Source organism: Paenibacillus rhizoryzae (assembly GCF_059686995.1).
This window is the reverse complement of sequence record NZ_JCAALT010000007.1, coordinates 1-57,671: the sequence shown is the minus strand read 5'-3', so window position 1 is coordinate 57,671 and position 57,671 is coordinate 1. Positions and strand designations below refer to the sequence as shown.

The 57,671-nt window shown below is 48.2% G+C and carries 55 protein-coding genes and 1 riboswitch (1 of these 56 running past the window's edge); of the genes, 41 read left to right on the top strand and 14 right to left on the bottom strand.

Annotation, left to right across the window (positions count from 1 at the left end; translation table 11 throughout):
• Nucleotides 1-517, bottom strand: partial view of an SPFH domain-containing protein gene (locus AC6ESO_RS20895; RefSeq protein WP_497093069.1) — the 5' portion only. It extends 419 nt beyond the left edge of the window; the window shows 517 of its 936 coding nt (coding positions 1-517); it begins with the start codon at nucleotides 515-517; its stop codon lies off the left edge, out of view.
• A 7-nt stretch (nucleotides 518-524) separates the two neighbouring features.
• The gene (locus tag AC6ESO_RS20890) at nucleotides 525-950 is read right to left on the bottom strand and encodes an NfeD family protein (RefSeq protein WP_497093068.1); all 426 of its coding nucleotides are present in this window, start codon (nucleotides 948-950) and stop codon (nucleotides 525-527) included.
• A gap of 157 nt (nucleotides 951-1,107) precedes the next feature.
• Here AC6ESO_RS20890 and AC6ESO_RS20885 point away from each other — a divergent pair, with 157 nt between their 5' ends.
• From AC6ESO_RS20885 to AC6ESO_RS20870, 4 genes are all read left to right on the top strand, one after another.
• Nucleotides 1,108-1,887 carry a phytanoyl-CoA dioxygenase family protein gene (locus tag AC6ESO_RS20885; RefSeq protein WP_497093067.1) on the top strand — a complete coding sequence of 260 codons (780 nt, stop codon included), beginning with the start codon at nucleotides 1,108-1,110 and terminating at the stop codon, nucleotides 1,885-1,887.
• A 296-nt stretch (nucleotides 1,888-2,183) separates the two neighbouring features.
• Complete coding sequence (locus tag AC6ESO_RS20880; protein ID WP_497093066.1) at nucleotides 2,184-2,555, top strand: iron chaperone; 372 nt, start codon at nucleotides 2,184-2,186, stop codon at nucleotides 2,553-2,555.
• A gap of 15 nt (nucleotides 2,556-2,570) precedes the next feature.
• Nucleotides 2,571-3,527, top strand: a complete 957-nt coding sequence (locus AC6ESO_RS20875; protein ID WP_497093065.1) for a D-2-hydroxyacid dehydrogenase family protein — start codon at nucleotides 2,571-2,573, stop codon at nucleotides 3,525-3,527.
• 190 nt (nucleotides 3,528-3,717) lie between these two features.
• Nucleotides 3,718-4,746 carry a class I SAM-dependent methyltransferase gene (locus AC6ESO_RS20870; protein WP_497093064.1) on the top strand — a complete coding sequence of 343 codons (1,029 nt, stop codon included), beginning with the start codon at nucleotides 3,718-3,720 and terminating at the stop codon, nucleotides 4,744-4,746.
• 121 nt (nucleotides 4,747-4,867) lie between these two features.
• On the opposite strand, the gene AC6ESO_RS20865 is transcribed toward AC6ESO_RS20870, so the two are convergent.
• Together AC6ESO_RS20865 and AC6ESO_RS20860 are read right to left on the bottom strand one after the other, a co-directional pair.
• Nucleotides 4,868-5,941, bottom strand: a complete 1,074-nt coding sequence (locus tag AC6ESO_RS20865; protein ID WP_497093063.1) for a phosphodiester glycosidase family protein — start codon at nucleotides 5,939-5,941, stop codon at nucleotides 4,868-4,870.
• The gene (locus AC6ESO_RS20860; RefSeq protein WP_497093062.1) at nucleotides 5,938-6,360 is read right to left on the bottom strand and encodes a hypothetical protein; all 423 of its coding nucleotides are present in this window, start codon (nucleotides 6,358-6,360) and stop codon (nucleotides 5,938-5,940) included. Before AC6ESO_RS20860 ends, AC6ESO_RS20865 begins: the two co-directional genes overlap by 4 nt.
• A gap of 519 nt (nucleotides 6,361-6,879) precedes the next feature.
• Between AC6ESO_RS20860 and AC6ESO_RS20855 the strand changes: the two genes are divergently transcribed.
• From AC6ESO_RS20855 to AC6ESO_RS20845, 3 genes are all read left to right on the top strand, one after another.
• Nucleotides 6,880-7,623: an SDR family NAD(P)-dependent oxidoreductase gene (locus tag AC6ESO_RS20855; RefSeq protein WP_497093061.1), complete on the top strand. Its 744-nt coding sequence runs from the start codon at nucleotides 6,880-6,882 to the stop codon at nucleotides 7,621-7,623.
• A 139-nt stretch (nucleotides 7,624-7,762) separates the two neighbouring features.
• A complete protein-coding gene (locus tag AC6ESO_RS20850) occupies nucleotides 7,763-8,380 on the top strand; it encodes a TetR/AcrR family transcriptional regulator (RefSeq protein ID WP_497093060.1) in 618 nt (205 codons plus the stop codon).
• Nucleotides 8,381-8,526: 146 nt separating this feature from the next.
• Nucleotides 8,527-9,837 (top strand): epoxide hydrolase family protein, encoded by a 1,311-nt coding sequence (locus AC6ESO_RS20845; RefSeq protein WP_497093059.1) that lies wholly within the window; start codon nucleotides 8,527-8,529, stop codon nucleotides 9,835-9,837.
• Between the two features lie 111 nt (nucleotides 9,838-9,948).
• Here the strand turns inward: AC6ESO_RS20845 and AC6ESO_RS20840 are convergent, their stop codons facing one another.
• Genes AC6ESO_RS20840 through AC6ESO_RS20830 form a run of 3 tightly spaced genes read right to left on the bottom strand, consistent with a single transcriptional unit; the run spans nucleotide 9,949 to nucleotide 13,668 of the window.
• Nucleotides 9,949-11,052 carry a GerAB/ArcD/ProY family transporter gene (locus AC6ESO_RS20840; RefSeq protein ID WP_497093058.1) on the bottom strand — a complete coding sequence of 368 codons (1,104 nt, stop codon included), beginning with the start codon at nucleotides 11,050-11,052 and terminating at the stop codon, nucleotides 9,949-9,951.
• Nucleotides 11,053-11,059: 7 nt separating this feature from the next.
• A complete protein-coding gene (locus AC6ESO_RS20835; RefSeq protein ID WP_497093057.1) occupies nucleotides 11,060-12,208 on the bottom strand; it encodes a Ger(x)C family spore germination protein in 1,149 nt (382 codons plus the stop codon).
• Between the two features lie 11 nt (nucleotides 12,209-12,219).
• Nucleotides 12,220-13,668, bottom strand: a complete 1,449-nt coding sequence (locus AC6ESO_RS20830; protein ID WP_497093056.1) for a spore germination protein — start codon at nucleotides 13,666-13,668, stop codon at nucleotides 12,220-12,222.
• Between the two features lie 266 nt (nucleotides 13,669-13,934).
• Here AC6ESO_RS20830 and AC6ESO_RS20825 point away from each other — a divergent pair, with 266 nt between their 5' ends.
• The 16 genes from AC6ESO_RS20825 to AC6ESO_RS20750 all read left to right on the top strand — a co-directional run bounded on the left by AC6ESO_RS20825 (nucleotide 13,935) and on the right by AC6ESO_RS20750 (nucleotide 31,438).
• A complete protein-coding gene (locus AC6ESO_RS20825) occupies nucleotides 13,935-14,852 on the top strand; it encodes a tyrosine-type recombinase/integrase (RefSeq protein ID WP_497093055.1) in 918 nt (305 codons plus the stop codon).
• A gap of 189 nt (nucleotides 14,853-15,041) precedes the next feature.
• The gene (gene hppD, locus AC6ESO_RS20820) at nucleotides 15,042-16,154 is read left to right on the top strand and encodes a 4-hydroxyphenylpyruvate dioxygenase (RefSeq protein WP_497093054.1); all 1,113 of its coding nucleotides are present in this window, start codon (nucleotides 15,042-15,044) and stop codon (nucleotides 16,152-16,154) included.
• Nucleotides 16,155-16,185: 31 nt separating this feature from the next.
• A complete protein-coding gene (locus tag AC6ESO_RS20815) occupies nucleotides 16,186-16,794 on the top strand; it encodes a flavin reductase family protein (RefSeq protein ID WP_497093053.1) in 609 nt (202 codons plus the stop codon).
• A 30-nt stretch (nucleotides 16,795-16,824) separates the two neighbouring features.
• Nucleotides 16,825-17,991 carry a homogentisate 1,2-dioxygenase gene (locus tag AC6ESO_RS20810; RefSeq protein WP_497093052.1) on the top strand — a complete coding sequence of 389 codons (1,167 nt, stop codon included), beginning with the start codon at nucleotides 16,825-16,827 and terminating at the stop codon, nucleotides 17,989-17,991.
• Between the two features lie 30 nt (nucleotides 17,992-18,021).
• On the top strand, nucleotides 18,022-20,016 hold the full coding sequence (locus AC6ESO_RS20805; protein ID WP_497093051.1) for an AMP-binding protein: 1,995 nt from the start codon (nucleotides 18,022-18,024) through the stop codon (nucleotides 20,014-20,016).
• Between the two features lie 29 nt (nucleotides 20,017-20,045).
• A complete protein-coding gene (fahA, locus tag AC6ESO_RS20800; RefSeq protein WP_497093050.1) occupies nucleotides 20,046-21,323 on the top strand; it encodes a fumarylacetoacetase in 1,278 nt (425 codons plus the stop codon).
• 17 nt (nucleotides 21,324-21,340) lie between these two features.
• The gene (locus tag AC6ESO_RS20795) at nucleotides 21,341-23,080 is read left to right on the top strand and encodes an aromatic amino acid hydroxylase (protein WP_497093049.1); all 1,740 of its coding nucleotides are present in this window, start codon (nucleotides 21,341-21,343) and stop codon (nucleotides 23,078-23,080) included.
• Nucleotides 23,081-23,214: 134 nt separating this feature from the next.
• The gene (locus AC6ESO_RS20790) at nucleotides 23,215-24,099 is read left to right on the top strand and encodes a L,D-transpeptidase family protein (RefSeq protein WP_497093048.1); all 885 of its coding nucleotides are present in this window, start codon (nucleotides 23,215-23,217) and stop codon (nucleotides 24,097-24,099) included.
• Nucleotides 24,100-24,237: 138 nt separating this feature from the next.
• Nucleotides 24,238-24,507: a hypothetical protein gene (locus tag AC6ESO_RS20785; protein WP_497093047.1), complete on the top strand. Its 270-nt coding sequence runs from the start codon at nucleotides 24,238-24,240 to the stop codon at nucleotides 24,505-24,507.
• Between the two features lie 24 nt (nucleotides 24,508-24,531).
• Nucleotides 24,532-25,260: a membrane protein insertase YidC gene (gene yidC / locus AC6ESO_RS20780; protein WP_497093046.1), complete on the top strand. Its 729-nt coding sequence runs from the start codon at nucleotides 24,532-24,534 to the stop codon at nucleotides 25,258-25,260.
• A gap of 409 nt (nucleotides 25,261-25,669) precedes the next feature.
• Complete coding sequence (msrA, locus tag AC6ESO_RS20775; RefSeq protein WP_497093045.1) at nucleotides 25,670-26,626, top strand: peptide-methionine (S)-S-oxide reductase MsrA; 957 nt, start codon at nucleotides 25,670-25,672, stop codon at nucleotides 26,624-26,626.
• 63 nt (nucleotides 26,627-26,689) lie between these two features.
• On the top strand, nucleotides 26,690-28,162 hold the full coding sequence (locus AC6ESO_RS20770; RefSeq protein WP_497093044.1) for a spore germination protein: 1,473 nt from the start codon (nucleotides 26,690-26,692) through the stop codon (nucleotides 28,160-28,162).
• A complete protein-coding gene (locus AC6ESO_RS20765) occupies nucleotides 28,149-29,306 on the top strand; it encodes a Ger(x)C family spore germination protein (protein WP_497093043.1) in 1,158 nt (385 codons plus the stop codon). Before AC6ESO_RS20770 ends, AC6ESO_RS20765 begins: the two co-directional genes overlap by 14 nt.
• 1 nt (nucleotide 29,307) lies before the next feature.
• The gene (locus tag AC6ESO_RS20760; protein ID WP_497093042.1) at nucleotides 29,308-29,553 is read left to right on the top strand and encodes a hypothetical protein; all 246 of its coding nucleotides are present in this window, start codon (nucleotides 29,308-29,310) and stop codon (nucleotides 29,551-29,553) included.
• 2 nt (nucleotides 29,554-29,555) lie between these two features.
• Nucleotides 29,556-30,653 (top strand): GerAB/ArcD/ProY family transporter, encoded by a 1,098-nt coding sequence (locus tag AC6ESO_RS20755; protein WP_497093041.1) that lies wholly within the window; start codon nucleotides 29,556-29,558, stop codon nucleotides 30,651-30,653.
• A gap of 77 nt (nucleotides 30,654-30,730) precedes the next feature.
• Nucleotides 30,731-31,438 carry a DUF554 domain-containing protein gene (locus tag AC6ESO_RS20750; RefSeq protein WP_497093040.1) on the top strand — a complete coding sequence of 236 codons (708 nt, stop codon included), beginning with the start codon at nucleotides 30,731-30,733 and terminating at the stop codon, nucleotides 31,436-31,438.
• Nucleotides 31,439-31,504: 66 nt separating this feature from the next.
• Here AC6ESO_RS20750 and chrS read toward each other — a convergent pair whose 3' ends face one another.
• Nucleotides 31,505-31,987, bottom strand: a complete 483-nt coding sequence (gene chrS, locus AC6ESO_RS20745; protein WP_497093039.1) for a chromate efflux transcriptional regulator ChrS — start codon at nucleotides 31,985-31,987, stop codon at nucleotides 31,505-31,507.
• Between the two features lie 220 nt (nucleotides 31,988-32,207).
• Nucleotides 32,208-32,313: riboswitch (guanidine-I (ykkC/yxkD leader) on the top strand.
• A gap of 74 nt (nucleotides 32,314-32,387) precedes the next feature.
• Here chrS and AC6ESO_RS20740 point away from each other — a divergent pair.
• From AC6ESO_RS20740 to AC6ESO_RS20695, 10 genes are read left to right on the top strand one after another with little or no spacing between them, the layout of a single operon-like run.
• Nucleotides 32,388-33,554: an amidohydrolase family protein gene (locus tag AC6ESO_RS20740; protein WP_497093038.1), complete on the top strand. Its 1,167-nt coding sequence runs from the start codon at nucleotides 32,388-32,390 to the stop codon at nucleotides 33,552-33,554.
• 36 nt (nucleotides 33,555-33,590) lie between these two features.
• Nucleotides 33,591-34,355 (top strand): ABC transporter ATP-binding protein, encoded by a 765-nt coding sequence (locus tag AC6ESO_RS20735; RefSeq protein ID WP_497093037.1) that lies wholly within the window; start codon nucleotides 33,591-33,593, stop codon nucleotides 34,353-34,355.
• A gap of 2 nt (nucleotides 34,356-34,357) precedes the next feature.
• A complete protein-coding gene (locus AC6ESO_RS20730) occupies nucleotides 34,358-35,230 on the top strand; it encodes an ABC transporter permease (RefSeq protein ID WP_497093036.1) in 873 nt (290 codons plus the stop codon).
• Between the two features lie 58 nt (nucleotides 35,231-35,288).
• Complete coding sequence (locus tag AC6ESO_RS20725) at nucleotides 35,289-36,272, top strand: ABC transporter substrate-binding protein (RefSeq protein ID WP_497093035.1); 984 nt, start codon at nucleotides 35,289-35,291, stop codon at nucleotides 36,270-36,272.
• A gap of 41 nt (nucleotides 36,273-36,313) precedes the next feature.
• Nucleotides 36,314-37,945 (top strand): gamma-glutamyltransferase, encoded by a 1,632-nt coding sequence (ggt, locus tag AC6ESO_RS20720; protein WP_497093034.1) that lies wholly within the window; start codon nucleotides 36,314-36,316, stop codon nucleotides 37,943-37,945.
• An 18-nt stretch (nucleotides 37,946-37,963) separates the two neighbouring features.
• The gene (locus AC6ESO_RS20715; RefSeq protein ID WP_090983681.1) at nucleotides 37,964-38,515 is read left to right on the top strand and encodes a chromate transporter; all 552 of its coding nucleotides are present in this window, start codon (nucleotides 37,964-37,966) and stop codon (nucleotides 38,513-38,515) included.
• Nucleotides 38,516-38,545: 30 nt separating this feature from the next.
• On the top strand, nucleotides 38,546-39,271 hold the full coding sequence (locus tag AC6ESO_RS20710) for an amidohydrolase family protein (RefSeq protein WP_497093033.1): 726 nt from the start codon (nucleotides 38,546-38,548) through the stop codon (nucleotides 39,269-39,271).
• Nucleotides 39,268-39,774: an amidohydrolase family protein gene (locus tag AC6ESO_RS20705; RefSeq protein ID WP_497093032.1), complete on the top strand. Its 507-nt coding sequence runs from the start codon at nucleotides 39,268-39,270 to the stop codon at nucleotides 39,772-39,774. Before AC6ESO_RS20710 ends, AC6ESO_RS20705 begins: the two co-directional genes overlap by 4 nt.
• Nucleotides 39,775-39,803: 29 nt before the next feature.
• Nucleotides 39,804-40,181 carry a nucleoside deaminase gene (locus AC6ESO_RS20700; protein ID WP_497093031.1) on the top strand — a complete coding sequence of 126 codons (378 nt, stop codon included), beginning with the start codon at nucleotides 39,804-39,806 and terminating at the stop codon, nucleotides 40,179-40,181.
• 50 nt (nucleotides 40,182-40,231) lie between these two features.
• A complete protein-coding gene (locus tag AC6ESO_RS20695) occupies nucleotides 40,232-41,218 on the top strand; it encodes a serine hydrolase domain-containing protein (RefSeq protein ID WP_497093030.1) in 987 nt (328 codons plus the stop codon).
• Nucleotides 41,219-41,300: 82 nt separating this feature from the next.
• Here the strand turns inward: AC6ESO_RS20695 and AC6ESO_RS20690 are convergent, their stop codons facing one another.
• Nucleotides 41,301-41,780 (bottom strand): carboxymuconolactone decarboxylase family protein, encoded by a 480-nt coding sequence (locus AC6ESO_RS20690; RefSeq protein ID WP_497093029.1) that lies wholly within the window; start codon nucleotides 41,778-41,780, stop codon nucleotides 41,301-41,303.
• A gap of 269 nt (nucleotides 41,781-42,049) precedes the next feature.
• Between AC6ESO_RS20690 and sigJ the strand changes: the two genes are divergently transcribed.
• Nucleotides 42,050-42,904 (top strand): RNA polymerase sigma factor SigJ, encoded by an 855-nt coding sequence (gene sigJ, locus AC6ESO_RS20685; RefSeq protein ID WP_497093028.1) that lies wholly within the window; start codon nucleotides 42,050-42,052, stop codon nucleotides 42,902-42,904.
• A gap of 45 nt (nucleotides 42,905-42,949) precedes the next feature.
• Here sigJ and AC6ESO_RS20680 read toward each other — a convergent pair whose 3' ends face one another.
• From AC6ESO_RS20680 to AC6ESO_RS20670, 3 genes are read right to left on the bottom strand one after another with little or no spacing between them, the layout of a single operon-like run.
• Nucleotides 42,950-44,038: a GerAB/ArcD/ProY family transporter gene (locus AC6ESO_RS20680; RefSeq protein WP_497093027.1), complete on the bottom strand. Its 1,089-nt coding sequence runs from the start codon at nucleotides 44,036-44,038 to the stop codon at nucleotides 42,950-42,952.
• A 24-nt stretch (nucleotides 44,039-44,062) separates the two neighbouring features.
• Complete coding sequence (locus AC6ESO_RS20675) at nucleotides 44,063-45,223, bottom strand: Ger(x)C family spore germination protein (RefSeq protein WP_497093026.1); 1,161 nt, start codon at nucleotides 45,221-45,223, stop codon at nucleotides 44,063-44,065.
• A complete protein-coding gene (locus tag AC6ESO_RS20670; protein ID WP_497093025.1) occupies nucleotides 45,223-46,668 on the bottom strand; it encodes a spore germination protein in 1,446 nt (481 codons plus the stop codon). Before AC6ESO_RS20670 ends, AC6ESO_RS20675 begins: the two co-directional genes overlap by 1 nt.
• Nucleotides 46,669-46,897: 229 nt before the next feature.
• Between AC6ESO_RS20670 and AC6ESO_RS20665 the strand changes: the two genes are divergently transcribed.
• The 5 genes from AC6ESO_RS20665 to AC6ESO_RS20645 all read left to right on the top strand — a co-directional run bounded on the left by AC6ESO_RS20665 (nucleotide 46,898) and on the right by AC6ESO_RS20645 (nucleotide 52,721).
• Nucleotides 46,898-48,544: a PAS domain-containing sensor histidine kinase gene (locus AC6ESO_RS20665; RefSeq protein ID WP_497093024.1), complete on the top strand. Its 1,647-nt coding sequence runs from the start codon at nucleotides 46,898-46,900 to the stop codon at nucleotides 48,542-48,544.
• A gap of 159 nt (nucleotides 48,545-48,703) precedes the next feature.
• Nucleotides 48,704-49,039 carry an MmcQ/YjbR family DNA-binding protein gene (locus tag AC6ESO_RS20660; protein WP_497093023.1) on the top strand — a complete coding sequence of 112 codons (336 nt, stop codon included), beginning with the start codon at nucleotides 48,704-48,706 and terminating at the stop codon, nucleotides 49,037-49,039.
• A gap of 25 nt (nucleotides 49,040-49,064) precedes the next feature.
• Nucleotides 49,065-50,429: a hypothetical protein gene (locus AC6ESO_RS20655; RefSeq protein ID WP_497093022.1), complete on the top strand. Its 1,365-nt coding sequence runs from the start codon at nucleotides 49,065-49,067 to the stop codon at nucleotides 50,427-50,429.
• A 151-nt stretch (nucleotides 50,430-50,580) separates the two neighbouring features.
• Nucleotides 50,581-51,624, top strand: a complete 1,044-nt coding sequence (locus AC6ESO_RS20650) for an S-layer homology domain-containing protein (protein WP_497093021.1) — start codon at nucleotides 50,581-50,583, stop codon at nucleotides 51,622-51,624.
• A 161-nt stretch (nucleotides 51,625-51,785) separates the two neighbouring features.
• On the top strand, nucleotides 51,786-52,721 hold the full coding sequence (locus AC6ESO_RS20645; protein ID WP_497093020.1) for a phosphotransferase family protein: 936 nt from the start codon (nucleotides 51,786-51,788) through the stop codon (nucleotides 52,719-52,721).
• A gap of 93 nt (nucleotides 52,722-52,814) precedes the next feature.
• Here AC6ESO_RS20645 and AC6ESO_RS20640 read toward each other — a convergent pair whose 3' ends face one another.
• The gene (locus AC6ESO_RS20640) at nucleotides 52,815-53,210 is read right to left on the bottom strand and encodes a LysM peptidoglycan-binding domain-containing protein (RefSeq protein WP_497093019.1); all 396 of its coding nucleotides are present in this window, start codon (nucleotides 53,208-53,210) and stop codon (nucleotides 52,815-52,817) included.
• 164 nt (nucleotides 53,211-53,374) lie between these two features.
• Here AC6ESO_RS20640 and AC6ESO_RS20635 point away from each other — a divergent pair, with 164 nt between their 5' ends.
• Nucleotides 53,375-53,881 carry a GyrI-like domain-containing protein gene (locus tag AC6ESO_RS20635; protein WP_497093018.1) on the top strand — a complete coding sequence of 169 codons (507 nt, stop codon included), beginning with the start codon at nucleotides 53,375-53,377 and terminating at the stop codon, nucleotides 53,879-53,881.
• 70 nt (nucleotides 53,882-53,951) lie between these two features.
• Here the strand turns inward: AC6ESO_RS20635 and AC6ESO_RS20630 are convergent, their stop codons facing one another.
• Nucleotides 53,952-55,790 (bottom strand): ABC transporter substrate-binding protein, encoded by a 1,839-nt coding sequence (locus AC6ESO_RS20630; RefSeq protein ID WP_497093017.1) that lies wholly within the window; start codon nucleotides 55,788-55,790, stop codon nucleotides 53,952-53,954.
• Between the two features lie 138 nt (nucleotides 55,791-55,928).
• On the opposite strand from AC6ESO_RS20630, the gene AC6ESO_RS20625 reads away from it, so the two are divergent.
• Nucleotides 55,929-57,476 (top strand): DUF4153 domain-containing protein, encoded by a 1,548-nt coding sequence (locus tag AC6ESO_RS20625; protein ID WP_497093016.1) that lies wholly within the window; start codon nucleotides 55,929-55,931, stop codon nucleotides 57,474-57,476.
• The last annotated feature ends 195 nt before the right edge of the window (nucleotides 57,477-57,671 follow it).

The window sequence follows — 57,671 nt, the reverse complement described above, 5'->3', positions numbered from 1 at the left end:
AATTCTGAATATCGGCAGGAATGGCTAATTGCAGCACTTCGACGCGGTCGATACGAACGCCCCAATTTTCGGATGCCTGATCAAGCACCAGACGCAAATCTGTTTGGATGCGGTCGCGGTTGGAGAGGATTTCGTCCAATTCCATCTTACCGATCGTCGCACGCAGCGCCGAAGCCACTATGTTATGTATGCCGCCAACGTAGTTGGCAATGCCATAAGTGGCGAGCTTGGCATCAACGACACTGAAGAACGTAGCGAGCTCTATGCCGATCGCGACATTGTCCTTCGTAATGACGGATTGCGAAGGAACCGTTTCCTGATGGATTCTAAGGTCGTGGCGACGCCGGATTTTATCAATAACCGGAATGATTAAATTCACCCCGGCGTGAAGCGTTTTATTGTATTTTCCCAGTCGCTCTACAATCGCTACGGTTTGCTGCGGAATGATGCGAATCCCCTTGATTACAACGGCAACCACTACTGCCAGAATAACGATAAAAACGATAATCCCAACCAATCTGCATCTACTCCTTTGTCACGAATAATTTGGTTACTCGAACCTCTGCTACAGTTACTTTGCTTCCTTCTTCAATTCTTTCGTTAGCTACCGCGGACCATATCTCGCCATGGAGTTTGACCAAACCGGCTTCGTCCGGAGAAATCGTCTGAACGACAAATGCTTCTTGTCCCACCAAATAATCGGAGAGCTGTGGGATCATGGATTTTGATGAAGAGGGGATTAGTTTACGAAGGAGAGGCAGCAGGAAGATATACATCAGGGCAATCGCAACAACGAACGTGAAGCATTGAACCAAGATCGGGAGTCCCGCAAGTGCGGTAATCATGGTGAGGACGGATGCGGCAGCAAGGAGTAGAAAATAGAACGTCCCCGTATGCAGCTCGATCAGTACGAGCACGGCAGTCAGAATCAGCCAAGCTAAGGCGTACATGAATCTCCTCCTTCAGAAAGCGTCCATTTCTATTCGTATGTTTCTACTTCTAGTTCAGAACATGAAGCCGATATATGCCAATAAAATCCTGCAAACCGATGTCCGATCACCTATACTAATAGTGAAGATTAGAGAAGCATAAGGAGGACATGCCCGAATGGATATGCACCAGATGCTAGAAGAGCTTGGCGTTACTGAAGATACGCTAAGTGCCGAGGAGAGGCAGACGCTCGATGAACAAGGTTACATTGTTTTCGAAAGATTGATTGACGAAGCATGGCTGGAGGTACTTAGAGGGAAGTATGAGGAACTCATGGCCAAAGCAGCGGGTACAATTGCCCATCAACGTGAAGCCGGAACGAGAAGGCTGTTTGATTTGGAAAATCAAGGACCTGTATTCGATGGGCTTTATACGTTGCCGAAGGTAGTTGCCTCCGTCGCCTATTTGATCCAACGGGAGTTCAAATTTGTGACTTTGAACGGACGTGATGCCGTACCCGGAGAAGGACTTCAATCCTTGCACAGCGATTGGCCTTGTGCGCCGGGAGGGCCTATTAATGCGGTCACCTGTGTGTTGATGCTGGATGACTTTACACTTGAGAACGGATCAACCCGCGTCGTACCGGGAACGCATCGCTCGGGAGTTAACCCCGTTACAGATTGGGAAAGCGGTAAGGCGCTTGAGTCTCATCCGGATGAAATACAATTGCTTGCGCCATCAGGTTCCGTTGCAGTGATGGTTAGCCATCTGTGGCATGGGGGAACAACAAACCGAACATCAGGAACACGCAGAGCCGTGCATCCTTTCTATATGGCGAGGGATCAGCATCAATCGCCCGGACATTTGAACGCCAAGGAGTATATCCGCGTCAAAACCTATAAGCGCCTTTCCCCGGCGGCACGTTATCTGCTCGATGTGGAGTGGGACACGATCTAATTAAATTCGCAGGAACAGTGTTTTGCAGCGTGGTTTCCGTGAATAATGAGAAGATCCGGATTGGTGTGGGAGGTACGAATTGCGATTTGAAAATAGTTTTGCGAGTTGGCGCCATGCTTCTATTAATGTGGTTAACTATTTGGTTTGTGAGTCAGTGGAACGTGTTTCTGCAGCAGCGAGAAGTGGAGAAAAATACTGGTACAAAACGCGGATCGATGACAGCGATAGCCAGATGGAATCAAACGGTATGCGGCAGCGATTTTTTTTGAGATTCAGTTATTCCGGGAGGGAACAACGTGGAAGTTTTTGCAGATTATTTAGAAGGTATTGAAAACCCGCAGCATCGCGCTCGAACGGAAGAAGTTTTAGAATGGGTAGCTGCTACATTCCCCGATCTAGAGCCTAAATTCGCTTGGAAGCAGCCTATGTATACAGACCACGGGACGTTTATTATTGGTTTTAGCGTATCCAAACAGCATTTGGCTGTTGCCCCTGAGAAAGCAGGGATGAATGAGTTTGCTGCTAGAATTAAGGAAGCTGGCTATACGCAAACCAAGCTGTTATTTCGAATCGAGTGGGATAGTCCGGTGGATTACGCATTACTTGAGCAAATCATCACATTTAATAGGATGGATAAAGCAGATTGTTCAACTTTTTGGCGGGCATAAGGAGGCACTATAATAATGAGGCTACGTTGTGCGATACTGGACGATTATCAGGAAGTGGCGTTGACTGCCGCGGATTGGTCGCCGATTCTGGACAGGGTGGAAGTTAAGAGCATTACGCGGCATATCGATCAACAGGATGAACTGGTCGAGCTGATTGCCGATTGTGAGATTGTCGTCATTATGCGGGAGCGGACGCCATTCCGCGAATCCCTTCTGGACAAGCTTCCTCGTTTGAAACTGCTCATTACGACAGGTATGCGCAATGCTTCGATTGATCTGAATGCAGCCGCTTCGAGAGGTATAATCGTATGCGGAACCGGTGGCGCCGGCAATGCGACAGCCGAACTCACATGGGCATTACTACTCGCCTTATCCCGAAATATCGTGCAGGAGCATAACGCAATAAGAAGCGGCCAGTGGCAAAGCACCATCGGCGTAGATTTGCACGGCAAGACGCTTGGTGTACTTGGACTTGGTAAATTAGGCAGCCAGATCGCAAAATTCGGACAAGTGTTCGGCATGAATGTTATGGCATGGAGTCAGAATTTAACGCAACTTCGAGCGGACGAGATCGGGGTGAAATTAGCAGCTTCCAAGGAAGCGCTTCTGGAGAACAGTGATTTTGTATCGATCCATCTCGTGTTGAGCGAGCGGACAAGAGGATTAATTGGTGCAGAGGACCTTAAGCGTATGCGTCCTACTGCGCGGCTAATCAATACTTCCCGAGCTCCAATCGTTGATCAAGCAGCACTTGCGGAGGCCTTACAGAGCGGGTGGATCGCCGGAGCCGCAGTAGATGTGTTCGAGGTGGAGCCGTTGCCGAAGGACGATCTATACCGATCGCTTCCGAATCTGCTAACTACGCCTCATATCGGCTATGTATCACAAGCCGGTTACGCGAAATTTTATTCGGACATCGTTGAAGATATTGAAGCCTATTTAGCCGGTGCTCCGGTCCGAATCTTTGCCTAATCGCTGTTGCAAGAGCAGTTTACTGCAGAAATATTCGAAACTCTGAGCCCAAGATCGGTTTGAATTTTTCTTAGAGTCGCACGAATTATTTGTTCGGAAGGAGAAATGACCCACATACTATAAGGTGGCACATTGTAAAAGTGCTATCATTCCTTCTCAAGGAGGTAATCATCTGGATTTCAATAACCTATTGAACTTTAACATGGGCGGGTACACACGCAACATACCGCTGAAAAATTCATTTGGCAACGTGTTTCCCGTATTAAATGATGAACTCCTCGCACAACTACTTAATATACAACACGGAGAGCACGTCCTCGATATTGGCGGCGGATCCAATCCATTTTCCCGCGCGAATACGGTAACAGAGCCCTTCTTAACCCATAACTCTCATCGTTCAGGAGCAGGTATTGACACAGGTTTTGATTATGTGGAATGTTTCGCCGAGAAAATGCCCTTTACGGATAAGAGTTTTGATTTTGCGTTATCACGCCAAGTGTTCGAACACACCGTTTCACCCAGGGACGCGTGCGAAGAAATGATGCGAGTTGCCAAGCGCGGGTTTATCGAAACGCCGCAGAAAATTTTCGAGCTACTGCTGGGTCCTAATCCGTCGCATAATTGGTTTGTATCCCTACAGGGGGGGACGATAATCTTCGAGCGCCGGCAATTTATACGTCATCCGCTCGGTCATCTTTCGCTAAGCGCCGTACCTTCTTCACCGGAGCTTCAAGTTCTCACGCATTGGGAATTCAAAAACCTCAGCAATGTTCAATATTATTGGGAAGGCGCTATTTCGTACGAAGTGTTTGATGATCCAAACGGGTTTGATTATAATAACCCGGACCATGCTTCACAATCGCATCTGGATGTTGCACTTTGTGCACTCCGGCAAGGTGGATTTTATCTTCATCACCGGGAAGCAGATGCCAGAGAAGCAGTGCGATTGAAGCCCAATTGGGCGCTCGCCCGTAACACACTCGGCATGATCTTGTGGAAACAAGGGAAAATACTCGAAGCATCGGCAGAGTTCGCCCATGCACTTATCTTAGATTCTCGCGAGGAATACGCTCACAATGCTCATCTCTCAACCGACGATGTGCCGGTGCTTGTAAGTTTCGAAGATACACTTGCGATGGATGAAGTTTTCTATAAACGATACAGCCTAAGCAGCTTTTTTGATATGAATGCGTATCTGCACCAACCACATGTGAAATAATAGAAAAGCGTGGATACACGTGGGCTTACGGACAAAGGATGGTCTGATTCACGAAAATGGTTCGTGATCCAGATCGTGATGACGTTAATGATGAAATACTGTTTCATTTCTATGAGCATACTTACTTGAAAAAGAGAAAATGGGTCGGAACCGGGCGAAGTCGTCCGTCCGACGGATGATTGACGACGCGGCCATTGAAGACGAGCGTCGACGAACCTCCACCGTCCAGGTTGTACCCATCGATCGCACCGTACCGCTGAAGCAGAAACTGCGTTTCCTGAAGCGTTGCGCCTGAACTGCCATTCTCGTTGCGTCCGTCTATGACGAGAAAGAGCAGCTGGTTGTCCTTATAATTAGCAATAATTGTCCGAGGCGCGCGCAATGGGCTAGTCCGCCATTTGTCCGGGATCGGCTGTGCACTTCCATTTTGCAAGAGCACCGGAACAAATGAAGCACCGAACTTCGGATTTTCGCTATCCAGATGCGATTTACTCGAATACTTGCCACCGATGAGCTCTAACTTATCGTTTAGTCCGACGAAGAACAAATCTTTAAAGGACGGAGAGAAGCCGTTCAAATAATTGCCGTTCATTACAGTGGTACCTAGCGGATAACGTTTGTTGCCATCATCAGCGAAGCCGCCGGCATTCACACCGGCTATGGCATGGTAGCGACCAACAGCCGCAAGCGTTGTCTCCGCTCCGCCGTTTTTGTCTTGGCCGAGGACCATTTTCATGGCATCGGGCGATTTCAGTTTAATCTTAAGCGCATACCCCTTGAAATACTGCGCATGAATCACAAATAGCTGCGCACGGACGTTATCCGACTCTATCTGCTGCGTTGGTGCACCGATCTTCCGCGTAATGCGCCGATCATAGATCCGATAGGGACGATTTGCCTGTGCGCCGGCGATCGAAACGATGGCATCCATGTTTTTGTTCGTTGTCGTATAAAGCTGGATTGATTTCTTGAGTGATTTGGCTGTGACGAGCGCGGTCTTCTTGGCCTGGTCTAAACCTGCTGTCAGCTTCCCGGTGTCCTCTGGAATATTAGCATGCGATAAAACCAGCTTCGGATAAGTACTGTCCGGAAGCGTGACGGACAGATCCGCGGCCATCAGCCAAATGGCTAGCCCGATGAACGGCGCGCATGCCATCAGACAAAATCGGTTGATTTGTTTAATGCTCAGCGTCATTTCAACACGTCCAAACTTTTCTGCAGCTCGGCCAGTTTTTTCTTAACCTCGTTCAGCTGCGAGAACAGCTTGTTGCTGTTGTCGGTTTTGTTATTTGTATTATCTTTAGTAAACTCCAATAATTCATTAAGTGCGTCGACCTTGCCTTGCACCTTATTCAACTCACCAGAAAAATCAGTCTGCATTTGCTTCAGCTGTGCATCGTAATTTTGCTGCATTAATGTAATTTGCTGCGCTGTTTGAGCGCTAATGTCTTGTGTCAATTTATCCTTCACTTGGCCGGTATACCAGACTGTGCCTACAACGCCACAGCTGATTAGCAGCACCCAGGCTGCAAGAAACACCGGAACGGATGACTTTGTTTTGCGGGAAGCTCGCTCGACTGATCGATTTGCAGACGTTGGGAAGTTTGTTTCCATGCTATGAATCTCTCCTCTTACTATCATTCAGAACTTATATTTTACCACAAAAAGTAGTAGGGTTGAAAGGAAGGGGGAGAGATAGAGAATAACTGCATGGCGTGAGACTTTTTGAATCAACCCGCGGCATTTTGTTCTTCGTTCTTTATTCCTTCCTGTTTGAATTTTCGCCGTTGCCTATCATAGTTCTCACGATCATCTCTATTGTCCAGAAAGCCGTATACTTTCGCGAAGCAAGTAGAACGGGTAAATAACAACTCGAGTGTTGACGATTTGGCGCAATTAAGTGAACTAAATCCGTAAACTAAATCCATAAATAAAAGCTGCCGTCTAATTCGGCAGCTTTTATTTTTTTGAGAGGGGGATACGAAAGAAACGATAACAGTTTCCTGACTTTATCGATATGAAATCAAGTACTACGATGATTTTTTGGAGTTGACAATCCAAAATTGGTTTGTTAGTATGGGTTCTGAGGAATGGAGTAAACACTCCAAAAAAACAAAAAGGGGATAGAACAATATGATTTCGAAACAATCAACAGCACTTATTACAGGAGGAACAAGCGGAATTGGTCGGGCAGTTGCGAATCAACTCGCCGCACAAGGCGTCCATGTCGTGGTTGCGGGGCGCAATGCGGAGCGTGGCGAACAGACGATTAAGGCTATCCGCGCAGCGGGAGGAAAGGCGGATTTCGTGCAGACGGATCTTAGCGATGCGTCGAGCGCAAGAAGCCTGGCTAAGCGAGCAGTCGAACTAGGTAACGGACGAGTCGACATTCTTGTCAACAATGCAGGCGTCTTCCCATTTGGACCGACGCATGAAACGACGGAGGATGATTTTGAACGCGTGTATGCGCTGAACGTCAAAGCACCCTATTTTCTAGTCGCCGAATTGGCGCCGCTGATGGCGGAGAGTGGCAAGGGGGCGATCGTCAACATCTCGACGATGCTGGCCGATTACGGAATGTCGGGTATGAGTCTATACGGTTCGAGCAAAGCGGCTATCAACCTGCTTACCAAAGCGTGGGCAGCCGAATACGGCCCAAGCGGTGTCCGTGTCAATACCGTTAGTCCAGGACCTACGCGCACCGAAGGAACTGATGCCATGGGCGAAGGTCTTGATCAACTTGCGGCCCAAGCACCGGCAGGCCGTCCTGCATCAGCGGATGAGATTGCCGAAGCTGTCGTCTTCCTCGCGACGGATCGTGCCAGCTTCATTCATGGCACAAACCTTGCCGTCGACGGTGGACAAACCGCAGTTTAATTATTGAAGACGCACCACTTTGTTGACGATAGGAGCTGCGTTGACTTGGATTCAATTTTTCTTTTTCCGGCATACCTCAAACAGCTTTTTTATGGATTGTAAAATCCATTTTTGTTATACTACATGCATGGAAAATATAATGGATGTAAAAAAACCAGAGCAGCGGCTGACGAAAAAAGGAAAAGAAACACGCGCACGTATCGTCGCTGCCGCGGCCAAATTGATGTTTGATCGCGGCGTTGCGGGTACAAGCGTGGAAGACGTGCAGCGGGAGGCTAAGGTCAGTGCCTCCCAGCTGTACCACTACTTCAAGGAGAAGCGCGATCTCGTATTGGCGGTTATAGTGTATCAGACCGAACAGGTGCTGGATGCCCAGGAGCCTCTGCTAAGCCATTTGGATAGCATGGAGTCGCTTCGCTCGTGGCGCGATGCAGTTGTGAAGCTTCAAATTGAACGGCAATTCCAAGGTGGCTGTTCGATTGGCTCGCTTGCCAGTGCGCTGGCGGATACAGATCCGGAAGCTCGAAGCGAACTCGTAGCCGGATTTATGCAATGGGAGCTCGCCATTCGCAAAGGAATTCGCGCAATGTATGACCGTGGAGAGCTAAGAGCCGATGCGGACCCGAACCATCTCGCGCTTGCGCTGTTGACTGCACTTCAGGGAGGGCTTCTCCTTACTCAGGTTAGAAAAGAGACGAATCCGCTCGAAGCGGTGTTGGACGCCATGCTCGCGCATATCGGTACGTTCATCGTCTGAAATGCCGGCAGATCATGCTGTAGATATGCTGAGCCGCGTTTGCGCGGCTTTTTTTTTATTTTGAAATAGCGGATAATTGTTCTGCTTTGTTAGGAACCTAATGATAAAGATAACCCATTACCTTTCTTAAAGGAGCATGCCTACAATTGCATTTAAACAGCAGCAAGTTCTGGTTTCGATTGGCCATGCTTGTGACTTTATCCCTAGTATTGACGACGTTCGGCGCGATATCCCTAACAGTAAGTGCGAACTCGTATGGAGCCCCACCTGAATCCGAAGCGGATTCCAAAGCCATTCGACCGTTTCAGGTGCATATTCCGGATGCGGATCTTACCGATTTGCGCAGGCGTATACTTGCGACAAGATGGCCGGATAAAGAAACGGTGTCGGATCAATCGCAAGGCACGCAGCTTGCAACGATGAAGAACTTGGCCCATTATTGGGCGAACGATTACGACTGGCGCAAATTCGAGGACAAGTTGAACGCTCTGCCGATGTTCGTCACCAATATCGATGGGGAGGACATTCAGTTCATTCACGTCCGATCGAAGCATGAAAACGCGCTGCCAATCATCATTATGCACGGATGGCCGGGCTCGATTGTCGAGAAGCTGAAGTTAATCGACCCACTGACCAATCCCACGGCCTATGGCGGGAAGGCATCGGACGCGTTCGATGTCGTCATTCCGTCGATGCCTGGTTTTGGGTTTTCGGGAAAACCGACCACGACCGGTTGGGGTCCAGACCGCATAGCTCGTGCTTACGGAGAGCTGATGAATCGACTTGGTTACAAGAAGTATGTGGCGCAAGGCGGCGACTGGGGTGCTATTATAGCAGAAGTAATGGCGGTCCAACAGCCTAGTGGACTGATCGGCATTCACACCAACTTGCCCTTTGTAGTTCCGTCCGATCTCGAGAAGGCGATTCAATCCGGCAAGGGCTGCCCGCCTGGTCTGACAGGCGAAGAAAAACGGGCTTGCGAGCAGCTGGACTTCTTTTACAAGCATGTTGCATACGCCCTGATGATGGGAACTCGCCCGCAGACGCTTACGGGGCTTGCGGATTCGCCCATAGGTATGGCCGCTTTTATGCTGGACCATGACGCGAAAAGCCTGGATTTGATAACGAAGGCATTCAACGGACAACCGGAGGGCCTTTCCCGAGACGATGTGCTCGACAACATCACGCTCTACTGGTTGACCAATACGCCGATTTCTTCGGCACGCCTTTACTGGGAAAACAAATACCCGTTCTTTGGCACCTATGGCGTCAAACTTCCCGTTGCCGTGAGCGTTTTTCCTGACGAGGTCTATGAAGCGCCGAAGAGCTGGACGCAGAAGGCGTATCCGAATCTTATCTACTACAATAAGCTCGACAAGGGCGGACACTTCGCGGCGTGGGAGCAGCCGATGCTTTTTGTGGATGAACTTCGCATTGGACTCAGACCTCTACGCTAATTTAGCCCTGAAAGAATAGGATTAAGATTATTAGACAACAAGAAGCCGGTATCTCTGGAGATACCGGCTTCTCGCTCGATGATGAAGGCGATCGCATCATTCAAGTCATACTCATGCCGAGCCGTCCTTCTTCATCAGGCGACCGTTATTTCTCCATTTGGCCGCTACAATGAAGAGAGCTGGAAACGCCACGGCGAATAAAGAGTAGTATTCGAACAAATAATTTTTTACCCAATCGAGAAGTTCGACTATATTCATAAACAGCAACGAATACGCGGAAATGATCCACACCATTGGATAAATCACAATGTTTCGCTTCTCAATTTTGAACAACTGACAAACGCCGGAAACGGCGCAATAAAATAGTATGCACAGCTTCATACAGACTACCAGCACGATATTTACGGCCAGAATCGCTTCCAAATGCTCAATGAAGCCGGTAAATCTCATTTCTCGGAATATCGAAAAGATGGGGTAAACCAATTTTTGCCCGCGATACACACCAAGAACCCCAATCGAAATAAAAACGCACCCCGTCAACATTAAGCCAGAGAAAGCGATTCCCGTAATAAACGGGATTTTCACTTTTCCCTGCACAAACGGTATGAACATCAAGAACGCCACTGTCTCCATAAAGGGGAACGCCAACACGAATCGGGTTTGAATAATGACATCGCTAAGCTGGAAAGGGTAGGAGACGTGAAAATAACGCCAATTCCACTCCCGCATCATGATGACTATCGGAACCCAAAACGCTAAATAGAGGTAAGGCACCAGAAGTTCGTTCACCAAGGCGATTGATTCAATCCCCTTCGACACGGCGTACGCACTGACAAGCAAGATCATGATATGGAAAAAAGAAATAGGTGTGCGTGGCATAAGGTTAATATGCATGAAATCACCAAGTTCGCGGGTAACCCACGATGCAATTTGGATGAAAAAGATGATATACAGTAAAGAGATAAAGCCGCCAGCCCACTTGCCGAATGCCTGCAAAGCGATCTCGACAAGTGTCTTTCCCGGATACAGCTTGGCAAGGTACAAGTAGCCGAAAGCAAGCACCAGCCCATACAAGGTCGCCCAAATGACGACAACCCAACCATATTGTTTTGCGCTTGAGATGATTGGGCCGGGCAGCAGAATAAATGCAGTTCCGATGACATAGACTTGCGTCATCAAATGAAACTGCCACGCGCTGAGCCGGATGGGTATCATATGCTTTTCATCCTTCCTTGCCTTCCTTGGTATAGGGATCACTCTTGTTGCCGGTCGTCGTAATGTCAGAAGAGACTATGAAATTCACGAGCGTCTGCCGCCATGTAGCCGCAGTAGCCCCTTCATCCTGCAAGCCCAACAGATCCCAGTTATTCCGCTTTCCCAATACAACCATCTTCTTCGCTTTTTCTGCTACGACGCGATTAAACGCCTTTTCGATCATGTGTAAGTTTTCCAATGTTAAATTGGTATTCTGTGTGTTATTCAATATGCGGAGATCAGCATGAATGAGGATGTTGAGACGATTGGCGGATCGGTCCCATTTTCGTTTCACTTGGACGTTACTCGTCTCGACGTCAACGTAATTTCCACCTACTTTAACCGTTTCTGTGAATTTCCGATATTTAGTGTTCAGGATGTGGTAATAGTATTTATTCTCACTGTCCAAGCGTCCTACCATGCGTCCTTTGAAGAACACCGCGCTGTCCGCAAAAAAGGAAGGGGCTTGTTCGCTGACATCAATCTGCTCCATTCTCTCCGTAGTATCCGCCGGTTTGCCGCGGTAGTGGATCATCGGTATGAGTGTCGGCAGTTGGAATTCCATTCCTGTCACGATGTCTTTGACACGGATCGGCTCTACGCCTCCCGTAAAGGACCCCCGCGATAAAATGCGAACAAGCGAAGTGGCATGGCGTCCGGGCACCTTTTCGAGTGTCGTAAAGCTGTTCATAACGTCCTTTAGAGGGGAATCCGTTACAAACAGATAAACATTCATGCGCCATTCGGGTGTCGTTTCCAAGTAGTTAAGGATATCAATGATACCTTGACGGGCTACCTCTTCGGATAATATATAGCACTGCAAATGTGAAGTGAAAAGCAAACGCGGCATCATCGTGGACGTTTTCTGCATGAACCTGCCCAAGCTATATTCCTTGAAACGATAGGTGTAAACCGACGCTTTGGATCCGCCGCTTTGCCTGGAGGAAAGGGCCGGCGGGTTAATTACTTGGTAATAAGCGATATACATACCCGTCGATGGTTCCCGGTCGATGCCGAATGTGGTGACGATGGCCAGTTCGTTGATTTCCTTCTTGTCCCAGCAGCCTGAACAGAGAAATAAGGCGATTAGTAAGATCAAGAGCCATAATTTTCGCATTGTTCGGCCCCCTATTTTTTTCTAGAGAACATCTGAGGTGTTCGTTTCATCCAGAACCGAGGAACGCGCAGGATCGTGTCTTTGAAGTCTGACAGAACCAAAGGCGCGATGGGAGACATGTACTTCACTCCGAAGGAACGCAAAGAGACTAGATGGATCAAGACAAACAATGTCCCGCACAGGATGCCGTATAACCCCATAAAGCCGGCCAGCAGCATGAACACGAACTGGAGGATCCGCTGCGCAACGCCAAAGCCATAAACAGGCGACACGAAGTTGGAGATGGCCGTGATCGAAACGACAATAACCATCGCCGCGGAGACAAGTCCAGCTTCGACCGTCGTCATGCCGAGTACGAGCGCGCCTACGATGGAGATCGATTGACCGGCAATCCGAGGCATTCGCAAACCGGCTTCACGCAAAATTTCGAACGTGACCATCATGATCATGGCTTCCAGGAACGCCGGGAAAGGAACGGCTTCCCGTTGTGCGGCCAAATTTATCAAGAGCGAAGTCGGTAGCAGCTCCTGGTGGAAGGTGACCACGGCAATGTATAAAGGAGGGATGAAGACCGAGAGCATGAAAGCGAACATGCGCAACCATCGCGAAAGTGTTGCGATATCCGGCCTTTGGTAATAATCTTCCGGTGAAGAGAAGAGTTGAAAAAAAGTCACCGGACCGATCAAGGCAATCGGAGTGCCGTCGGTGAGAAGCGCTACTTGCCCTTCCAACAATTTGCCCGTTACCGCGTCCGGCCGTTCTGTCCCGATGAGTTGCGGGAACGGTGACCACGTCTTGTCTTGGATCCAATCTTCCATATATGAGCTTTCCAGAATGCTGTCAGTTTGGATAGCCTGCAGCCTGCGACGAAATTCTTCTACGACCTCAGCGGAGGCTACGTCAGGTAAATAGGTCAAATACACTTTGGTCATCGTCTTCGTCCCGATGGTCATCTGTTCAAACACCAAATTTTCGCTTTTGAGTCGTTTGCGAATGAGAGCCACGTTCCGACCGATGTCTTCGACGAAGCCTTCCCGTGGTCCGCGTACGGTGGCTTCCGTCTGTGGCTCGGTTACACTGCGATAGTCATTGCGTTTGACGTCAAAGCTTAGGAAACGGTTTATGTGCGTTGGAATGAGGAGGCACTGGCCCTCCAGCAGCAGGCGGATGCCCTCATCGGCATCTGTCCATTCCTTGTTTTGGACGAAGGGAATGTGGCGATGAAACCAGTCTAGGTCATCCATATCAAATTCCTTTTCCTCTTCAAGAGGAACGGCGGCAAGCATAGGTTTGACCACAAACTCATCCACCAGAGCCGATTCCACAATCGAGGATAGATAGAGGCAGGTGAAAGCCGCAGATCCACGGAGAGGGAATGGTCGAATGACGAAGTCAGGGGCTCCCTTCATACGATCTCGGATTTGCTCCTGCATCGGCACGGGAACGGAAAGATTAGGCACTGTTGAACCCTCCATCATCGGCAAGGTAAGGAAATTTAAGGCAGATTGAACCCACGATCATACGTTATTCTGTACAATCATTAGAAAAATATACCACTGAAGCTAGTCCGGACCGTAGTCCTCTAGTTTGTGAAATAGAATCGGTTAAAACCATGCATGTTCGCCCAAAACCATGCTATAATAAAGTGCGCAAAACACATATTTTGCGCACTTTCGTTTCAGATCGACAATATTCATCAAAGTCAGCCTACCATAGAGGTGAATCCATGCCCCAAAACTACGAAATCGATGAAATTTACGAGGAAGAGCTGCGCGCTTTTCACATATGGATGAAACAAGCAGGATATACCCCAACAACACAAAGAGAGTATAAGAGAGAAGCATATTCGTATCTTCAATCGCTTGATGGGCTCTCGGCACAGAAAGCCGGGAAGATGAATGTGATCGGTTATTTGGTTTCCAAGCAAGATTCTACTGGTGACCGCACGAGGAACAGAACGCTATCCGCCATTCGTTCTTTCTATGCAGCCTTGATCGATTTTGAGATGGCTACAAGAAATCCCGCGCTGGAAGTCAAGAAATCCAAGACGGAGAAAAACAAGAAGCCGGTCTACTTGGAGGAAGAGGAGCTTGTTCAAAGTTTAGCTTTTGTTGATGGCCGGTACCGTGACCGCAATCTTGCGATTTTCTTACTGATGAGCTACTGCGGCTTGCGGGTTGGCGAAGTCCATCGATTGAATCTCAAAGATTTCAAGAAAGCGAAGGGGACGATCGAAGTCTTCGGTAAAGGAAGAAAGTGGAACGAGATTCCTGTACCCGATATGCTAATGTCGATTCTGGTTAAAGTGGAACAGGAAAGAATCGCTCCTTATCGCGAGAAAGAAGAAGCATTCTTCGTCTCTCAGAAGGGGAAACGGCTGTCCATCCGGCAAATTCAGAAGATTGCGGAGCAAACCTTTGCCGCCTTCAAAGCGGACAAACCGGGGCTGACCGATATGAAGCTGTCTTGTCATAAATTACGACATACCTTCGCGACGATGCTGCTTCGAAATGGCGTCGATATTCGGGTTGTTAAGGAACTGCTTGGCCATTCCTCGATCGAAACCACCATGATTTATACGCATGTCAACGATGATCAGAAGAAACAAGCCATGTCGACCATCAACATTCCGGTGCTGATCTAACTACCTATCCTAATTCACCCAAGAGCTGCCGCGAGGCAGCTCTTTTTCAGTTCCGCGCATATTGGTTAGGATAGTTCATCCTTTAGCTGAATAAATATTAACATAGCTGCTTCGACAACGTCCGCAGGTGCTGAATAAGATAACGGCAAGAGGAAACGGCTCTTGCCGTGAGAAAAAGGGTGAGACATCATGAAAAAACAACGACGGGTTAGCAATCAACCATCGGATTTGTTTCCGGTCAGAGGCATCGACTATCTCGAACTTTATGTCGGCAATGCAAAACAAGCTGCGCATTATCTAAGCAAAGGGTTCGGGTTCAAGGTGGCGGCTTACGCGGGCTTAGAAACAGGGGAATCCTCTAAGGTCTCGTATCTGCTGGAGCAGAATCAAGCGCGTTTTGTTCTCAGTGGTTCGTTATCGCCGGATCATCCGATTGCCGAGTTTGTCAAAAAACACGGTGATGGCGTGAAAGACATCGCTATGCGGATCGACGATGTGGAGAAGGCCTACCGCGAGGCCGTTGCTCGCGGAGGCATCCCGATTATGGAGCCTCGGGAGCACCAGGATGCGAACGGAACCGTAACGACGGCAGCCATTGGCACTTATGGGGATACCATCCATACGTTAATTAATCGGAGTGACTATAAAGGCGTGTTTTTGCCTCATTATGAGGCTTGCGAACTGAACATTCCGCATCAATCGACAGGGTTAATCGGGATTGACCATGTTGTGGGCAATGTGGAGCAGATGGAGGAATGGGTGTCGTATTACGAGAAGGTCATGGGCTTTAAACAGATGATCCATTTCGATGACAAGGACATCTCGACTGAGTATTCGGCGCTTATGTCGAAGGTTATGTTTGGCGGCGGACGGATTAAGTTCCCGATCAACGAGCCTGCGACCGGGAAACGGAAATCGCAGATTCAAGAATTCCTCGATTATTATCATGGCGCCGGCGTCCAGCATATCGCTATATTGTCGAATGACATCATATCGACTGTAATGGCATTAAAAGCTAATGGGATCGAGTTCCTGAGCACGCCGGACAGCTATTATGAAATGTTAACCGAGCGAGTCGGTACAATCGATGAGGAGATTGCGAAGCTCCAAGAATTAAACATTCTTGTAGACCGCGACGATGAAGGGTATTTGCTGCAAATTTTCACCAAACCAATCGTGGATCGTCCAACGTTATTCATTGAAATTATTCAGCGTAAAGGTGCTGTCGGATTCGGAGAAGGCAACTTTAAAGCGCTGTTCGAATCGATTGAACGCGAACAAGCGCGAAGAGGGAATTTGTAAGATATAACGACAAACTTGAGGAGTGGGTGCGATGAAAGTAGATCCTGGCACGCTTGCGTGGAGGGATGCCTACAAGCTGCTGATCGGCTCCGTTCTGCCGCGTCCTATTGCTTTTGTCTCCACTGTAGATCTGCAAGGCAATAGCAATTTAGCTCCCTTCAGCTTCTTTACCGGTATATGCGCGAAACCGATGATGGTCTGTTTTGCGCCGATGATTCGAGGGTCGGATGGGAAGAAGAAGGATACGCTGGCTAATATTGAAGCGACCAAGCAGTTTGTCATTAACATTGTTGGGGAGAAAATTGCCGCACAAATGAATGACTGCGCCATCGAATTCCCCCCTGAGGTGGATGAATTCGCTTATACGGGTCTGACGAAAGTGCCGAGCCACAGCGTGCTGCCTCCGCGTGTACAAGAAAGTGACGTACAGCTTGAATGTACGTTACATCAAATCGTTACGTTTGGCGAGCTTCCCGGCGCCGGCAGCCTAGTGATCGGGCAGGTCGTATGCATCCATGTTCAGGATGAACTATTCGAAGGCGGCAAAATCAACAGTGAATTGCTAAGACCGATTGGCAGAATGGCGGGTCAAACCTACACGAGGGCGATTTCCGACACATTTGAACTGGAAAGGAAGTAAGAGCCGGGAAGTGAAGGGGAGGTGCGGAACATGGCGTTCTATCATCGGATGGGGGAGATTCCGCCGAAACGACATACGCAATTTCGTCAGCCTGACGGTACGCTTTACCGTGAACAAGTGATGGGAACCAAAGGCTTCTCAGGCATCCAATCCATTCTCTATCATCATCATGCGCCGACTGAGATCACGAAAGCGCAATTGCTCTCAGCGAGCAAACCGCAATTTGAGACGCAAGGCGCGCTTCGTCATCGCCATTTTCGCACCAACCGTCTGATCTTAAAAGGGGATGCCATCTACGGCAGGCAATATATGTTCGGCAACGATGACATCTTAATCGGCGTCGCGCATCCTACTGAGGCGATGGATTACTACTACCGCAATGGGGATGGCGATGAATTGATTTTCGTTCACAAGGGGTCTGGCAAGGTCGAGACCATGTTCGGCACCTTGCGCTATCGGCCCGGCGATTACATCGTGATCCCCATAGGAACGATCTACCGGGTCGTACCGGATTCCGGCAAAACAAAGCTTCTCATCGTGGAAACAAACAGCTGGATTACGACGCCGAAACGATACCGGAATGAGCATGGGCAACTGCTGGAGCACAGCCCGTACTGCGAACGGGATATACGGCTCCCCGAACAATTGGAAACGTTTACAGAGAAGGGAGAATATGAAGTACGTACGCGAAAAGGCGGCTATATGCACGCACATATTTTCGCCCATCATCCTCTGGATGTCGTCGGCTGGGACGGCTATCTTTATCCGTGGATATTGAATATTCGCGATTTCGAACCGATTACGGGTCGCATTCATATGCCGCCGCCGATTCATCAAACGTTCGAGGGCAATCAATTTGTGATCTGTTCGTTCTGTCCTAGACTGTACGATTATCATCCGGAATCGATCCCCGCGCCGTATTTTCACAGCAATGTGGATAGCGATGAGGTGCTTTATTATGTGAAAGGGAATTTCGGAAGCCGTAAAGGGATTGAAGAAGGTTCGATGACGCTTCATCCCTCCGGCATTCCGCACGGACCTCATCCCGGCAAAGTGGAAGAGAGCATTGGCAAGAAGGAGACGAATGAACTGGCGGTTATGATCGATACCTTCCGCCCGCTTCATGTCGTTGAGCATCTGCAATCTGTAGAAGATATGAATTACGTATACAGCTGGGTTTCGCGTCCTGATGCATAATCCGGCCGGAACCTGAAGGAGATGCTGAATATGCGGCAAAATCCGGTGTGGTTCCCTAATCAATCGGAGATCGAGCAAACACGATTGTTTCGGCTCATGTCCAAACATGGAATCACCGATTATGAGGCTTTCTATCGCAAATCGATCGACGACATCAGCTGGTTCTGGGAGGCGGTCGTGCGGGACATGGGGATTGAATGGGCCAGTCCCTATAAGCAGGTTGTTGATTTTACAGCCGGCATGAGCTGGCCTTCTTGGTTTACACAAGGGCGGATGAATATCGTTTCGAATGCGGTCGACAAATGGTTGTTGGACCCTGTGGCAGCTGGCGGGAAGGCGATCATTTGGGAAGGTGAGGAGGGGCAAACGCGAACCCTCACCTATACCGAGCTTGCTCAGCAAGTGGATCGTGCTGCACAGGGATTGCGGCGGCAATTGGGATTAAGCGTGGGCGAACGCGTTGCCCTATATATGCCGATGATCCCTGAAACTGTAATAGCGATGCTTGCCTTGGCTAAATTAGGCGCGATAGCTGTTCCGATCTATTCCGGATACAGCGCCGAAGCAGCAGCTAAACGGATGGAAGGATCAGGCTGTAAATATCTCATTACAGCTGACGGCTATTATCGACGAGGAAAGCAGATCCGCATGAAAGAAGAAGCCGACAAAGCGGCTGATGCGGCAGCATCTATCGTGAGGATGGTTGTTGTACGGAGGCTAAACATCCCAATCGCACTTCGGCAGGGGCGTGATGTTGATTGGTCCGAGCTTATGGACGCAGTAGATGGTGAAGATACGAAACTAATCCCAGCAGTACCAATGGATTGCGAAGAGCCATTAATGCTCTTATACACCTCCGGAACAACCGGCGCGCCCAAAGGCATCGTCCATACACACAGCGGATTTCCGCTCAAAGCTGCATTCGACGCCGGTTACGTGATGGACTTCCGGCCCGGTGACACGATGTTATGGATCACCGATATGGGCTGGATGATGGGGCCATTCATGGTGTATGGCACCTTATTGAGTGGCGGTACGATGGTGTTGTACGAAGGGGCGCCGGATTATCCCGGTCCGAACCTGGTATTTAACCTCGTTAATAAACATAAAGTAACGCATCTTGGCGTTTCACCAACGCTAATTCGCAGCTTGATGAAGCACGGCGATGATTGTTACAGGGGATGCGATCTGACTTCGCTCCGGGTCATCGGTTCATCGGGCGAACCTTGGAATCCGGAACCGTGGCAATGGTTATTCCATGATGTCGGTCAGAACAGGATACCCATCGTTAATTATTCAGGCGGCACGGAAATATCAGGCGGTATTTTGGGAAACGTGCTGCTTAAGGCGATTGCTCCGGCAGGCTTTAACACGGCCATTCCTGGGATGCATGCAGATGTGTTCTCACAGGAAGGAGAGCCGGTTCGCGGCGAGGTCGGGGAGTTGGTGCTCAAGAACGTATGGCTTGGGATGGCAAGCGGTTTCTGGCAAGAGCCGCAGCGATACGAGGCGACATATTGGTCGCGATGGCCCGATACTTGGGTGCATGGCGATTGGGTGGAGTTAGATGAAGATGGTTACTGGACGATTACAGGACGCTCCGATGACACGCTTAATGTGGCTGGCAAACGGCTCGGTCCCACGGAAATCGAATCCTTGCTCGTCGAGCATCCTCGTGTGGTCGAAGCAGCGGCGATTGGCGTGCCTGATGATCTGAAAGGAGAAGCAGCGGTTTGTTTTGTCGTTGTAGATCATCCGTTGGTAAACCAACAAGATACGACAGAATTAACTTCAGAACTATATGTATGGGTCGCCAATCGACTTGGCAAAGCATTCAAGCCGTCAGCCATTCACATCGTGGACGCGTTACCCAAAACAAGAAATGCGAAGGTCATGCGAAGAGTGATACGATCCGCTTATTTATCGATTGCTCCGGGCGACCTGTCAGCACTTGAAAATCCTGAATCGTTAGAAGCAATCGGGAAATTAAGAGGGCAGGGGAATTCACCAAGCGGTAGCGGTTGATCACCATATACTGCAAAGGAGATCATCCAATGGCATATTCGTTTATTGACGTTGATGCGAGCTCGCATTTTCCGATACAAAATTTGCCCTATGGCGTGTTCCGCCCGCTTCACGGTGGCGGTCTCCCGCGGATTGGCGTTGCCATTGGGGACGATGTGCTGGATTTAGCGGTGTTAGATGAAGCCGGTTGTTTCAATAACACGCCAGCATCCGGGAAAAGCCTCTTCGCCCAACCTTCGCTCAATGCGTTCATGGCTGCAGGTCGTCAAGCGTGGCGGGAGGTTCGATCGATTATCTCAAGGCTGCTCGATTCAGAAGAACCGACCCTTCGAGATAATCTCAAGCTCCGATCGATGGCATTTCACCGCCAATGCGATGTCGAGATGCTGCTTCCTGCAGAAATCGGCGATTATACCGATTTCTATGCTTCGAGGTCCCATGCCACGAATGTCGGTACGTTGTTTCGGGGCAAGGAGAATGCTTTGATGCCGAATTGGCTGCACCTTCCTGTCGGTTATCATGGCCGGGCAAGCTCGATTGTCGTCAGCGGAACGGATGTTCGCCGACCCTGCGGACAGGTAAAACTGCCAGATTCCGGCGCGCCAATCTTTGGCCCGAGCGGGCAGTTGGATTTTGAATTGGAGATGGGGTGGTTGATTGGAACCGGTAATACGATTGGGGAGCCCATCCCCATTGAAGAAGCCGAAGAGCATCTATTCGGTGCTGTACTCGTCAACGATTGGAGTGCACGGGACATCCAAGCCTGGGAGTATCAACCGCTTGGTCCGTTTCTCGGAAAAAGCTTCGCGACCTCCATCTCTCCTTGGGTTGTTCCTTTTGAAGCACTCGCGCCATTTCGAATACCAGCTATGAGACAAGAGCCTGACCCGCTTCCTTATTTGCAGCAGTGCCATATGACTTCCTACGATATCCTGTTAGAGGTATATTGGCAAAGCGATGCACAAGTCAAGCAAGAACGAATTACCTCCAGCAATTATAGCAATCTGTATTGGACGATTGAGCAGCAGCTCGCGCATCACACGGTTGGCGGATGTAATTTGCGAACCGGCGATTTGCTCGCTTCCGGCACAATCAGCGGTTCCGCGAAGGAATCCCGGGGCTGCATGCTAGAGCTAACCTGGCGAGGGACGGAACCCCTTCAGCTGATCAATGGCAAAGAGCAGCGAACTTGGCTTGCCGATGGCGATCGTATTACGATGACCGGCTGGTGCCAGGGCAATGGCTATAAAGTAGGTTTCGGAAAAGTAACAGGGAAGGTATTACCGGCAACCAGAACACGCAAATAGCAGAGGGAGTGGAAGACATGAGAATGATTCCGCCTCATTTGTCTCCTTATATATCCGAGCAGAACTACGATCAATACACGCCTATTGATCATGCTGTATGGCGTTATGTGATGCGTCAGAACCACCATGCGTTGCGAGATACTGCTCATGCAGCATTTGTAAGCGGACTGCTGCAGTCCGGTATTCAGAAGGAGAGCATCCCCCGCGTATCCGAGATGAACGCATGTCTTGCCCAAATCGGATGGGGTGCCGTAATCGTGAATGGCCTCATTCCCGGTGCTGTCTTTTATGAGCTGCTGGCGAATGGGATTTTGCCGATTGCAGCGGAAATCCGGAAATTATCGAACATCGAATACACGCCAGCGCCTGATATTATCCACGAGGCTGCCGGCCATGCGCCGATTTTGTTTGATCCCGAATACAGGTCCTACGTGCAAGCGATTGGCTCTATCGGTACGAAAGCCTTTTCCATGAAAGAGAGAGGCGAGGCTTTCGAGGCGCTGCGCTTACTAACGATCGTCATGGAGGATCCGAAATCAACCGAAGAAGAGAAGGCTGCTGCGCAGAAGCAGGTAGAGGAGAAACAGAAGGCTATTACGGAATTAACGGAAGCAGAGAAAGTGTCCCGTCTATTCTGGGCAACCGTCGAATACGGCCTGATCGGGGAGCTGGATGATCCGAAAATATACGGGGCCGGTCTGCTGTCTTCCGTTGGCGAAAGCAAACATTGCTTCACAGACGCGGTAAAGAAATTGCCTTATTCCGTTGACGCTTGCGTCGCCAGCCCCAAAGTCGTAACGGAGATGCAATCACGCCTCTTCGTTTGCCATAGCTTCGAGCAATTATTAGAAGGCGTGGAATCCTTGGCCAGCACCATGGCATTTCGCGTAGGCGGAACGGAAAGCTTGGAGAAAGCGCTGCGTTCGCGCCATGTTGCCACGATTGCGTTTAATTCCGGCCTCTGTGTCACTGGGATGATCCATAGCATCGAGAAAGATAGCAATGGCGAAGCCATCTATGTAAACACGACTGGAGAAACTGCGTTGTCGGTTAACCATCAGCAATTAAGCGGTCATGGCAAGGACTATCATGCCAAAGGATACGGTACTCCAATCGGCACATTGCAAGGCGGAATAGCCTTAGAAGAATGCGATGATCAAGCGCTAAACGGGTTAGGCGTTGTCCTTGGAAGTCAAACGGAGCTGGTGTTCATCAGCGGGATATGCGTTTCCGGTCGAATCAAGAGCATCCTCAAAAACGATAAACATGTGATTCTGTTATCCTTCGAGGACTGCACGGTCACTTTACAGGGTAAGGCGCTATTTAAGAAAGAATGGGGCACTTACGATATGGCCGTGGGATCTCGTATCGTTTCTGCGTATCCCGGTGCCGCTGATCCAGCTGCCTACTATCTTGCACCGGTTCAGCCACCTAATGAAGAAGAGATAAAACCGAACCATGATGCCCCTGCTTCTCTTAATCAATTGGAGATTCTTTATCAACAAGTAGCGGCAATAAGGGAGACGAACAGCTTCACAGCCGAATCTCTTCAGGCGCTGACTGAGATCCATAACAAGCTCATCCAAACCTATCCGAACGATTGGTTATTACGATTGGAAGTACTTGAATTAGCAGCTGCCAACCATGAACTATTACCACTGGAGCTCCCGCTCCATGAAGAATTACTTGAGCTTAGCAAGGTGGCTTCCATTCGCAATCTCATTCTAAATGGTTTAGCTATATTAAAGATCCACTAAAGTTTAGAAAATGGAGTGGTGCCAAGATATCCCCATTCATACATTGATATGTATATCAATAGTTGAATAGGGGGCTAGTACTCCTATTCAATGTTGAATGAGAATTCAAGTGTTGAATGGGGAGGGTGTCTGTCTTGAGTCGGAGTAGGTTGAGAATCGTTGTCCTAACTTTCTTCGTTTCGCTGCTGCTACTGCATGTTTTCCCACTTGCCGGAGCAAGTGCTGAAGCGAGTAATAACCAATTGATTGTCATCAATAAAAGTACCAATAAATTGGCATATTTTAATAATGGTGAGCTTATTAAGACCTTCTCCGTTGCGACAGGCAGAACAAATACCTTAACGCCGGAAGGAAGCTTCAAAATTGTCAATAAAATTAAGAATAGACCGTATTACAAAGAGAAGATTCCCGGAGGCGACCCTCGGAACCCGCTTGGCGATCGTTGGTTAGGCTTGGAGGTCGATGGAACGGAAGGCACGACGTACGCGATTCACGGCAATAATAATAGCAAATCAATTGGCAAATACGTAAGCGCAGGCTGCATTCGGATGAAGAACGATGAAATTCACTGGTTGTTTCCACAAATCGAAATCGGAACGCTCGTGATCATAACGACGTCTGACCATACATTAACTGAAATTGCCGAGGCCCATGATTATCCGGTTTTGAAGAATTATGAGGGTAAGCTGTTCGTAAACGGAGAAACGAAGGAATTGGAAGATGCTTTGTTCTTTGCCGATTCTCGCGTATTTATTCCGATGCGAGAAGTGTTTGAACTCTTAGGCGCTGAGGTGAAATGGGATGAAGCAACGAAGACGGTAACAGCCGTCATCGGGGATCGCACCCTTACCCATACGATTCGCTCTACAACCGTTGATGTGAATGGAGAACCCGTAACGATTACCGCATCGAAGCTGGTAGCGCATAAGGTACTGCTGCCACTGCGTAATATATCGGAACTGATCGGGTATACAGTGGAGTGGGATAGCAAAACAAAAGAAATTCGAATCAGCAAGTAATATAGAAAACGTGCAAACCCTGATTCAGCAGTGGGGATGCACGTTTTTTATTTTGCATCCGTCTCACGACCGATTCGCTGCGCACCGGAATCCATTACACTATACGAATATGATTTGAACGGAAAGGGGGGGATATCATTGTTCGAGCTTCATGATGCGCTTCTGTATGCAATGTCGATTTGCACTTTAGTTTCACTGGCTTACTTATGCTTCGTCTGGATTCCGACAGCCGCAGATGATCCGAGATGGACGAGAATCCGTCAAGCGGATCTGCCGCTTTCCTTGCTGAAGAAACCGCCGGGTGTCGTCCTAACGCGGAAACAGCGGCTAACGCGGCATACGAAACGCAAAGAAGCGCCTGATGATGATTCATCCCCGTGCACGACCCTGTTGATTGCTGCAGCATAACAACAACAGGGAGGATTATTAATTATGTTAAATATGTACGCTCAAGTCGGGTTTTTTCATCAATATTTTGTATCGCCGTTCTCTTGGATGATCGATCACTTTGCAGGATGGTTCGGGGGCAGCTTCGGTCTGGCCGTTATTGCGATCACAGTAATCGTAAGGCTGGCGCTAATGCCGTTTATGATTAATCAATATAAACAGCAACAGAAGATGAGACGCAAGATGACGGCCATGCAGCCTGAGCTTGATGCGATTAAACAGAAATACGCCAATAACAAAGATGCGGAGAAGCAGCGTAAGCAAACGGAAGAAACGATGGCCGTTTACAGCAAACATGGGTACAACCCTCTGAACATAGGCTGTCTGCCGATGCTGCTTCAAATCCCCATCTTATCCGGCATGTATTACGCCATTCGGTCAAACCCAGAGCTTGCCCATCATACGTTTCTGTGGTTTCAACTAGGGAAACCGGATGTTATCCTTCCATTCCTGGCAGCTGGTGTTTACTTGGCTCAAGCTCTGATTGCGCGAAGTGCGGCACCTCAGATGAACGCCGCTAAAGGGATGGGCTGGATCGTGTATCTATCCCCGGTCATGATGGGCATATTCTCGTTCTCTGCGCCGGCAGCGATGCCGCTTTACTGGTGCATCGGCGGGTTGATCATCATCCTGCAGACGCTCATATCCAAATGGATGTATCCAATGGAGGAGACATCCGCTCTTCCTGCTAAGACGAAGACAGCCCAATCTTAAACCAACACAGAACCGAGTGGATCATGGATCCCTCGGTTCACTTTTATTTTATGGCATTAATCCAATTGATTTCATCTCGTAAAAGAGAGATAATGCATAAGGTCATCCAACAATGATCAAAATCAATTCAAAGGAGTCTCACATGACACCCATTCTACTCATACCCGTCGCAATTATGATTCCGGTCATCCTGTTTATAGTCTTCATCATTATATATAACCAGCGGCAAAAGGGAGATAAAGCAGACTAGTCGACCGATTCAAATCATTGTAGCTAATATAACGACTGCTTCTCGGCATTGTGCCGGGGAGCAGTCGTTTTCATTACAAGGCAGAGGGAGAGTGCTGGTGTTACTGCTTTAAATATTCGATAATAATGGAACAATGAATTGATTGGCGGTGTAAGCTTGATGGAAAATTCTAAACGTAAGACCGAGCTCGCGACCTTTGCAGGCGGCTGCTTCTGGTGTATGGTGCAGCCTTTCGACACGCTCCCCGGGATTGAATCTGTCATTTCCGGATATACCGGCGGTCATACCGTAAATCCGACCTATCAAGAAGTCGGTACGGAAACGACGGGCCATGCTGAATCCGTTCAGATTACGTTTCAACCGGATTTGTTTCCTTATGAGCGGCTGCTCGATATCTACTGGCAGTTGATCGATCCCACGGATCGCGGTGGTCAATTCGGTGACCGCGGGTCATCTTACCGAAGCGCGATATTCGTACATAATGAGGACCAGCGGGTGAAGGCGGAAGCCTCCAAAGAAGCCCTGAAGAAGAGCAAACGCTTCAAGAAGCCGATTGTGACGGAGATTGTACCCGCAGTACAATTCTATCCTGCAGAAGATGAGCATCAGGATTACTACAATACCCATCGTCGAAACTATAATTTGTATCATGATAGCTCTGGGCGGGATGAATTCGCCGAACGCAGCTGGAATACGAAGCAAGATAAAGAACGGCTACGCCGTGAGTTAACAGATCTGCAATATCAGGTTACACAGAATAGAGAGTCAGAACCCGCATTTCAGAACGAATTCTGGAATAACGAACGAGAGGGTCTTTATGTCGATGTCATTAATGGGGATCCGCTGTTCAGCTCCAGGGACAAATACGATGCAGGAACAGGGTGGCCTACCTTTTCAAAGCCTATAGAGGAAGGCTGGATCCGCAAAGAATCCGATCTGAGAAACGGTCACGTCCGTACGGCGCTGCGCAGTCGATTATCCAAATCACATCTGGGTCACTTAGTCCAAGACAGCGCTAAACCTCAATATCGCATCCAATCCGCTTCCATGCGCTTTATTCCGGTTGAACAATTGGAGGAGGAAGGCTACGGCCGCTATATGCGGCATTTTGCATAAATCTGGGTATTCAGGCGAATACTTTCCTTGATCCTATTCTATTGCTGGTCATGGAGAACAGAAATGATAATCAATCCTTCCGTTGAACATAACATGCTTCTATTGGAGCAAATGTACGAAGATAACAACTACTTCAGCTACCAGAACTTCGATTCGAAACAAGGAAAACGACTGGCTGCGGTTGCCTATTTAAGTGTGATTATCAATCAGCAAACCTTGAACAAGCAGTTCGTAAGGAAGATCAATGAGGATATCCAAGCTCATGAGAATCCTACGGCCGAGACGATTCTGGAATCGATTCGTTCGTTAGGCATCGTCACCGAAATTCCTGTCATGGACAATGTTACGGAGATGATCGCTGACGCCGGAATCGTCGTTTTCATCGAAGGTTTAACGGTTTGTTATGGGATTGGGATACCTGGGTATGAGACGCGCGCAGTCGATCAAACAACCACGGAAATCAATGTGCGCGGGCCTCGCGAAGCGTTCACCGAGGATCTGCGGGTAAATATGGGGCTCGTCTATCGCAGAATGAAGACCACCAAATTGAAATCCAAGCTCTTTATTATCGGACGCGAAAGCCAGACGAAAGTTATGATCCTATATCTCGATGATCAGGTCGATGCTTCCGTTCTTAGCGAAGTAGAAGAGAGAATGGACTCGGTTAAGCTGAATACCGTCGTAGACAGCGCTCAAATTGAAGAATGGATTCAAGACAGTCCCTATTCTCCGTTCCCCCAAATCATGAATACGGAACGGCCGGACCGTGTCGTCACGGCTTTAAATCTTGGTAAAGTGATTATTTTCACAGATGGCAGCCCAAATGCACTTATCGCACCATCCACGTTTACGGATTTTTTGCACCCAAGTGAGGACCTCTACGAAAAATTTTATTTTGCCAATTTTCTTCGTGCATTACGTATGCTTACTCTGTTTGTTTCTCTCTGTGGACCTTCGCTATATATTGCGCTGACGACATTCCATCTGGAGATGATTCCGACTCCTCTCATGCTCACGTTTCTATCCACTAAAGCGGGTATCCCGTTCCCGACATTTCTTGAGGCCCTCATTATGGAGGTAGCTTTCGAGATTTTAAGAGAAGCAAGCATCAGACTGCCTCGAACGGTTGGTCAATCGGTTAGCATCGTCGGTGCACTGATTATCGGTGAAGCTGCTGTACAATCCGGTATCATCTCCAGGCCGATGGTTATTGTCGTCGCGATGACGGGCATAGCTTCCTTTACTATTCCGGCATTCAACACCGCAATTACACTACGCTTGCTGCGTTTTCCACTGATTTTCATTGCGGCATGGACAGGTGTACTCGGCTTGGCGCTTGGGATGTTTGCTATTGTCTTGCATTTATGTTCCTTGCGGTCATTCGGGAAACTGTATTTGCCTACGTTTAATTCGCACCGCTGGAAGGACGTAACCGAGCATTATCTGCTGCTCCCGATTAAGCACCGAAGGCAGTCCAAGAATGATGCCTCATTTGCAGCCATGGAAGGGCAGGTTAGGGAACATGAGGACCATTAAACGTCTCTTGCTGGTTTTAATTCCCTTGACCCTACTTGCCGGCTGCTCACCTGATGTGCGAGAAATAAACAGTATCTCGCTCGTCATGATTACAGGAGTCGATTACGATGTGCATTCCAAGAAATTTATCATCACTTTGTATTGCAATCACACGCCATCGGCCAGTAAGGATCGGCCGGAGAGAACATTGGAGTGGGTAGCGAGTTCATCCGGAGATTCGATACTAGATGCTGCGCGGAATATAAGAAGTCGTGCCGGGAAACAGTTGATCTGGCAGCATGACAAATTTTTCATAGTGGGGGAAAGCGCAGCCAGGCATAAGCTTTATGAGATTATTGATTATTTCAATCGTTCCCGCGAAATTCGGATGTCCGGCTACTTGGCTATCAGCAAAGGGAAAGCATCGGACATGCTTAATGTGAAATCAGAAACCGGGGACTTAATCACGAATGAAGTTGAAGGGAAAGTTAGAAACGAGCGTCTATGGGGGAAGAGCATCAACATTCAGCTTAAGGATATCGTCAATTATTATACAGACCCTTACCGAGGGTTTGTTTTAGGGAAAATGAGTATTTCAAAGCCAATCAACAGTGATCGAGAGGTAATGTTTTTAAGTGGCGGATCAGTCGTAAACAAAGGTAAGCTAGTAGGCTGGATGAATGCCGATGACGTGCTGAGCGTTCATATGCTGATGGCAAAGAAGAAATGGAGATACCTTGAATTTGTTCAATCCGTTCCATTTAAAGACACGAAGGTATCGCTGATGATGAAGATACTAAAAAGTAAAATACATTACCATGCCATCAACGGAAAACCGGCATTAAGCATCGATGTGAAATTAAAAGGCACTTTAATCGATACGAGCGGTCGCCTGAATTTAACGGCTAACAACGCGCTGGAACAGCTGGAACATGCCGCAGAGGCAACAATTAAGCAGCAGCTCACTGTAAGCTTAACCCACTTTCAGCGTGATATGAAAGTAGATGTGCTTGGCTTCTCCGATTACCTTAGGCAGTATCACCCGAATGTATGGAAGAGAACGAAACAAAATTGGACAGACGCGTATCCCGCATTACCTGTAACGATTAATGTCTACGCCAGTATCCCGAATCTCGGAATGAGCCAAGTCTTAGGAGGGCCATGAAATGCTAATCTTTACGATCCTTATGCTTTTCTTCGTTTACGTGATTACCGTTTACGTTAAGCTGTGGAAGCAAAGGAATAGAAAAGATGCCATCGCGCTGTTGCTCTTAAGTCTGTTTATTACCTGTTACTTCATTCCGGTGATTGAGGATTGGATGCCAACCTCTGAAGCGATTAATACCTATTTGTATAAGCCTATTTCCGTGTACGTGAAAGCTGTGATGAATGTTCAATTGGGGGTCGATTAAGTGTGAAGCAGGAGAAAATATCGAGTTTCCAACTGGGCTGCCTCTGTTTTGCGTTTATGTCGGGATTTTCGACGCTATATTTATTGGAAGCCAAATGTCTTACTCAGGATGTATGGGTCTCGAATACGCTGGCTACGATCTCAATCATTCTTACGTTAGTCATGACGTCCTACATACAGAAACAATTCCCGCAGCTCAACATGGCTGATATTATCCTCCTTCTGTTAGGGAAGTGGATTGGAAAGCTGATTCTGGTGGTTTTTCTAATCGACTTGATTGGACTTGGTGTGTTATCGGTTCGATCGATAGCACTCTTCTATACAAGTGCAATCCTGCCCAACACCTCACCTAATTTGATTATCCTCATTGTGTTAATCGTGACGGTATATGCCGTTTCTCTTGGGATCGGCACCATCGTACGGAGCGTTCTTGTCATCCTTCCGTTCTTCATCGTTTCAATTGTGGTGATCTGCATCTTTATATACCGGGAGGTGGAATATAATCCTTTTCTGCCTCAATTTCAACATCCTTTATCCATGTACATATACGGATCGATGGTTTCCTTCGGATTTCCTTTTGGAAAATCGGGTTTAATGGCTTTTCTTTATTCCGATGTGAACAATCCCAAGAAAGTACTGCTAAGCTGCAGTGTAGGCGTCATATTCTCCTGCCTATATCTATTAACGGCAACGTATATTGCATTCGGCTGTTTAGGTGTGATGATGTTCCAGACGGCATCGTTCCCATTCTTCTCGGCGATTCAGTTAGTGAAATTCGGAGAGTACATCGAACGGATTGAGATCCTGATTATCGGCATTTGGACGATTTTCACGTTATTTGAGATTATCATTGTTCAGTATGTGTTTGTGAACATATTAAAAAAAGTGGTCGGGCTCAAAAATCCAAAGTTCTTCATTGTGCCGGTTGGAGCCTTATTCTTCGCAATCGCCATAAAAAGCTTTCTACTCCCGACGGATTTAATTTCATATGACGTTAACATTCTGCCATTCACGATCATCCTGCCGGTTGTACTCGTTCCCATCGCGCTCCTCATATTAACGTGGCTGAAGATGCGAAGGTCAGGAGTGCGGCCGGTATAATCCATAACAATCTCGATGCCAGCAAAGTTTAAAAATGGTACGATAGGAGGGAAGTGAAGATAAAGGGGTAGAATCGTGTGGTATTAACAGGGGCGGTCGTAAACGCGGCTGCTATTATTGGCGGAGGTACACTTGGCATAGTATTGCCTCGCGTCAAAGAAGAGATGAAGAAAACGGTCATGGCAGGCATGGGGATGCTCGTGCTTGTTCTGGGGATCGGGATGGCGCTGAAGTCCGACAATTTTGTACTCGTTGCATTCAGTTTGGCAATCGGCGCTGTTCTAGGCGAGCTGCTGAACATAGAAGGCAGACTGCAGAAGGCCGGAGATCAACTGCAGAAGCTGGTAGCGCGAAACAAACCAAGCAATGTTGCGGAGGGGTTTGTCACAACGACGCTCGTATTTTGTATAGGTGCAATGGCTGTGCTTGGCTCATTGGAGAGTGGCTTGCATGATAATCATGACATTCTATACACGAAATCGATTCTGGATGGTTTTCTGGCGCTGCTCTTCGCATCAACGCTGGGTGTAGGCGTGTTATTCTCGGCGGTTCCCATCTTGTTGTACGAAGGAGCGCTGACGCTGCTTTCGTCGGTGATCACAGCATGGATGGGCGATCAAGTTTTGGATGCGATCGTAGTGGAAATTACTTCAATCGGCGGAATATTAATTATGGGCATTGGCATTAATATCTTAAATATCATGCGGATCAAAGTCGCAAACATGCTCCCCGCAATTGTGATCGGTGCTTGTATGGTACCGATATTGAAGTGGCTGGCGATATAAGAAGGGAATCCGGAAACAAGAAGAAGCAAGCATCCTGAATAGGGTGCTTGCTTCTTCTTGTTTCTCCTACAATTTCATGCCAAACCGGCTCTTATAACGTTTCATTAGCAACTGGCAATCTACGCTCACGACGCCTTTCATGGCATACAGTTTCTCGACCAAAAAGGATTCCATGAATTGAATGTTGGGAAAGATCGCATGCATATGCAGCTTGCTCGGCCCGGTCATGTGATACAAACTCGTGACCTCGTCGACAGTTGCGAGTTTCTCCGATATCTCCTGCAGATGAGACGGTTCAACATCCACGTTGAAGAAAGCGGACACATGGATGCCGATCTTAGCCGGATTAATAACGGCCGTGAATCGTTCGATTACGCCATTCTCGAGTAAAGCACTGATCCGTGCTTGTACGGCTACTCGTGATAAACCGATCTCCTTTCCGATATCCGTGTAAGATATCCTCGCATTATCATGAAGGAATTGAATGATTTTGCGATCAATCTCATCGAGAGGGTATTCCGCCCATTCCTTCTTTTCGTAATTTTCCATGCTCGTCCTCCTGACTTTGATATACAATTCGCGTTATTATATCGATTAAAACTGCGTTACGTAAGTATATTGTCATCATATACTAACCAATAGAATTTTCAAGCGTCATTTTCACGTCGGTATGATCATTTTATGGTTGCATAAATGCTTTTTGTTTGTTATGTTATATGCATGTTAATAAACATAACGCGAACAACGAAGTTGACCTCAACAATAGAATAGGAATGACATCTAGGGTTCCACAATGTCCACTTTGCATTGGTTCGGTCCAAGAGATGTCACACGGCAAGCTGCCGTGCACACGGAGGGATAAAAGCCCGGGAGGTATCTGATCAGATATTTGTCGGGCTTTTTTTGTTGTCCTATAACAGGTGATGAACCATGGCAGGAGGCGAAAACAGTGGGGCAGTGGCTAAGTAATGTAACCGTGAATGAGGGCAAACACCACGTTTACATCAATCAAGGAAGAATAGCTGACATCATTCCTAAACATCAGCCGATTCCGGATCATGCGATTAGTTGGGATGCCCATAACCTGCTCATGCTTCCGACGCTGGAAGATTATCATGTGCATCTGGATAAACAGTTCCCATCGGATCGCTGGATATCCCGAAGAAGAGTCGCTGCGATTCTCGATCAGTTTCAACTGGAGAAGGAGCTTCTGGCTCCACACCACGCAAACTTGAAGGAACGCGCTAAACAAACGCTGGATCAAATGTTGGCGTATGGCACGACACGCGCAAGAGTTCATGTCGATATCGATCCTGACATCGGGCTACGTCATTTGGAAACGATTGTTCAGCTGCAAGAGGCGTATAGAGGTTTGGTGGATTTTGAAATCGCAGCTTTCCCGCAGCAAGGATTGCTTCGCTCCAACTCGATCCCGCTTCTGAAGCAAGCTCTTCGAGAAGGAGCCGCCATCGTTGGATGTGTCGATCCAGCCGGTGTGGATCGCCATATCGAGGCTTGCTTGGATGCCGTGTTTGATATGAGTGTGGCATTTGGCGCAGGCGTTGACATTCATTTGCATGATCCGGGTCATCTTGGCCTCTATACCATTGAACGCATAGCAGACTATACGGAGCAAACGAGTAAGCAAGGTAAAGTCGCCGTAAGCCACGCTTATTGCTTAGGAGAAATTGATGAACGCTCCTCTGCAGAGATCGCCCATCGCCTTGCGGAGCAGAACATGACGATCATTACAAGTGTCCCGATTGATTCCGCAATGCCCAGAGTGGATCAGCTTACAGCACTTGGCGTGAACGTTAAACTGGGCACAGACCATACGGGACTGGATGCTTGGACGCCTTTCGGAAGCCCTGATTTATTGGCAAGGGGCAGAAGGCTTGGGGAGAAATTCATTTGGAATGACGATGAGCGATTGCGCGCAGTGTATCCCTATTTAACCTCGGCTCCGCTGGACATGTATAAAGGAGCTCCAGCAGATTTTATTCTCGTGCAAGCACTGAATCCCGAGCACGCGATTGCCGCAGCGCCGGAGAGAGAAATCGTTGCTGTCCATGGGAAGGTCGTTGCAGGGAAGCTGTTTGAACGTGCATGGAAATGAACGATTGAGAAGACGAGAGACGAGAGGGGAATGGCGATGATTGCAGAGAAGGCCATACATATCAGCAACGTCTCGAAGCGATATGGAACCGGTACGCTGGCGCTGCGGGAAGTGGATTTGGATATTGGCGAAGGTGAGTTTGTTTCACTCGTAGGTCCGTCAGGCTGCGGCAAGTCAACTCTGCTGCGCATTATGGCCGGTTTGGGCGAAGCAACCGAAGGCGTTGTGTCCGTGCTCGGACAGCCTTCACAGCAATTAATGAAAACAAGCGGTCAGCTGGGATTCGTATTCCAAGAAGCCAACCTGATGCCCTGGCGGACGGTAGTGGAAAATGTAGAATTGCCGTTAGAGCTTCGCGGAGTAGGTAAGAAGGAAAGGCGCGAAGAGGTCGATCGCGTGCTTAGACTCGTGAGATTAGAGAGCTTCCGCGATTCTTATCCCAAGGCACTGTCCGGGGGCATGAAAATGCGGGTGTCGATTGCTCGCTCACTCGTATCGAATCCCAAGATCTTGTTCATGGATGAACCCTTCGGTGCGCTGGACGAGATGACGCGGCATCATCTGCACCAGGAGCTGCTTGAGATTTGGCGGCAATCGAAGCTTACCGTTGTTTTCGTTACCCATAACGTATTCGAGGCGGTCTACTTATCCAGCAAAGTCGTCATCATGAAGTCGTATCCGGGCCAGATTAGCAGCACAATCGATGTCCCTGCACCCTATCCGAGGGACGACGAGTTTCAAGCTTCGGCGACATTCGGTCAGTTGGTGGATCAAGTATCGAAAGCTTTAAAGGGGGGCTAGACATGAATGATATTTTGAACATTGAAGTAAGCGCAAGCGCAGCACCTGCAGCAGAGAAGAAGCAAGCTGCCGCTCACAAGCCAAGCAAAGCGAAGCAACTCATTCCGATTGCTGCTCCGCCTCTCATTCTAATGCTGGCGATTCTGGTGATATGGCAGCTCATCACGGTGATCTTTGATCTTCCCAGATACATTCTTCCTTCACCGACGGCAATTGGGAAAGCAGCATCGGAGAGAGGGAGTGACCTGCTCCGCTCCGCATGGAATACTTCATTATCCGCATTCTTCGGTTTTCTGCTCAGCATCGTCATCGGTAATCTAACCGCGCTGCTAATGACGGCATCCAAATGGGTACAGCGAAGCTTGTCTCCTTACGCGATTGTCCTGCAGACGATTCCTGTCGTAGCCGTAGCCCCCTTGATCGTGATTTGGTTCGGGACCGGCATGAATTCCATCATCATCATTTCGTTTATCGTAGCGGTATTCCCCATCATCTCGAATAGCAATCTGGGCTTGAACGCGACGGATCACAACCTGGTGAATCTCATGCGCATGTACAACGGAACCGGCTGGAAAATGATGTGGAAGCTTCGTATTCCCTATGCGATGCCCTACATATTAGGCGGGATGAAAATTTCCTGCGGACTCGCGGTAATCGGCGCTATAATCGGCGAATTTGTAGCCGGAATTGGCGGTGCCAAAGGAGGGCTGGGCATCGCGATTACCTCGGCAGCCGTGCAAATGCAGACGCCTTACTTATTTGCTTGCGCCATTACGGCATCCGTGCTCGGCATGATCTTCTTCGCAGCCACCTCGATTTTATCCCATTATGTGCTTAGAAATTGGCACGAATCCGCATCTCAAACGGAGAACTGACGGGTACCGGTGGTTTCAACGATTCACCAAATATAGAAAATGGATGGGGAGATTGAGGATGAAGATGATGAAGAAAACGAAATGGGTAGCAAGTACGACAATTTTGGCTGGACTACTAACCGCTTGCAGTTCAAATTCGGGGTCATCTGACGAACCGGTAAAAATTACACAAACGATGAGCTGGTTCGCACAGCCGGAGATGGGCGGACACTATGCCGCGGTAGCCGGCAAAATTTATGAGGATGCCGGATTGGATGTTACGTTGCAGCAAGGCGGACCACAAGTGTCGAACGTGCAACTGCTCGCTTCCGGCAAAGTACAATTTGCGATGGCCAATGCGGATGAAGTCGTGCTTGCCCGTAACGAGGGTATCCCGATCGTGACGATATTCGCCAACCTCCAAACCAATCCGCAAAACCTGATCTTTCACAAAGACTCCGGCATTACGAAAATTGAAGACTTGAACGGTCGCAAAGTGTATACGGCTACCGGGTTCCCGTTCTGGCAGTACCTCAGCTACAAATATAAATTGGATAAGGTGCAGGTTCAGAATTACACGGGTTCATTGGCGGGCTTCTCCGCGGATAAGGATTCCGTCACGCAAGGCTTTGCTACCAATGAGCCATATGTGCTCAAGGGAGAAGGCATCGACGTCGATTGGTTCCTGAACGCGGATTTGGGCTACAATCCGTACGGGAATGTCGTGATCACGACGGAAGATATGATTAAGAATCATCCGGATACCGTCAAAAAATACTTAAAAGCGACTGTTGAAGGATGGGATTACTACTACTCGCATGGCGATGAAGTTAATAAACTGATTAATGAAACAAACAAGGACTATTCACTCGATCATCTGAAGAGCTCGCAAGAAATAACGAAGGATTTTGTTTTTGGCGGCGACGCAGCGACACACGGACTCGGCTACATGTCGGAGGAGCGCTGGAAGACGCTTGTTGATGAGATGAAGGAAGCCGGCATGATCAAGAAGGATATTCCGACAAGTGAGCTCTATACGAATGATTTTCTGCCTGAGAAATAGAAGGAACACGTGTTGAACGGGGATCCCCTTGGGGTCCCTTTATGCCAAACAACGGAGGTACCGCGGTGAAAAACATCATGCCAGTGTCTTATAAAAATATGGTTGCAGCACCGCATTACTTGGCTTCACAGGTGGGGAATCACATCTTATGCCGCGGCGGCAATGCCATGGATGCATCGGTCGCGGTCAGTGCCGCACTTGGGGTTGTATATCCTCATATGACGGGAATTGGCGGCGATGCGTTCTTCATGATTCATCATAAGGGGACGATAGCAGGGTATAACGGCAGCGGCAGATCAGGACGGCTGGCAAACAGAGATTATTATTTGAACAAGGGATTGCTCGCTATTCCACGACGGGGAGTCGAGAGCGCGATTACGGTTCCGGGTATGGTCGATACATGGTGGGAGGTTTGGTCTCGCTATGGCCGGCTGCCTTGGGCAGAATTACTCCAGCCTGCGATCGATTATGCGGAAAAGGGTTTCCCGATATCTCGGGATTTACATCACTGGATGGTAACCGATGAACCGCTTATTCGAGCAAGCGAGTCCATGTCACGCGTGTACCTGAAGGATGGGAAACTGCTTGGGCTGGGAGAACGTTTGGTTCAGCCGGCATTAGCGGCTAGTTTGCAAGCGCTGCAGCTGGAAGGAAGAGTTGCCTTCTATGGAGGTTCAATAATGAAGGCGATAACCGAGGCGATCGAGCAGGATGGCGGATTACTGCGGGAAGAAGATTTTCGCAGTCATCATGGGGAATGGGTCGAACCGCTGACGGTTAATTATCGAGGCTACGATCTATACGAAATGCCGCCTAACTCGCAAGGTTTCTCCGCGCTTATGATGATGAACATATTGGAGAATGTGGAGATGGGGAAGATCCCCCGGCAATCGGCGACCTTTTATCATCTGGCTGTGGAAACCATCAAACGGGCGTTCGCGGAGCGAGATCGTTATCTTACAGATCCGGCATTTGCAGCGGAAATCCCAATGGAGAAGCTGTTATCCAAAGCATATGCCAAGGAGTTATTCGAACAAATAAGTACAGCTCCGGATACGCCACTTGAGGTCAAACCACACCTGTCACCTGTATTGGGGCAAGACACGGCTTATGCTGCAATCGTTGATGCTGAAGGTAACGGGGTATCGTTTATTCAGAGTTTATATTATGATTTCGGATCCTGTTATATGGCGGGAGATACAGGCATTATTTTGCAAAATAGAGGGTCGTATTTCTCGCTTGATGCGAGTCACGTGAACACGCTGGAGCCAATGAAAAGAAGTTTCCACACCTTAATGCCTGCGATGATAAGCAAGGATGGTGCGCTCTACGCGTTGCTGGGCACACAAGGCGGAGAAGGTCAGCCGCAGACGCAGCTGTCTCTATTAACGGGCTTGCTCGATTATGGGCTTACCATAGAAGAGGCGATTGAACTGCCGCGGTGGGTCTATGGCCGGACATGGGGGACGGATAGCGATGTCCTGCGAATGGAGAATCGTGGTCCGGAATCGGAAGAAGCCGCCCGCGAATTGTCGTCTTGGGGCCATCAAGTGCAATTGTTCGACAGTTGGGATCGTATTATGGGGCAAGCGCAAGGTATCGTCATCGATGCGAGAGGACTTCGAAGCGGCGCTGCCGATCCGCGCGGCGACGGGATCGCGATTAGCTCGTAGAAGAAAGGAAGCATTCAAATGAGCCTATTATGGAAATTATTTATCGCTTTCGGCTCAGCGACGATGCTGGGCTATGGCGGAGGACCTTCGATTATTCCGCTGTATCAAGATCAGGTTGTAAACCGTAACGGTTGGATGGATACGTCGGAGTTCGGCAGCGCGCTAGCGTTCGGAAATGCACTGCCGGGTCCGATCGCAACGAAGCTTGCGGCTTATATTGGGTTTAAAGTCGCCGGTTGGGGCGGCGCTATTGTAGCTCTGAGCGCGGTAGTTCTGCCAACTGCCTTATTGATGGTCGTGCTATCCGGTATATTGGTGAAACTGGAGCATGTTCCGGTCATCAAAGGCATGATCAAAGGCGTCCAGCCTGTTATTTTCACGATGATGGCTCTTCTCGCTTATGATTTTGCCAAATATGCGTTTCAGCCCGGCACAAGCGCGCTTGGCTTAAGTTTTCTACCGTTTATGATTGCGTGCATGTTCTTTATTATGGTGCAGTATTTACATTGGAATCCGGTTTGGGGCATCTTGGGTTCGCTTGCATTAGGGGCATTATTTCTGCGAGGATAGTCGTTTCCGGGGAGAAGGCGGGTGTCTGCTATGCTAGATCTACTATTTCATAACATTGGGATTTCCACTGGCAATGGCCGGTATCATATTGGCGTGAAGGAGGGTTTGATTGTCCTCTTCGAGCCTGCTCGTGATGTGTATCCTCTCGCAAAAGAGACAATCGCCGGGGAAGGCAGACTACTGCTGCCAGGTTTGGTTGAAACGCATATTCACCTAGATAAAGCATTTCTAACGGAGAAGTCTCAGAGCGCTGCCGGCGGACTGGCTGAAGCGATTGCTGTAACAAGAGCGCTTAAGAGCAATTACACCTACGAGGATATTTACACCCGGGCATCGCGAGTTCTTGAGCGAAGCGCGAAATTCGGCGTGACCTCGATGCGCTGCCAGGTCGAGGTGGATCCGATCATTGGTTTGCAGGCAATGGAGGCAACGCTAGCGTTGAAGGAGAAATGGCGAGATACCATTGATATGCAGCTGGTTGTCTTTCCGCAGGAGGGGATTATGCAGCAGCCCGGAACCGCGGAGTTGATGGAGGAATGCCTTCGCATGGGAGCCGATGTGGTAGGGGGTATCCCCTATAACGATTATTCGGCAAGCGATCATTTGACATTCGTATTCGAGCTTGCAGAGAAGTATGGAAAACCGGTGGATTTACATATTGATTTCTCCGACAATCCGGATGAACTGAACATATTGACGGTAGCGACAGAAACGATCAACCGCGGTTATCAAGGGCGAGTTGCAGCGGACATGTGACATCGCTTGGTTCCGTAACCCGTGATCAAGCGCGACAATATGCGGGGCTGCTGGCTGCGGCGGACTTGCAAATCATGTGTCTGCCTGCGACAGACCTCTATCTTGGCGGCAGGCAAGATAATCAAGCCGCGCGCCGCGGGCTGACGCCGGTGAAGCTGCTGCAAGAAGCGGGCGTTAACGTGACAATGGGGACGAACAATATTCGCAATGCTTTTACGCCTTACGGAACAGGCGATCCGCTCGATATCGCCTTATTATTGGCTAATACTGCGCAGTTCGGGACAACGTTTGAACTTGAGAAAATCATGGAGATGGCAACGAGCAATGCTGCGCGGGCACTGGGATTGACACAATACGGTATCGCTGTTGGAGCGAGAGCAGACCTTGTTATGGTTCAAGCTGAACGTGCTGAGGATGTCATCATCGATCGTCCTCCGCGTTTTGGGGTTTGGAAGAATGGGGTGAAGAAAGCAGAGATGTTCGTTGAGGCTAGGCGTTTCTAATGCAGATGAGACGGCAAAGGAGGATGATCATGTACATAGAAGAAGCGCTTAAATTAGCCGTGGAGATAGCCGAAGAGAATTGGCAGACCGGCCGAGGCGATCGTTACGGAGCAGTACTAATGAGGCATGGCACGATAATCGCGACCGGTACGAACGAGGTCGCCGCGAATTGTGATCCGACAGCGCATGCTGAAATACAAGCCATCCGTGCGGCCTGTCTAACATTTAACGTAACTGAGCTGACGGGTTGCGACATGTATGCGAGTGATGAGCCGTGTCCGATGTGTATGAATGCGATCCGGTGGAGCGGGATTAGCCGCATCTATTATGCCCGGCCTTCGGCGTCCAGCTTTCAATCCGAGTGGAATGGACGCGCAGTAATCACTAGTTTACACCTCATAGAATGAGTGTTACCTTAGTCAGGTGGTTAAAATTCCCTGCTAAAGGTGTTGGTAGAATGAATGCTGCTCGTATCGAGTCCATTATTGACCTCTATCATGAAGAGAAGCCGCTAAGTGGTGTGATGCTGATCGCGAAGGATGGGGTTGTTTTCGAGAAAGCCTATGGTTATGCCAGCATCCAATTACAGGTGCCGAACCGAATAGACACTAAATTCCATATTGCATCCGTAACGAAGATGTTCATAGCGGCGGCAACCTTGAATTTGTATGAGCAAGGCTTAATTCACTTAAACGACCATCCCAGTGCTTACGTAGCGGAGTTAAAGGAATTGCATCCACACATTACGATTCATCATCTGCTTTCCCATACATCCGGTTTATTTGATATCTATGCGGTGCCAAACCTCCGCCATGTAGTAAGTCAGCTGCTCATCGATAACGGGGATTTCTTAACCTATTTGAGTCGTATGGAGCAGCTCTTCCTTCCTGGTGAGCAGTGGAAGTATAACAGCACGGGTTTTATCATGATGTCGTATATCTTAGAACGAGTTTCGGGATTATCGTTCGATACTCTGCTCAGGCAGATGTTCTTCAATCCTCTCGGAATGAACAACATCGGACAAGACAATCCACGCCGCATCACGATTAATCGGGCGTATGGACATACCGTAGTCGACGGCATCATTAGAAATGCTGACAATGATCGGCTGTCGGATTTGGAAACGGTACCTAGCGAACTATACGCTACTGCAGGTGATCTCAATCGATGGTGCATAGCCATTCTAAGCCATGAACTCTTGCGGGAAGAGACCGCTCAGAAGTTGTTTACGCCATATATCTCGGTCGATTTCGATCCGCAAACTCACTATGGATATGGATGGTTCTTGCAAGGAGAGCGCCGATTCGTCGTCGGAGGAACGCCGGGCTTCCGATCAGAAGTCAAGTTATATCCTGCTCAGCGCATAAACATTATTATGCTCTGGAACAATGAGAAGGTAGATTCTCATGATTTGCTGCGAAAGTTCCAGAACGAATTACTTTAACGAATGATTTCAATAGCAATAAAAAAGCTCCTGAATGGAATTATTCAGGAGCTCTTTCTGTATTGGTTCAGCTAATTAGATATTAGTTCAAGCCGGCTTTAGTCAAACCGAATGCAGCGTCAGCCGAGCCCGGCACGGTTTGGAAAGCGACGTTGATGCGATTCCAAGCATTGATTGCCATGATGGAGTAAGTCAGGTCAGATAGTTCTTTTTCCGAGAACTGCTCGCGAACGCGGTCATAGACTTCGTTTGATACGCCATGCTCAGGCAGCTTAGTGAGGATTTCAGTCCAAGCCAGTGCTGCGCGTTCACGCGGGGAGAACAATGTGGATTCCCTCCAGATCGCCAGGTGGTAGAGACGAAGCTCTCTTTCACCGTTGATCTTCGCTTGTTTCGCATGCATGTCCAGGCAGAAGCCGCAACCGTTCATTTGGGAAGCTCTGATATGAACGAGATCGATAATTTGCTCTTCAATTACGCTTGCCTTCTCGGCATTGCTGAAATTCATTAATTGCTTGAAAAATTCCGGAGATTGTTGCATGTAATTTATACGTTGTGCCATAGTTGACTATTCCTCGCTTTACTGGTTTTGTAAGATCGGTTTGGTATGTCTCAACCGCTCTTCGACCATATAACGAGGCTGCAATAATTTCTGTGACAAGGATACGAATCGACGTGCATATTCAGAAATGAGCAGGAAAAGCTATGTACCAAATGAAATGAACGTACCGAGAAAAACACTTGTCACAATATGCCTCGGTAACTCGTTATATTGAATGGCCTTTTTTTCTAAGGTGTATGAGGATAAGGATTATGATTGGAAGTGGTAGGATGCAGGAATTATATGAGCAATACAAGGGATTATTGTTTAAACTCGCATATCAGCTGACCGGTTCCGTCTCCGATGCGGAGGATGTTGTGCAGGACGTATTTATTAAGGCTTATGAAATTCCGCCGGAGAAACTGACCCAGCCCAAAGCTTATCTTTGTAAAATGGTTACCAATCGCTGTCGGGATTTACAGAAGTCCGCCCGCAAGAAGCGGGAACAATATTTTGGCGAATGGCTGCCGGAGCCGTTGGTCAGTCCTTATGATGATGGCATGGAAGCAGTAGCTCGTGACGAGCTCTTGTCCTATGCCACTATTGTCATGCTTGAACGATTAGCTCCCTCGGAGCGAATTGTATTTGTATTACGCGAGGCACTCGGTTTTGAATTTCCCGAAATTGCGGAGTTAATAGAGAAGAGCGAAGTGAATTGCCGTAAGCTGCTTAGCCGCGCAAGGGCGAAGATGGGCATATCCTCGGAAGAGCTTGTTCAACCCGAAGCTGCCAACGATAAGTGGGTCCATGGTTTTATTGCGGCGCTTAAACAGGGGAACTTTAATGAAATCGTATCGATGCTCGATAAGGAAGTCGTTCTTGTTTCGGATGGGGGCGGTAAGGTTAGCGCGGTCGTCAAACCGGTTACATCCAGAACTATTGTCGGTAAGTTTCTCAGTAAGCCGCTGCATAAAGCCGTTACAGGCTCGATTGTTGAAGTCGCTCAACTAAATGGGCAGCCGGCGATTATTCTGAGAACGACTGAAGGCATCCACACGGTGGTGATGCTGCATGTCGAAGGGGATGCCATCCGAAATTTATATGTACTAAGGAACCCGGACAAACTCCAGCATATCGCGATATAGAAGCACCAAACAGGACGTATCGATTCTTTATCGGTACGTCCTGCTTTATGTTTTATGGGTTTGTCTTATGCTGCCGATTAGCCAGAATAACAACGGAATGCCAATGAAGACAAAGGGATATAAGTAGTAATTCAGTAATGCATTCCTAGTTGTATTCGCAAATTGGATGTGGTGCGTGCTATAGATAACACTTCCCAGCAGAATGAGGGTCAATACGCATGAAATAAGCTTCCAATTCTTGATGCCGGTCCACTCCGATAACCCGTAGCTAAGGATGAACATCGCAATCGATAACTTAATAAAGGCGCCAAACAACCAAAGGGGAATAAAGAAAGCATCAATGTTTTGCACGAAATTGAGGATGTATACAAACTTTGTAAGAGAGTATACCGGCACCACGAGCTGAGCGGCCAAGAAGGGACCTGTTACGCTCAGTACTACCACCGTAGTTAACACACCCCAAAACATGGAGACAGCTGTGCCCCATAGAATAGCTCGTGATGCGGTTCGTTTGTTCTCCGCGAAGAAGTACAACATGAGGATAATGGACGGATCAACCATGTAATTACACGAAATCAGTGCACCTGTCAGAATGTGATTCCAGCCTGAATCGGCATAGATGGGCAATAATCGTTTTATATTCATGTCCTGAGGATTGAGAAACAGGATCGCGAAATAGATAAAGACAAAGATCGGCCCAATGATTTCTGCACACCGGCTAATCGCGGTAAGCCCGCCTTTGCAAACCACACAAGCAATCAGAAACAATAAACATAGTAGAATGGCGATCATCGGCGTATTGTGGAGCATAACTAAGTTTTGAAATTCCACCGTCCCTTCGATGACGGAAGACATCTGCATGAACCAAAGCGCGAAGTAAATGGTAACGATTATTTTACCCAGCACGGTGCCAACTAGATCTTTAACGAAGTTAACTAATGTTTTGTCTTTATGCTGTTTACATACCCGAATAATGACCCAAGTTGCGGACATCATGATGAAGGTACCTAGTAGGATGGATAGCCAACTATCCTGGTAAGACTCTTCTGCAGCTAAACGGATGGGAAGGTAGGAGAACATGATGATGGACGATATACTGATCAACCAGAACATCTGATAGCTGCTTATTTTCATGCTTCTTTGCCCACCTTTCCGCCGTTAATCGAGCGGTGCACCAGTCGCACCTGTTGACCGCAGCTGAATACGCGCTTGAACTTTAACATCGATATTTTTAAAGTTATAATCCCAATCCGCTTTCTGCGTCTTCCACCAGTACGGGTGATTGCGATGCAGATACTCTCCGACACCAAACACGTCAGATCCCCAATGCTGGATTTTTCCCATCGTTTGCTGCAGTTCCTTCTGAATCTGTTCATTCAGATATTTCTGGAGTTCGACCATATTTTCCGACCTCGACATATCGAGTGGTGACGAGTTTTCAAGTAGATACGCTTGCGCCTTTACCGTTAGCACAACGTGAGTAGGATCTTTACCGGCATGAATCCGACGCTTCTGATGGGTTAATCTAAACGATAAAATGCCTTCACCATTCTTTGAAGGAATCGTAATTCCACCGTTATTCCCTTTCCCAAGCATCCAAATGGCCTGTGAACCTTCGCCTGCGCTCAAAAATCCTTTAATCTTCAGCTTCTTGTCCAAAACAGCGAAGCCTGCAACGGACGCAATTGGTTTCTTCTTCTTGCTGTTTAATTCTACTTCTTGGATCTGAAGGTAGGGGATAAACGGACGTATGCCTTCGGACAGGCTTTCGATCACGATTTGTCTCGACGTGAAACCCTTTAATCCATTGATTTGCATTTCTTTTCCGGCTGCGACGCTCGAATTATACTCCATGGGATGTTTGAGCATTAGAAACGCCTTAGCGCTGCTCCCTCGTACGATAACGAAAGTATCCCTCAGATTGTTTGCAGGGTCTCTGCCAAGCTTATCGAATAACTTATTTAATTCGTGCTTCGCTAGAAACTCTTCACCTACTGCAATCAAGATGCGGTGACTCGTCATCAATCTTCGGGATATTTTACCTTGGATTTTCTGACTGGCATCGAATATATTTTTGCCTGTGGCGGATACGACGATATAGTTCTCCTCACCTCCGGAACCGCTTTTATTGGATCCGTTTAGCTGGGAGGGGATAACGATCTGATCGCTGATCTCGATATTACCGTCTTCCGCGTGATCAACCGCCGTACCCAAGATGAAGGCTAATTGGTTGGGTTCGACAAAATCGGTGCAGGCAGGCAGCGACAAAAGCAAGATAGAGGCGATGCATAAGAGCAGCATAAAGCGAAACCGAGCCATCACCGAGTCCCTTTCTTATTTCGTCCATTTTTCATCCAGAAGGGATAGCGAATGATCAGATCTCTTATCCGTTTGCCATCGAAAGGCGCTACAGGGCTTAAGTATGGCGTTCCGAAGGATTCCAGCATGACCAGGTGGATCAACAAGAAGATAATGCCGAACGCGAAGCCTACGAAGCCAAGCGCGCCGGAAATAAACAGCATCAAGTACCGAAGGATGCGAAAAGGCAGAGTAGTGCTGTATCTGGGAATCGTATAAGCGGCGATCCCGGTTAAGGAAATGACGATGATGATTGGCGTTGAGATGATGCCGGCTTCAACGGCAGCTTGTCCGATCACCAGTGCCCCAATGATGCTGACTACAGGACCAAGCTGATTGGGAAGATGAACCCCGGCTTCTTGCAGGCCGTCAAAGATGAACATCATGATCAAGACTTCAATGACCGTCGGAAAAGGCGAGGTTTCACGGGCTGTGGCAATGCCTATCATGAGATTGCTTGGAATCATTTCCGGATGGAACGTTGAAAGTGATACATAGATTGCAGGCAGCGCGAACGAAATGAAAGTCATGATGTATCGAACCATCCGAGTCAGGATAATGAAGATGAATCGTTCGAAATAGTCATCCGCCGATTGAAGACCTGACCAGAACGTTACGGGAAGAATAAGGGCGAAGGGAGTTCCGTTCGTGAGAAGCGCGACTTTCCCATCTAATAAACTTGCGGTCACGATATCCGGGCGTTCTGTATTTTGAATTTGAGGGAAGAGAGAGAAAGAGTTATTCTCGATCCATTCTTCGATATAGGCGGAATCGATGACACCGTTTACCTCGATCTTCGCGAGCTTTTCTCTAACTTCCGCTAATACCTTCTCGGACGCTAGTCCTTGCATATATGTGAGGACGACTTCAGTTTGCGTGTATTTCCCGACAGTGAACGATTCCATCTTCAGTTGTTGGTGAATGATCCTGCGCCTAATTAGCGAGGTATTCGTACGGATATTCTCAACAAAGCCTTCCTTGGAACCACGCAGGGTCGACTCCTTAAGCGGCTCTTGAATGCCTCTCATCTCGAATTCTTGCACCTGAGCTACGAGTACAGATGCTTCGCCATCCACCATGATTGCCAAGCAGCCTAGCAGAATGTGATGAAGGAGATCCTCCATGCATGCAACTGTCTTTATGTTCGATAATGGAAGCCATTCACGTTTTAGCATTTCCGCCAGCGTCTGTATCCGTCCAATCCCTTGCGGCAAACCGCTGAAGATAAGAGGCTTCAGCACATTCGTTTCTACTCTTTGTACATTCGTCATGCCATCTAGATAGGCGAGTAAAATTAAGGTTTCATCCTTCAGTGCAAATGTGCGAAAAACAATATCTGAACAGTGATTGAATTGTTCTCTGAGGTAAGCCTCATTCACATCGATGCTGTTGCTAATAGTAACCATGGATGATCCCCCGGTGGATAAAGTACACTCGGTGAATATTATGAGCAAAGCAAGGCGCAGATATGCAGATTCTGGTAAACTAGCCCGTTTACACGATCTGGAATGAATGTTACTTTAAATGAGTGGATTTGGAAAAAAAGTTCTGTAAATTTTTAAAGAATTAAATGATATAATCAACAAGCGATAGATTCGTGTTTTTATACTTTACATAGTTAAGGATGAGAAGGGTATGAATAAGCGGTCAAAGTTGGAAAAATCGGAATCGGCTGTTAAGATTTCATTCGTTTATGTGCTTCTCGGCAGTCTCTGGATCATCCTATCCGATAAATTAATAGATTCGATGCATTTCTCAGATGCGATTACGGTGAATGCATCGAAGGGTCTGTTTTACGTGTTAAGTACAGCGGTGATCCTTTACTTCTGGGTGAAAAGGCTGAAGAAGGCGTTAACGGAAAGCGAAGAACGTTACCGTGCCATCGTGGAACATTCCCCTGAGCCTGTAGCCGTTCACCGTGACGGGAAGATCGTGTTTATTAACCCTGCAGGAGCCAGAATAGTCGGTGCATCGTCTCCGGAAGAAGTGATCGGTCTGCCCATCATGAAGATGATACATCCGGACTTCATTGAACGTGTTCAAGAACGTGTTCGACAGGTGATGGTGGAGGGGAAGTCAACGGAACCCGTTGAGCAGAAAATCGTTCGCCTTGATGGACAAGTCGTTGATGTCGAGGTAAGATCAGTGCCCATCAAGTACCTGGGTAAGTCGGCTGTACAGCTCCTTTGTAAGGATATAACGGAGCGCAAACGGGCCGAACGTATGCTGGAAGAGAAAGAACAGACTTATCGATCGCTTGTTGATCATAATCCGGATGCGATTTTTACAGTAGATGTTAAGGGCTGTTTGTCGAATGCAAATCCGGCAACCGTTAAGATTACGGGATTTCAGCTTGAAGAGCTTCTTTACCAGCCTTTCGGGAAGCTCATTATGGAAGAAGATCGTGAGAAGACATGCGACTTATTCAAGGAAGCGTTGAACGGTGAATCCAACAGCGTTGAAATTGCTATCCGTCATAAATCCGGGCTGCCTATCGATTTGAATTTGAAGATGGTTCCGATTGTGATCCACGATAAAATCCAAGGTGTTTATGGCATTGCCAAAGACATTACCAATCGTAAGCGGACAGAAGAATTATTGATTAAATCCGAGAAGCTCTCCGTAGTAGGTCAGCTCGCCGCCGGGGTTGCACATGAAATCCGCAATCCGTTAACTTCGCTTCGCGGCTTTGTTCAATTGTTTCAAGCGAAACAGGACATGAATCAAGCCTATTTGAAAATCATGTTATCGGAATTAGACCGCATCAATGATATCGTCAGCGAATTCCTTGTGATTGCCAAACCTCAAGCCGTATGCTTCGAAGTAAGAGATGTGCGGCAAATTTATTATGAAGTGATTTCGCTGCTCGAAACACAAGCCATCCTCAGTAATGTTCAAATTCATGCTGACATTGCAGATGATATTCCCATGATTAACTGCCAGCAAAATCAATTAAAACAAGTCTTTATCAATATTCTTAAAAATGCGATTGAGTCGATGACAGTCGGAGGAAACATCCTTATTGAGATGAAAGTCGTCGATCATCAAATTTTGGTTCGCTTCGTAGACAACGGATGCGGCATCTCGGAAGAGCGAATGCTGATGTTAGGAGAGCCCTTCTACACGACCAAGGAGAAGGGGACAGGCCTCGGACTCATGGTATGTCATAAAATTATTGAAGCGCATGGAGGCAGCCTCCATATCGAAAGCCAGATTGATAAAGGCACAACGGTTAAATTGATTCTGCCTATCGAAGAAAGTGGAATTCTGCAAGAAGCGTAGAAAGATGGTGAGAGATAAGGAAGATCCGCGGAAGCTCGCGGGTCTTTTTTTTTGTTGTTAACAAGAGGGGAAACGAGCAATTTGGCGAATTTAGACAACGATGTACTGCGGAGCGGAAGGTGTTCCGCAAATACGCAGGCGAACTAGGAGGAAACCACAATGATAACCATTGATCAAATACGAAGTTATGCGCAATCCTTGCCTGAAACCGAAGAGGTGGACCATTGGGGCAAGCCGTCTTTTCGCGTAAAAAATAAGATATACGCAGTCATACAGCCAGACGGTGTATCGCTCCTTGTGAAACTAACGGCAGATGATCGAATAGCCTATACGACGATGGATCCCGAAGTTTATCGTGTACCGCCGAAATACCCGTCTCTGAATTATGTCATCATTCAGCTCGAACTCGTGGACCCGATGGAATTGAATCGCTTGATCTTCAAGGCGTGGAGCCTGGTTGCTCCGAAACGTGTCGTAAAGTCATTTGTTACTTAGGTAAGGAGTTCGGGAGGGATTAGGGATGGCTAACGTTCATATCATGCTTTGGTTCGATACGGAAGACTACATCACCCAAGAGTCCGAAGATGCATTATTAGCAGTCGTGCACATGTTAAACAAGCGCAACACAAAGGGAATATTCAAGATCGTCGGTGAGAAAGCCCGTAAACTGGAGCGAAATAATCGGGTGGATATTATCGAGCAGCTCGCTCAGCATGAAATCGGCTATCACACGGATTATCATAGCGTTCATCCTACGGTAAGCGAGTATTTGGAGAGTTTCGGTTTTGCTGATGGTGCTGCGGAATATAAGCTGCGTGAGGGAGCGGGACTTCAGGATGTTACGCGTATAATAGGGCAAACAAGCAAGTGTTATGGCCAAGCCGGCTATTCATGGGCACCGCAAACGTTCCCCGTCCTTCGACAGTGGGGAATTCCGGTCTATCTGGATGTACATGATCAAATTACGCTTGATCACAGACCGTTCTGGTACGGCGGCATGCTCAATCTGACCGATATGAAGGGCATAATGCGAATGGACTTGAAGGAGGACGGTCTCGAGGAAGGGATGGCCATATTCGACCAGTTGCATCACGAACTCTCTCTCGGAGACGAGGATGGATTCATCAGTATTTATTACCATCCCTGCGAATTTGCATGTACGGGCTTCTGGGACGGTGTGAATTTCAATGAAGGTCACAATACACCGCGTGATCAGTGGCGACCGGCACCGCTTAGACCGATAGGAGAGATGGAGCGCTATATCGAGATGCTGGGCAAATTCATTGATTATACACGCACGAAATCTAATGTGAGCTATATCAGTTCGGCGGAAGCTTACGAAATGGAGAAGTCCAATCATAATCCAATGCAAGCTTCGGATATTCGCGCCATCGCTGCCGGAATTTCGAATGAATTGAACTATACCGTGTATCGTGATTACTCGTTGTCCCCATCAGAATTGCACGCTGTTTTTTGCAACTATCTGCTTGGGCAAGACGTCATTCCCGAACTCATCTATGGCCCGGAAAATGAGGTTCAAAGCGATCCATCCGAAGCTGTACGCGTTGCGGACATCAAGCAGGCGATCGCCGGTCAATATCCCAAATTGTTTGCTTATGAGCAACTGCCTGATTATTTCATCGTCGCCGGGTACCGCGTTAATCCCGTTGACCTAACATGCACGATGGCTAGCATTATCGCGAATGGGTATCAGGATGAGGATCGCATTGCAATCGTAACCGGCGTGTTGATATCGAAAGAGCATGCCAAAACAGAGGTCAATTGGGGGACGCAGTGGAGTCCGTTTCCTCCGGATCTGAAAGTTCCGAATTTGATTCGCCTATCTCAGCTTCAGACGTGGACACTGAAACCGGCATTATTCTAACAAAATCAGGCCATCGTAATGTATGGGCGGCTAGGTGAAATTAGATTTACAATACCTTAACAATGAATTCGGTTAACTTGCTGTAACCTTTTCCGATTCATGCTCGTCTACCTTACCTGAAAGCCCAAAATACTCCATGAGGTGAACGAATATGAAAAAAACATTCAAAATGATTACACTAACTGCAGCAGCCACTATGGTTTTAACTTTTGCGAGCCAAAGCTTTGCAGCATCCTCCGGTTTCACGGATTTGACTAACCATGCAGCGAAGAATGAGATCCTTTCCTTGCAGCAACGCGGTCTGATCAAAGGCATTTCGGCCGATCAATTTGCACCGCATGCTACAATGACGGCGGCGCAAGGCGTTCAGCTCATCGTGAATGCACTGAATTTGAACCTGGATCTGGTTCGCTTCTTTAAAGAACCGAAAGCGACCGATTATTTCGTGAACGCTAACGATAAAGCTTGGTACGCAGATGCGCTGATCATTGCGGCAGTTAACGGCCTTGACCTGCCGAAAGACCTGAATCCAAACAAACAATTGAACCGTGAAGAATTTACGCATGAGCTTATCCACGCGATCGAAGTAACTGGCAAATTGCCAATGATTAAACCGGTTGCCGTGGACATTGCGGATCAAGAACAAATCACCATCGAATACTCCGGGTCGATTACACGCGCACTTAATTACGGCGTCATTAAACTTGGCGAAGACGGGAAAGTGAATCCGAAGGTGATCATTACTCGTTCGGAAGCGGCGGTTGAAATCTACAATGCGCTTGCCTATATGAAAGCTCATGCGGCACCAATCGATGCAAACAGCAAAGTATCTGTTGCACAAGGTATCGAGCTGATCGGAGACGCAATCGGCGTAACGCCATCCTTGAGCGAGGGTGCCGATCCTAACGCTGCATTTACGCGTGAAGCCTTTATCACGCAGCTCGTTAAAGCGGTCGAAGAAGCCGGCAAGCTGCCGATGATCAATGTTGTCGTTACCGATATTAAGGATGCGGATCAAATCGATGCCGTCCATTCCGGTGCTATCCAGCGCTCAATCAACTATGGGATTGTCAAACTCAGCAGCGACGGCAGCTTCAATCCAAAGAGTGAGATTACATATGGTGAAGCAACCGAAGCGATCCATAATGCTGTGGCTTACTTGAAAGCTCATTCTGTTGATCCTACTGCGAAATAACTTTCGAATCACAGCGACTGCCGGACGATCGTCCGGCAGTTTTTTTATCTAGCCATCGAAGCACGAAGTCATTTGCAACTTTTCCCGCTTCTATGCGTTTAATAGACATTCACCAAGAAGGAGACCTAACAAGACTGAAGGAGGATTTACAGAAGGCTGCCATGGAGAACCCAACCTTAATACAAGCGGAACAATTAGCAGGCGATTATTTGCAAGAGCAAGTGAAATCTTCATACCAGATTCTAGGCAAGGGCTTCATAAATCAAGTTTGCGTAGTCGAGACAGCAACTCATAAAGTCGTAGTCCGCATGAACGATTCATCTGAGTATCCCATCTATCTCAAAGAAGCATGGTGCATGGAGCAAGCAGCAGCTGCTGGCGTACCTGGTCCAGAAGTATTGTCCACTGGGATTGCCGGAGAAGTCGCCTATATGATTCAAACTTTCGTAGATGGCGACAACGGATTAGACAGCTTAGCCAGCAAAGTGGATATTTGGCGGCAGCTTGGCGCGTATGTCAAGCGTATACATGCGATCGATGCGAGAGGGTTCGGAGAGGATCTGATCGACCCTCGGACAGGTGAGTTCCATTCACCTCCTCATCCAGGGTCTGATGGCAGCTGGCAAGGGTATGTGCAATATAACATCAACAGTCTGACAGAGAATGATCGGTTAATTGAGCTTGGCGTCATCTCGCAGGCAGAATCGGCGAGAGTGAGAGAGATATTCGAGCTTGTGAAGGGAACAGCATTTCGATTCGGCCTAAATCATGGAGATCTCTCCTTGAAGAATATGATGGTTAGTCCGACAGGAGAAGTTCGAGTGCTGGATTGGGGCAGTGCAGAGGTTCATATCGTGCCGGATGGAGACATTATTCAAGTTATGCAAGGCATCATTCTTGGCGATGGGCCGAGCGAAGAGGAGTTTCATGCTTTTCTCGACGGGTATGGTCGGAAGGTGGAAGACCTCGCTGATTTGAAGCGAGTAATGCTGCTTCGAGCTTTCGATAAACTCAGGTGGGCGATCGATAAGAGTCCGGATCAGATCGGATACTTTGCCGCCTATGCGAGGAAAGCAGTCGAAATGAATCTGGACTAACTCGGGTCAAAATAGAAAAGCCTTCTGATTCGCAGTGCTCTGCGTCTCGGAAGGCTTATTGCATTTTCCTTAGATTATGGATAGGAGATGCTTTTATTTCTGAACTTCGGACGGCTGATGCGCCATCTCCGAATAGGTTTTATGACAAACCATATTGGATATACGTGGGATGACGATCGTTTCGCCAGCTTTCAATTGGTTCGGATTCTTATGCTGCGGGTTCGCTTCCTCTAAGATCGGCATGGGGATGTTATATTTGTGACCGATAGAGGCGAGTGTATCCCCAGCTTGAACTTGGTGCTGTGCGAAAACCATGTCATCGGATTGACCGTCTCGAAAGAATGGGAAGAAAAACGGTGAAAAGGAGAAGAACGGAAACAAGAAACGTCCTGGGAAGAACGGATGGGGAAAAGGGCGGAAGAACGGGCGACGGCCAAAACCTCCACCAAATCCACCAAATCCACCTCCAGGGAAAAAGCCACGATTCATTTCGGTAACCTCCATGATGTTGGGATAGTCATTTGACTATATAGAATATCCGCAAAGGCTTGGAATCGTGACAGAGAATTTGGAAAAATATTGATAACATAGGTGCAGGAAACGTGATCTATATCCCGAATAGTTGACGAATATCGTAAAAATGAGGTGCTCGAGTGAAAATTGAAATCGTTCAAACAACTGCAATTACTGCTTACGTTGGCGTGCGGGCAGTTAGTCTCATGTCTAATATGGGGGATGCTGTAAGCCGGGCGCTTCAAGAAGTGGCAGAGAGAAGCCATGAAATTGAGAACATCAGAAACCGTGAAGTAACCTACGGAATTACACCTCCGAATTACAAAGGGAACGATGGTCTGCTCGATTTTTATTGCTGCTATGAAGTAGATCCGCTAGCTAATGTACCGCACGGCATGGTCCATCTTCATCTCTTACCAAGATTGTATGCAGTTACCTATTATCGTGGGGCTGCAAGCAAGCTCGTAACTGCTTATGATTATACATCCAGTTGGCTTGCCGACAATGGCTATGAGTATGACGATGTATCGTATTATATGGAGCGATATGATGAGAAGACAAAGCGTGAAACGGATGATGAACGTAACGAAATCATGATTTATTGTCCGATCCGATCAACAAGAAGTCATTCAGGTAGTGATAACTAAAGTCAATGCTTAAAAATCCGCGGAATCGCGGATTTTTTTATATTCGAGTTCAGTTGCCTTTGATGACTAACTACTCGGGCAGCTTGGTGAACCAGAGATCGCGGAAATGTACCCAGCCGAGAGATTCTAAAGATATCCCGCGGATCGAAGGATGGAAGGCGGTTTTGAGATGCTTGCGATAGAGGAACATGAGGCTGTGGGCTGCTGTCAGCTGTTGCTCGATCTGACGGAAGCGATCCGCTCTGCGCTTGGTATCGGACTCAGACAACAACTCGGCCAGCTGCTGCTCCAGTGTCACTTGCATGGCTGGCCGCATGTGCAGCTGCATGCTCTTGAACAAATCGATGAGGCGCAGCTCACGATGCTCGTCCAGCATGACGGCAAACAGTAGCAAATCCGCATGCAAGCGGTCTTCGCCCTTGAATTGCTCAGCGGGAATGAACTTGATCTCAAGTGTAATGCCTGCAAGCGCGCACACCTGCTGTACGATCCGCGCATCGGCTTCATATTGCGGGATGGTCGCAAGAACGATCGGCTCTCCATTGTAGCCGGCTTCCGCAAGTTTTTGCTTCGTCTTATCCGGACTTACTGCAACATATCGTTGCCCATTCTCCGTATGTTGGGGCCAGAAGCTGTCGGCAGGTTCGATAACGTCCCCGGAGAGCCGCTCTATGATTTCTTCGCGATTCAGTGCTTGATCGAACGCCTCTCGCACGATGGCATCTGCAAGGGGGCCTTCACGCAGCTCATTAACGGTCAGAAACTTGCAAGTTGTACCGGATTGGCGAACCTGCTGCCATTGCTCCGTAGCCGACTCGGATAATCGCACGTTATGCATGACCTGGAAGGCTGGCTGCTCCCCTTGTCCGTCCAGCTCTTGCTGCAGCGGCTGTGTCCACACCTCAACGCGATCCAGAAAGCCGCGCCCTTGAAAATAAGCGGGGAATGCTTCCAGCACTAAGACGCCATGCTCTCGATCGATCAGTCGAAAGGGACCGGTACCGATCGGTTGAAGTCGGAGCTCCGGATAGGAGAATCGGTCGGAGGCAGGGTTCAACGCCTTCGAAGAGGAAGAGACCTCCGGAGCCGGAACGATCGAGGCCCGGTTCGTAGCTAAGAAGGGGAGTAAAGCCTCATTGCGCTGCTCAAGAACAAATTGAACGGAGCGATCATCCAACATTTCAATGGAGACCATGTCCCTATACACCCAGTTATACAATCCCCGCGGAGCAAGTGCCTTCAGCCGCTCGAACGTGAATACGACATCGGCTGCAACCATCTCCCGGCCATGATGGAAGAGGACTCCTTTACGAAGGTAAAAGGTCCATAGAGTGCGTGTAACATCCACATCCCAGGCATGTGCAAGATGCGGAAGAATCGTATCCCCGGATGGGCTCATGCGAACAAGTCCGTCGAAGAGCTGATTGACCAGATGCGCTTCACCGGAATAGTGGATGGAGGCAGGGTCTAAGGAATGAATGGTTTGCGGCAACGGAAATCGTAATATGTCCAATCGACGCTCGCCCAACACCTCGGAATGAAAGCCGAACCGTTTCGAGAGCCATTCCTGAAACTGCGCGCGAAGTCCCCGCGAGCCCTCACTGTCCATCGTTTGCAAGTAGGAAATGGCCATTTGTAAGTCTTGCTTCTGTGCGATTTCCTGCGCTTCAAGCAGTACGATCTCTTCTTTCCTAGCTAGAAAGTGCAAGACGGAGCGATTGCCGCGTCCGCGACGCGGTTCCCAGCTTAGCCAGCCTTCACGCTGCATCCGCTGCAGCAGGAGAACCATATTGCGATGCGTGCAATCCAGCGCTTCCGCCAGTTCCTGCGTTGTCACTTCGTACGGTTCATGCTCCTGCAGCTGTGGCAGAGCGCTCCGCAGAGCGATGTAATGCTGCCTCATTTTCATCGCGAACACGTCTCCCGACTTAAAATATGAAATTTATAATTCAAATCTTACACTTTTTCTTCTTATTTTATAGGCTACAATAAATAGGAGAAAAGCACAAACGTTGCTAATGCAGTATATATGTCGGGAGTGAGTCTTTTGAGAGATCCAGCACCATGGCAAAGACGATATGAGAAAATAGCGCTTTGGTCGTTAGGGTTTGGCGTATTCAGTCAATATTTATTTGTCGGTAATAGCTTGGGTATATCCGTAGCACTGTTTACCTGCGCCTTCTATGGTTTGTTCTTCTATGCGATTAAAGGGAGAATTGGCGGATTCGATCAGTGGCGCGGACAATCGAAGTCGGGTTGGCTGCTGTGTCTGCCTGTCGCACTGCTGTCGTTCAGCTACATGCTCTTTAACAATGAGTTGTTCCGTTTGCTCAACATTGCTGTACTACCTGCACTTGTCGCGGCCCAAACGGTATTGCTCTCGCGAAGCAGCACGAAGCCTTGGTTTCGAACCGCTTACTATCAGGATGTGCTTTACTTAAGTTTGATTAAACCGTTTTCCTACTTCACAGTCCCATTCGGTCTGCTCGCTAATCGAATCTCTCCGCAGCAAAATAGTGGGGGAACTGCGGGTGACAGCAAGGTTCGCCGGATCTTGCTGGGGCTTCTGCTCGCGTCGCCGCTTCTGATTGTAGTCATCCTGCTGCTGGCATCGGCAGATCGCATATTTATGGACTTGCTGAATCGATTGCCTGAAATGTTCGGCGACTACTCGATTCGTACCTTGTTTACCAGAACAGTACTTGCGGTAGCCATCTCTGTCTTTACATTCAGCTACTTATGGACATTGCTATTCCGCAGAACGGATGATCAATGGCGAGATGGCAGTGATGCGGGAGCAGCTCAAGCTTTCTCCGCTGCAGCATCCGCGGTTGCCGTAAGGCAGCAAGCGCCGCTTTCGCTCGATGCCCTTACAGCCGGAACGCTGCTGATCAGCTTTAACGTCGTTTATATTATCTTCGCCGCCATCCAATTCTCGTATTTGTTCGGGGCTGCGAATGGTTTGCTGCCGGATGGCGTTGCTTATGCCGAGTATGCGAGACAGGGTTTCGCACAACTAGTCGTTGTTGCTCTCATCAATCTCGTCTTGCTATTGAGCGGCCTTCATTTCATCCGTAGAGAGGGGGCAGCGGCGGAGTGGGTACGAAAGCTCTCACTGAGCATGCTTGTCGGTTGTACGGTTGTGATGCTGGTATCGGCGTACAGCAGGCTGTCGCTCTACGAATCGGCTTACGGCTACACACAAACACGAATACTGGTTCAAGGGTTTATGATGTTTCTGGGCGTCATCTTAATCGCTTCCTTCATACGGATATGGAGTGAGCATTTCTCATTGGCGAAGGCGTACATAGGGCTTGCCGTAACAGCCTACATGATTATCAATTATGTGAACGTAGATGCGATCATCGCCAAGCAGAATATGATTCGTTATCAAGATACAGGGAAGATCGATATGCAATATCTTGGCTCACTATCCACGGATGCATTTCCTACCCTGATAAAGCTGCAGAAAGAAGAGCCGGCACTTGCGGATGCAATCGAAGGCGTGAAGAAAAGCATGCTTGACGATGCCAGTCACCGTGGTGGTTGGCCAGCCTGGAATGTTTCAGTGGCGAGAGTGCTGAAGGAGAATTAGCCGAATAGTTTATGTGATTAAATAAATAATTAACGGCATGAACGATTCAGAATTATCCATGCTGTAGATGAGAAGTCCGCGTCTTGATGTGACCCCCATTTGTTAGACGCTATATATTAAGCTGCTTCAAGGGCATGAGTCCGGTACTGAATGGGGCTCATGCCTTTTAGTTTTGCCTTAATTCTGCTGTGATTG

Excerpts from the sequence above, each read along its gene's own strand:
- AC6ESO_RS20890 (WP_497093068.1), bottom strand. The coding sequence starts at position 950 with ATGTACGCCTTAGCTTGGCTGATTCTGACTGCCGTGCTCGTACTGATC.
- AC6ESO_RS20885 (WP_497093067.1), top strand. The coding sequence starts at position 1,108 with ATGGATATGCACCAGATGCTAGAAGAGCTTGGCGTTACTGAAGATACG.
- AC6ESO_RS20875 (WP_497093065.1), top strand. The coding sequence starts at position 2,571 with ATGAGGCTACGTTGTGCGATACTGGACGATTATCAGGAAGTGGCGTTG.
- AC6ESO_RS20865 (WP_497093063.1), bottom strand. The coding sequence starts at position 5,941 with ATGACGCTGAGCATTAAACAAATCAACCGATTTTGTCTGATGGCATGC.
- AC6ESO_RS20860 (WP_497093062.1), bottom strand. The coding sequence starts at position 6,360 with ATGGAAACAAACTTCCCAACGTCTGCAAATCGATCAGTCGAGCGAGCT.
- AC6ESO_RS20855 (WP_497093061.1), top strand. The coding sequence starts at position 6,880 with ATGATTTCGAAACAATCAACAGCACTTATTACAGGAGGAACAAGCGGA.
- AC6ESO_RS20850 (WP_497093060.1), top strand. The coding sequence starts at position 7,763 with ATGGATGTAAAAAAACCAGAGCAGCGGCTGACGAAAAAAGGAAAAGAA.
- AC6ESO_RS20840 (WP_497093058.1), bottom strand. The coding sequence starts at position 11,052 with ATGATACCCATCCGGCTCAGCGCGTGGCAGTTTCATTTGATGACGCAA.
- AC6ESO_RS20835 (WP_497093057.1), bottom strand. The coding sequence starts at position 12,208 with ATGCGAAAATTATGGCTCTTGATCTTACTAATCGCCTTATTTCTCTGT.
- AC6ESO_RS20825 (WP_497093055.1), top strand. The coding sequence starts at position 13,935 with ATGCCCCAAAACTACGAAATCGATGAAATTTACGAGGAAGAGCTGCGC.
- hppD (WP_497093054.1), top strand. The coding sequence starts at position 15,042 with ATGAAAAAACAACGACGGGTTAGCAATCAACCATCGGATTTGTTTCCG.
- AC6ESO_RS20815 (WP_497093053.1), top strand. The coding sequence starts at position 16,186 with ATGAAAGTAGATCCTGGCACGCTTGCGTGGAGGGATGCCTACAAGCTG.
- AC6ESO_RS20810 (WP_497093052.1), top strand. The coding sequence starts at position 16,825 with ATGGCGTTCTATCATCGGATGGGGGAGATTCCGCCGAAACGACATACG.
- AC6ESO_RS20805 (WP_497093051.1), top strand. The coding sequence starts at position 18,022 with ATGCGGCAAAATCCGGTGTGGTTCCCTAATCAATCGGAGATCGAGCAA.
- fahA (WP_497093050.1), top strand. The coding sequence starts at position 20,046 with ATGGCATATTCGTTTATTGACGTTGATGCGAGCTCGCATTTTCCGATA.
- AC6ESO_RS20795 (WP_497093049.1), top strand. The coding sequence starts at position 21,341 with ATGAGAATGATTCCGCCTCATTTGTCTCCTTATATATCCGAGCAGAAC.
- yidC (WP_497093046.1), top strand. The coding sequence starts at position 24,532 with ATGTTAAATATGTACGCTCAAGTCGGGTTTTTTCATCAATATTTTGTA.
- msrA (WP_497093045.1), top strand. The coding sequence starts at position 25,670 with ATGGAAAATTCTAAACGTAAGACCGAGCTCGCGACCTTTGCAGGCGGC.
- AC6ESO_RS20770 (WP_497093044.1), top strand. The coding sequence starts at position 26,690 with ATGATAATCAATCCTTCCGTTGAACATAACATGCTTCTATTGGAGCAA.
- AC6ESO_RS20765 (WP_497093043.1), top strand. The coding sequence starts at position 28,149 with ATGAGGACCATTAAACGTCTCTTGCTGGTTTTAATTCCCTTGACCCTA.
- AC6ESO_RS20760 (WP_497093042.1), top strand. The coding sequence starts at position 29,308 with ATGCTAATCTTTACGATCCTTATGCTTTTCTTCGTTTACGTGATTACC.
- chrS (WP_497093039.1), bottom strand. The coding sequence starts at position 31,987 with ATGGAAAATTACGAAAAGAAGGAATGGGCGGAATACCCTCTCGATGAG.
- AC6ESO_RS20735 (WP_497093037.1), top strand. The coding sequence starts at position 33,591 with ATGATTGCAGAGAAGGCCATACATATCAGCAACGTCTCGAAGCGATAT.
- AC6ESO_RS20730 (WP_497093036.1), top strand. The coding sequence starts at position 34,358 with ATGAATGATATTTTGAACATTGAAGTAAGCGCAAGCGCAGCACCTGCA.
- AC6ESO_RS20725 (WP_497093035.1), top strand. The coding sequence starts at position 35,289 with ATGAAGATGATGAAGAAAACGAAATGGGTAGCAAGTACGACAATTTTG.
- ggt (WP_497093034.1), top strand. The coding sequence starts at position 36,314 with ATGCCAAACAACGGAGGTACCGCGGTGAAAAACATCATGCCAGTGTCT.
- AC6ESO_RS20715 (WP_090983681.1), top strand. The coding sequence starts at position 37,964 with ATGAGCCTATTATGGAAATTATTTATCGCTTTCGGCTCAGCGACGATG.
- AC6ESO_RS20710 (WP_497093033.1), top strand. The coding sequence starts at position 38,546 with ATGCTAGATCTACTATTTCATAACATTGGGATTTCCACTGGCAATGGC.
- AC6ESO_RS20700 (WP_497093031.1), top strand. The coding sequence starts at position 39,804 with ATGTACATAGAAGAAGCGCTTAAATTAGCCGTGGAGATAGCCGAAGAG.
- AC6ESO_RS20695 (WP_497093030.1), top strand. The coding sequence starts at position 40,232 with ATGAATGCTGCTCGTATCGAGTCCATTATTGACCTCTATCATGAAGAG.
- AC6ESO_RS20690 (WP_497093029.1), bottom strand. The coding sequence starts at position 41,780 with ATGGCACAACGTATAAATTACATGCAACAATCTCCGGAATTTTTCAAG.
- sigJ (WP_497093028.1), top strand. The coding sequence starts at position 42,050 with ATGCAGGAATTATATGAGCAATACAAGGGATTATTGTTTAAACTCGCA.
- AC6ESO_RS20680 (WP_497093027.1), bottom strand. The coding sequence starts at position 44,038 with ATGAAAATAAGCAGCTATCAGATGTTCTGGTTGATCAGTATATCGTCC.
- AC6ESO_RS20675 (WP_497093026.1), bottom strand. The coding sequence starts at position 45,223 with ATGGCTCGGTTTCGCTTTATGCTGCTCTTATGCATCGCCTCTATCTTG.
- AC6ESO_RS20670 (WP_497093025.1), bottom strand. The coding sequence starts at position 46,668 with ATGGTTACTATTAGCAACAGCATCGATGTGAATGAGGCTTACCTCAGA.
- AC6ESO_RS20665 (WP_497093024.1), top strand. The coding sequence starts at position 46,898 with ATGAATAAGCGGTCAAAGTTGGAAAAATCGGAATCGGCTGTTAAGATT.
- AC6ESO_RS20660 (WP_497093023.1), top strand. The coding sequence starts at position 48,704 with ATGATAACCATTGATCAAATACGAAGTTATGCGCAATCCTTGCCTGAA.
- AC6ESO_RS20655 (WP_497093022.1), top strand. The coding sequence starts at position 49,065 with ATGGCTAACGTTCATATCATGCTTTGGTTCGATACGGAAGACTACATC.
- AC6ESO_RS20650 (WP_497093021.1), top strand. The coding sequence starts at position 50,581 with ATGAAAAAAACATTCAAAATGATTACACTAACTGCAGCAGCCACTATG.
- AC6ESO_RS20645 (WP_497093020.1), top strand. The coding sequence starts at position 51,786 with ATGGAGAACCCAACCTTAATACAAGCGGAACAATTAGCAGGCGATTAT.
- AC6ESO_RS20640 (WP_497093019.1), bottom strand. The coding sequence starts at position 53,210 with ATGAATCGTGGCTTTTTCCCTGGAGGTGGATTTGGTGGATTTGGTGGA.
- AC6ESO_RS20630 (WP_497093017.1), bottom strand. The coding sequence starts at position 55,790 with ATGAAAATGAGGCAGCATTACATCGCTCTGCGGAGCGCTCTGCCACAG.